This is a genomic window from Pseudomonas rossensis, from assembly GCF_039888995.1.
In the GTDB taxonomy this organism is placed as follows: domain Bacteria; phylum Pseudomonadota; class Gammaproteobacteria; order Pseudomonadales; family Pseudomonadaceae; genus Aquipseudomonas; species Aquipseudomonas rossensis.
On record NZ_JBBWCB010000018.1, the window covers coordinates 1 to 56451 of the forward strand.

The 56451-nt window shown below is 57.4% G+C and carries 54 protein-coding genes, 1 tRNA gene and 1 pseudogene (1 of these 56 only partly in view); 33 read left to right on the forward strand and 23 right to left on the reverse strand.

From position 1 onward, the window contains the following. Window positions 1–1600, reverse strand: a 1600-nt coding sequence (locus WLY71_RS07480) for a retention module-containing protein (RefSeq protein ID WP_347803057.1), incomplete at its 3' end; no start/stop codon positions are given. Between the two features lie 358 nt (window positions 1601–1958). Between WLY71_RS07480 and WLY71_RS07485 the strand changes: the two genes are divergently transcribed. The 3 genes from WLY71_RS07485 to WLY71_RS07495 are packed head-to-tail and all read left to right on the forward strand — an operon-like array spanning window position 1959 to window position 6867. Next, complete coding sequence (locus tag WLY71_RS07485; RefSeq protein WP_347803058.1) at window positions 1959–3311, forward strand: TolC family outer membrane protein; 1353 nt, start codon at window positions 1959–1961, stop codon at window positions 3309–3311. 42 nt (window positions 3312–3353) lie between these two features. Continuing rightward, window positions 3354–5510 (forward strand): type I secretion system permease/ATPase, encoded by a 2157-nt coding sequence (locus WLY71_RS07490; protein WP_347803059.1) that lies wholly within the window; start codon window positions 3354–3356, stop codon window positions 5508–5510. After that, a complete protein-coding gene (locus WLY71_RS07495) occupies window positions 5500–6867 on the forward strand; it encodes an HlyD family type I secretion periplasmic adaptor subunit (RefSeq protein WP_347803060.1) in 1368 nt (455 codons plus the stop codon). Before WLY71_RS07490 ends, WLY71_RS07495 begins: the two co-directional genes overlap by 11 nt. A 130-nt stretch (window positions 6868–6997) precedes the next feature. On the opposite strand, the gene WLY71_RS07500 is transcribed toward WLY71_RS07495, so the two are convergent. From WLY71_RS07500 to WLY71_RS07510, 3 genes are all read right to left on the reverse strand, one after another. Beyond that, window positions 6998–7381: a DUF6124 family protein gene (locus tag WLY71_RS07500; RefSeq protein WP_347803061.1), complete on the reverse strand. Its 384-nt coding sequence runs from the start codon at window positions 7379–7381 to the stop codon at window positions 6998–7000. Window positions 7382–7705: 324 nt separating this feature from the next. Continuing rightward, window positions 7706–8464, reverse strand: a complete 759-nt coding sequence (locus WLY71_RS07505; protein ID WP_347803062.1) for a slipin family protein — start codon at window positions 8462–8464, stop codon at window positions 7706–7708. Window positions 8465–8466: 2 nt separating this feature from the next. Continuing rightward, window positions 8467–8997, reverse strand: a complete 531-nt coding sequence (locus WLY71_RS07510; RefSeq protein ID WP_347803063.1) for an NfeD family protein — start codon at window positions 8995–8997, stop codon at window positions 8467–8469. Between the two features lie 198 nt (window positions 8998–9195). On the opposite strand from WLY71_RS07510, the gene WLY71_RS07515 reads away from it, so the two are divergent. From WLY71_RS07515 to WLY71_RS07530, 4 genes are all read left to right on the forward strand, one after another. Next, a complete protein-coding gene (locus tag WLY71_RS07515) occupies window positions 9196–9657 on the forward strand; it encodes an aminoacyl-tRNA deacylase (protein WP_283182447.1) in 462 nt (153 codons plus the stop codon). 137 nt (window positions 9658–9794) lie between these two features. Further along, a complete protein-coding gene (locus tag WLY71_RS07520; RefSeq protein WP_046047265.1) occupies window positions 9795–10040 on the forward strand; it encodes a DUF2789 domain-containing protein in 246 nt (81 codons plus the stop codon). Window positions 10041–10185: 145 nt separating this feature from the next. Further along, window positions 10186–10431 carry a type II toxin-antitoxin system Phd/YefM family antitoxin gene (locus WLY71_RS07525; protein WP_347803064.1) on the forward strand — a complete coding sequence of 82 codons (246 nt, stop codon included), beginning with the start codon at window positions 10186–10188 and terminating at the stop codon, window positions 10429–10431. Next, entirely contained in the window at window positions 10421–10702 is a 282-nt protein-coding gene (locus WLY71_RS07530) for a type II toxin-antitoxin system RelE family toxin (protein WP_347803065.1), read from the forward strand. The genes WLY71_RS07525 and WLY71_RS07530 overlap by 11 nt, the downstream gene beginning before the upstream one ends. Window positions 10703–10718: 16 nt before the next feature. On the opposite strand, the gene WLY71_RS07535 is transcribed toward WLY71_RS07530, so the two are convergent. Then, complete coding sequence (locus WLY71_RS07535) at window positions 10719–10901, reverse strand: hypothetical protein (protein WP_347803066.1); 183 nt, start codon at window positions 10899–10901, stop codon at window positions 10719–10721. A gap of 196 nt (window positions 10902–11097) precedes the next feature. Between WLY71_RS07535 and WLY71_RS07540 the strand changes: the two genes are divergently transcribed. The 8 genes from WLY71_RS07540 (at window position 11098) to WLY71_RS07575 (ending at window position 19085) form a co-directional block, all read left to right on the forward strand. Beyond that, the gene (locus WLY71_RS07540; protein WP_056745708.1) at window positions 11098–11526 is read left to right on the forward strand and encodes a MarR family winged helix-turn-helix transcriptional regulator; all 429 of its coding nucleotides are present in this window, start codon (window positions 11098–11100) and stop codon (window positions 11524–11526) included. Continuing rightward, entirely contained in the window at window positions 11523–13595 is a 2073-nt protein-coding gene (locus WLY71_RS07545; protein WP_347803067.1) for an FUSC family protein, read from the forward strand. Before WLY71_RS07540 ends, WLY71_RS07545 begins: the two co-directional genes overlap by 4 nt. After that, the gene (locus WLY71_RS07550) at window positions 13592–13801 is read left to right on the forward strand and encodes a DUF1656 domain-containing protein (RefSeq protein WP_008148151.1); all 210 of its coding nucleotides are present in this window, start codon (window positions 13592–13594) and stop codon (window positions 13799–13801) included. Before WLY71_RS07545 ends, WLY71_RS07550 begins: the two co-directional genes overlap by 4 nt. Further along, on the forward strand, window positions 13798–14685 hold the full coding sequence (locus tag WLY71_RS07555) for an efflux RND transporter periplasmic adaptor subunit (protein ID WP_129439523.1): 888 nt from the start codon (window positions 13798–13800) through the stop codon (window positions 14683–14685). Before WLY71_RS07550 ends, WLY71_RS07555 begins: the two co-directional genes overlap by 4 nt. Further along, window positions 14682–16130, forward strand: a complete 1449-nt coding sequence (locus tag WLY71_RS07560; RefSeq protein WP_347803068.1) for an efflux transporter outer membrane subunit — start codon at window positions 14682–14684, stop codon at window positions 16128–16130. Before WLY71_RS07555 ends, WLY71_RS07560 begins: the two co-directional genes overlap by 4 nt. Before the next feature lie 82 nt (window positions 16131–16212). Continuing rightward, entirely contained in the window at window positions 16213–16851 is a 639-nt protein-coding gene (locus WLY71_RS07565) for an NADH:ubiquinone oxidoreductase subunit N (protein ID WP_282383272.1), read from the forward strand. 137 nt (window positions 16852–16988) lie between these two features. Continuing rightward, window positions 16989–17252 (forward strand): hypothetical protein, encoded by a 264-nt coding sequence (locus tag WLY71_RS07570; protein ID WP_347803069.1) that lies wholly within the window; start codon window positions 16989–16991, stop codon window positions 17250–17252. A 327-nt stretch (window positions 17253–17579) separates the two neighbouring features. After that, complete coding sequence (locus tag WLY71_RS07575; protein WP_347803070.1) at window positions 17580–19085, forward strand: YdgA family protein; 1506 nt, start codon at window positions 17580–17582, stop codon at window positions 19083–19085. Window positions 19086–19175: 90 nt separating this feature from the next. On the opposite strand, the gene WLY71_RS07580 is transcribed toward WLY71_RS07575, so the two are convergent. Next, window positions 19176–20705 carry an FAD-dependent oxidoreductase gene (locus WLY71_RS07580; protein WP_347803071.1) on the reverse strand — a complete coding sequence of 510 codons (1530 nt, stop codon included), beginning with the start codon at window positions 20703–20705 and terminating at the stop codon, window positions 19176–19178. A gap of 139 nt (window positions 20706–20844) precedes the next feature. Between WLY71_RS07580 and WLY71_RS07585 the strand changes: the two genes are divergently transcribed. The 5 genes and pseudogenes from WLY71_RS07585 (at window position 20845) to WLY71_RS07605 (ending at window position 24653) form a co-directional block, all read left to right on the forward strand. After that, complete coding sequence (locus tag WLY71_RS07585; protein ID WP_347803072.1) at window positions 20845–21405, forward strand: YbhB/YbcL family Raf kinase inhibitor-like protein; 561 nt, start codon at window positions 20845–20847, stop codon at window positions 21403–21405. Between the two features lie 87 nt (window positions 21406–21492). After that, window positions 21493–23199 (forward strand): annotated as a pseudogene (locus tag WLY71_RS07590) (vWA domain-containing protein). Window position 23200: 1 nt separating this feature from the next. Continuing rightward, window positions 23201–23767, forward strand: a complete 567-nt coding sequence (locus WLY71_RS07595; RefSeq protein WP_347803073.1) for an RNA polymerase sigma factor — start codon at window positions 23201–23203, stop codon at window positions 23765–23767. Beyond that, window positions 23764–24366: a hypothetical protein gene (locus WLY71_RS07600; protein ID WP_347803074.1), complete on the forward strand. Its 603-nt coding sequence runs from the start codon at window positions 23764–23766 to the stop codon at window positions 24364–24366. The genes WLY71_RS07595 and WLY71_RS07600 overlap by 4 nt, the downstream gene beginning before the upstream one ends. A 20-nt stretch (window positions 24367–24386) precedes the next feature. After that, window positions 24387–24653, forward strand: a complete 267-nt coding sequence (locus WLY71_RS07605) for a hypothetical protein (RefSeq protein WP_347803075.1) — start codon at window positions 24387–24389, stop codon at window positions 24651–24653. An 81-nt stretch (window positions 24654–24734) separates the two neighbouring features. Here WLY71_RS07605 and WLY71_RS07610 read toward each other — a convergent pair whose 3' ends face one another. After that, window positions 24735–25028 carry a DUF3077 domain-containing protein gene (locus WLY71_RS07610; RefSeq protein ID WP_283189593.1) on the reverse strand — a complete coding sequence of 98 codons (294 nt, stop codon included), beginning with the start codon at window positions 25026–25028 and terminating at the stop codon, window positions 24735–24737. A gap of 1165 nt (window positions 25029–26193) precedes the next feature. Then, window positions 26194–26814, reverse strand: a complete 621-nt coding sequence (locus tag WLY71_RS07615; RefSeq protein WP_347803076.1) for a hypothetical protein — start codon at window positions 26812–26814, stop codon at window positions 26194–26196. 1097 nt (window positions 26815–27911) lie between these two features. Between WLY71_RS07615 and WLY71_RS07620 the strand changes: the two genes are divergently transcribed. From WLY71_RS07620 to WLY71_RS07635, 4 genes are all read left to right on the forward strand, one after another. Beyond that, window positions 27912–29237, forward strand: a complete 1326-nt coding sequence (locus tag WLY71_RS07620; protein WP_347803077.1) for an S-type pyocin domain-containing protein — start codon at window positions 27912–27914, stop codon at window positions 29235–29237. A 7-nt stretch (window positions 29238–29244) separates the two neighbouring features. Further along, window positions 29245–29499 (forward strand): bacteriocin immunity protein, encoded by a 255-nt coding sequence (locus WLY71_RS07625; protein ID WP_347803078.1) that lies wholly within the window; start codon window positions 29245–29247, stop codon window positions 29497–29499. A 394-nt stretch (window positions 29500–29893) separates the two neighbouring features. Continuing rightward, complete coding sequence (locus WLY71_RS07630; RefSeq protein ID WP_347803079.1) at window positions 29894–30694, forward strand: DUF2971 domain-containing protein; 801 nt, start codon at window positions 29894–29896, stop codon at window positions 30692–30694. Window positions 30695–31104: 410 nt separating this feature from the next. Next, window positions 31105–31794: a hypothetical protein gene (locus WLY71_RS07635; RefSeq protein WP_347803080.1), complete on the forward strand. Its 690-nt coding sequence runs from the start codon at window positions 31105–31107 to the stop codon at window positions 31792–31794. A 332-nt stretch (window positions 31795–32126) separates the two neighbouring features. Here the strand turns inward: WLY71_RS07635 and WLY71_RS07640 are convergent, their stop codons facing one another. The 13 genes from WLY71_RS07640 to WLY71_RS07700 form a co-directional block, all read right to left on the reverse strand. Continuing rightward, a complete protein-coding gene (locus WLY71_RS07640; RefSeq protein WP_347803081.1) occupies window positions 32127–33116 on the reverse strand; it encodes a hypothetical protein in 990 nt (329 codons plus the stop codon). Window positions 33117–33584: 468 nt separating this feature from the next. Then, window positions 33585–33950, reverse strand: coding sequence for a histone-like nucleoid-structuring protein, MvaT/MvaU family (locus WLY71_RS07645; RefSeq protein WP_347803104.1), 366 nt, complete (start codon window positions 33948–33950; stop codon window positions 33585–33587). Window positions 33951–34168: 218 nt separating this feature from the next. After that, window positions 34169–35113, reverse strand: a complete 945-nt coding sequence (locus tag WLY71_RS07650; RefSeq protein ID WP_347803082.1) for a chromosome segregation protein SMC — start codon at window positions 35111–35113, stop codon at window positions 34169–34171. A 93-nt stretch (window positions 35114–35206) separates the two neighbouring features. Continuing rightward, a complete protein-coding gene (locus WLY71_RS07655; protein WP_347803083.1) occupies window positions 35207–38113 on the reverse strand; it encodes a DUF927 domain-containing protein in 2907 nt (968 codons plus the stop codon). Continuing rightward, window positions 38110–38382, reverse strand: a complete 273-nt coding sequence (locus WLY71_RS07660; protein WP_305448325.1) for a DUF3077 domain-containing protein — start codon at window positions 38380–38382, stop codon at window positions 38110–38112. The genes WLY71_RS07655 and WLY71_RS07660 overlap by 4 nt, the downstream gene beginning before the upstream one ends. Continuing rightward, window positions 38379–38663 carry a hypothetical protein gene (locus tag WLY71_RS07665; protein ID WP_347803084.1) on the reverse strand — a complete coding sequence of 95 codons (285 nt, stop codon included), beginning with the start codon at window positions 38661–38663 and terminating at the stop codon, window positions 38379–38381. The genes WLY71_RS07660 and WLY71_RS07665 overlap by 4 nt, the downstream gene beginning before the upstream one ends. Then, window positions 38660–38818, reverse strand: a complete 159-nt coding sequence (locus WLY71_RS07670; RefSeq protein ID WP_347803085.1) for a hypothetical protein — start codon at window positions 38816–38818, stop codon at window positions 38660–38662. Before WLY71_RS07670 ends, WLY71_RS07665 begins: the two co-directional genes overlap by 4 nt. A 373-nt stretch (window positions 38819–39191) precedes the next feature. Next, window positions 39192–39497, reverse strand: coding sequence for a hypothetical protein (locus WLY71_RS07675; RefSeq protein WP_347803086.1), 306 nt, complete (start codon window positions 39495–39497; stop codon window positions 39192–39194). Next, the gene (locus WLY71_RS07680; protein ID WP_347803087.1) at window positions 39494–40102 is read right to left on the reverse strand and encodes a hypothetical protein; all 609 of its coding nucleotides are present in this window, start codon (window positions 40100–40102) and stop codon (window positions 39494–39496) included. The genes WLY71_RS07675 and WLY71_RS07680 overlap by 4 nt, the downstream gene beginning before the upstream one ends. Further along, window positions 40099–40419: a helix-turn-helix transcriptional regulator gene (locus WLY71_RS07685; RefSeq protein WP_347803088.1), complete on the reverse strand. Its 321-nt coding sequence runs from the start codon at window positions 40417–40419 to the stop codon at window positions 40099–40101. The genes WLY71_RS07680 and WLY71_RS07685 overlap by 4 nt, the downstream gene beginning before the upstream one ends. A gap of 92 nt (window positions 40420–40511) precedes the next feature. Next, window positions 40512–41351, reverse strand: coding sequence for a hypothetical protein (locus tag WLY71_RS07690; protein ID WP_347803089.1), 840 nt, complete (start codon window positions 41349–41351; stop codon window positions 40512–40514). Between the two features lie 282 nt (window positions 41352–41633). Then, entirely contained in the window at window positions 41634–42869 is a 1236-nt protein-coding gene (locus tag WLY71_RS07695; protein WP_347803090.1) for a tyrosine-type recombinase/integrase, read from the reverse strand. Between the two features lie 167 nt (window positions 42870–43036). Beyond that, window positions 43037–43113, reverse strand: a tRNA-Arg gene (locus WLY71_RS07700). A gap of 350 nt (window positions 43114–43463) precedes the next feature. On the opposite strand from WLY71_RS07700, the gene gabD reads away from it, so the two are divergent. From gabD to WLY71_RS07715, 3 genes are all read left to right on the forward strand, one after another. Beyond that, the gene (gene gabD / locus WLY71_RS07705) at window positions 43464–44906 is read left to right on the forward strand and encodes an NADP-dependent succinate-semialdehyde dehydrogenase (RefSeq protein WP_008148203.1); all 1443 of its coding nucleotides are present in this window, start codon (window positions 43464–43466) and stop codon (window positions 44904–44906) included. A gap of 183 nt (window positions 44907–45089) precedes the next feature. Continuing rightward, complete coding sequence (gabT, locus tag WLY71_RS07710; RefSeq protein ID WP_134419251.1) at window positions 45090–46367, forward strand: 4-aminobutyrate--2-oxoglutarate transaminase; 1278 nt, start codon at window positions 45090–45092, stop codon at window positions 46365–46367. Between the two features lie 149 nt (window positions 46368–46516). After that, entirely contained in the window at window positions 46517–47731 is a 1215-nt protein-coding gene (locus tag WLY71_RS07715; protein ID WP_347803091.1) for an HDOD domain-containing protein, read from the forward strand. A gap of 125 nt (window positions 47732–47856) precedes the next feature. On the opposite strand, the gene WLY71_RS07720 is transcribed toward WLY71_RS07715, so the two are convergent. Beyond that, the gene (locus WLY71_RS07720; RefSeq protein WP_347803092.1) at window positions 47857–48846 is read right to left on the reverse strand and encodes a GGDEF domain-containing protein; all 990 of its coding nucleotides are present in this window, start codon (window positions 48844–48846) and stop codon (window positions 47857–47859) included. Between the two features lie 151 nt (window positions 48847–48997). After that, window positions 48998–50182: a delta-9 fatty acid desaturase DesA gene (gene desA / locus WLY71_RS07725; RefSeq protein ID WP_347803093.1), complete on the reverse strand. Its 1185-nt coding sequence runs from the start codon at window positions 50180–50182 to the stop codon at window positions 48998–49000. A 147-nt stretch (window positions 50183–50329) separates the two neighbouring features. On the opposite strand from desA, the gene dibA reads away from it, so the two are divergent. From dibA to WLY71_RS07755, 6 genes are all read left to right on the forward strand, one after another. After that, complete coding sequence (gene dibA / locus WLY71_RS07730; RefSeq protein ID WP_347803094.1) at window positions 50330–52255, forward strand: phosphodiesterase DibA; 1926 nt, start codon at window positions 50330–50332, stop codon at window positions 52253–52255. A 128-nt stretch (window positions 52256–52383) separates the two neighbouring features. After that, window positions 52384–52566, forward strand: a complete 183-nt coding sequence (gene oscA, locus WLY71_RS07735; RefSeq protein WP_007945260.1) for a sulfur starvation response protein OscA — start codon at window positions 52384–52386, stop codon at window positions 52564–52566. Between the two features lie 143 nt (window positions 52567–52709). Beyond that, window positions 52710–53723 (forward strand): sulfate ABC transporter substrate-binding protein, encoded by a 1014-nt coding sequence (locus WLY71_RS07740; RefSeq protein ID WP_347803095.1) that lies wholly within the window; start codon window positions 52710–52712, stop codon window positions 53721–53723. Between the two features lie 70 nt (window positions 53724–53793). Next, complete coding sequence (cysT, locus tag WLY71_RS07745; RefSeq protein WP_007899634.1) at window positions 53794–54612, forward strand: sulfate ABC transporter permease subunit CysT; 819 nt, start codon at window positions 53794–53796, stop codon at window positions 54610–54612. A gap of 12 nt (window positions 54613–54624) precedes the next feature. Then, window positions 54625–55494 carry a sulfate ABC transporter permease subunit CysW gene (cysW, locus tag WLY71_RS07750; RefSeq protein ID WP_347803096.1) on the forward strand — a complete coding sequence of 290 codons (870 nt, stop codon included), beginning with the start codon at window positions 54625–54627 and terminating at the stop codon, window positions 55492–55494. A 3-nt stretch (window positions 55495–55497) separates the two neighbouring features. Next, on the forward strand, window positions 55498–56451 hold the 5' portion of the coding sequence (locus WLY71_RS07755; RefSeq protein ID WP_347803097.1) for a sulfate/molybdate ABC transporter ATP-binding protein. It continues 36 nt past the right edge of the window; the window shows 954 of its 990 coding nt (coding positions 1–954); the start codon lies at window positions 55498–55500; its stop codon lies beyond the right edge, outside the window.

Sequence of the window (56451 nt, forward strand, 5' to 3'; positions counted from 1 at the left end):
TGCCGGCGGCGTAGGTAGTCTCACCGACGGTGAAATTAACTACGCTGACCGGGCCGTCAACGCTGTTGGTGCCGGTGAGCACGCTGCCGTTGACTGGGGCGTCTTCGCTGGTGGTCACGGTTTCGCCGATATCGGTGAAGGTGTCATCGACCGGGGTGACGCTGATGTTCAGGGTCGAGGTGACGTCAGAACCAGAGCCGTCGGTGACGGTGTAGCTGACCGTCGGCACCGTGCCGTTGTAGTTGGCCGCCGGGGTGAAGGTATAAGCCCCGTTCGTTCCGATGACCAGGGTGCCGACATTGGCGATAGTCGCCGTGCTGCCGGCGGCGTAGGTAGTCTCACCGACGGTGAAATTGACCACGCTGACCGGGCCATCAACGCTCGACGTACCGGTAAGAACGCTGCCGGTCACCGGGGCGTCTTCGGAGGTGGTCACGGTTTCGCTGACGTCGGTGAAGCTGTCATCGACCGGGGTGACGTTGATGTTCAGGGTCGAGGTGACATCGCTGCCCGAACTGTCAATGACGGTATAGCTAACCGTCGGCACCGTGCCGTTGTAGTTGGCCGCCGGGGTAAAGGTGTAGGCGCCATCGGCCGCAATGACCAGGGTGCCGACGTTGGCAATGGTGGCGGTCTGGCCAGCTGTGAAAGTGCCATTGACGCCGGCGATGCTGAAGGTGGACACGCTCAGGACGTTGTCGATGTCGCTGTCGTTACTCAGCACATTGCCGATCGCAGGGGTGTCTTCTGCGATGGTTTGTGTGTCTGCAGTCAAGACGCTTGGGTCATCGACCGCTGTCACGGTGAGATCCAGCGTGCTGGTCAAGCCGGTGTTGGTGGTGTACGTGACTTGCGGCACGGCGCCGTTGTAGTTGGCGTCTGGAGTAAAGGTGTAGTTGCCATTGGTGCCGATGGTCAATGTACCGACGCCGACGATGGTCGCCGTCTGGCCTGCGGTGAAACTGCCGGCCATGCCGGCGATCGTGAAGATGGAGACGCTGAGAAGCGTGTCGGCATCGCTATCGTTGTTCAGGACATTGCCGGTCGCGACGCTGTCTTCGGCCTGTGTGCCAGTATCAGCGATCAGTACACCCGGAGCGTTGGTGGCCGTGGTGTTCTGATTGCCGATATCGAGCGTGGTGGCTGTGGCGGTGGAATCAGGGCCGTTGGTTGGGAAACCAATGGTCGGGTCCACCCGGCCAGCGGTTGCATCCAGCATCACGAAGCTGTGACCGCTACCTGCCGCGCCGCCTGTGCCGGCAGCCGTTGGGCCGGCCGCGGTGGCTTCAAGATCGGTGGTCGGGTCGGCACCGGCAACGATGGCTTGCTGCAGCTCTTCAACTGATGGCGCGGCTTGTGCAGTGGCTTGTGCAAGGTCAGTGCTGGAATCCGGATCGCTGCCGCTCCACTGAGTGTCGCGGCCCAGGTCCAGGGTCCGGCCGTCAGCCAGTTCAAGCGTAACGGCGCCCGCCGCGCCGGTGTCTACCTGATCGCCGACAAACAACCGGTCGCCTTCAACGAGTATGCGGCGGACGCCCTCTGGGGACACCGCGAAAACCTGACCGACAATGCTTTTGACGATGGCCACAACACTGCTCATTGAAGACTCTCCGGGTGTCACATTCAGTTGACTTCCATGATCCTGGCGGCGTGTTTGCCAAACAGTCTGGACGTTCTTTCAAGCTATTAGAGGCACAACTTTGACGCGGTTATTCGTCAACAAATTGGCTATATTTTTTCGTTATAAACTTTATGCCAAACTATTGACCTTGCGCACGCCATCCTAAACACTCGCCCCCGTAATGTCACATTGATATTTAAGCGCTGGCCCGTGCCAGAGAGTGTGACGCAGTTCCAAAATGCAACTTTCCGACATACGGTCATTCCGGTTGTCATCATCCGATGCAGCGGCACGATCTGCAGTGACTCAAGACAAGTAAATCCTGGAAATTCCAACCATGCGTTTGCACCTGCTCAAGGCTTTACCCTTCGCCCTTGCCGCCAGTTTTGTTCAGGCGCAGTCCCTACCGGAAGCCATGCAACAGGCGTTGGATGTCCATCCGGAGATCCAGGCAGGCGTTAACAGTCGATTGGCCGCGGATTATCAGTTAAAGGCAGCAAAAGGGGGATACCTCCCAAAGGTCGACCTGCTTGGCGGATATGGTCGCGAAGGCACTGACAACGTCACCACCCGTGGCGCCGGCAACAACAATCACTGGGAAACCCTGAATCGCAGCGAGTCGAGCGTGCGGTTGTCGCAAATGGTTTTTGACGGTTTTGCGACGTCGAGTGAAGTGGGGCGTCAACAAGCCACCGTTAACTCCCGCGCTTACTCCTTGCTGGGCACGTCCGAACGCACCGCGCTCACCGTCGCTCAGGTGTATCTCGATGTACTGACCCGCCGCGAATTCGTACGCCTGGCAACCGATAACCTGAAGAGCCACGAACGGATTTTCGACCAGATCAAGTTGCGCACCCAGCGTGGCGTGGGCAGCGGCGCCGACCTCGATCAGGCCGAAGCGCGTATGGCCCAGGCCCGCAACAACCTGATCACCGAGCAGACCAACCTGGCGGACGCCGAGACCAACTTCCTCAGCGCCGTCGGCCAGATGCCCGATCAGCTGGAGCGTCCTTCCGATTTCATGGCGCTGTTGCCGGCCAACCTGAATGAAGCCCGGTCGCAGATGCTGGAAAACAGCCCGATCCTGCGTTCCGCCGAATCCGACATCGTCGCTGCCGAGAAACAGTACGCAGCCGCCAAGTCGAGCTTCTACCCGCGCTTCGATGCCGAATTGGGTCGTTCTGCCGACAACGATCTCGACGGCCAGAACGGTCACAGCAATGAATGGCAGGCCATGTTGCGCATGCGCTTCAATCTGTATGCCGGTGGCAGCAACAAGGCTGATCTGGAATCCAAGTCCTACCAGTCCAACCAGGCACTGGATATTCGCAACAACGCCTTGCGCGTGTTGAACGAAGAGCTGGGCCTGGCCTGGAATGCATTGAACAACGCCAATGCCCAAGTGCCGATCGCTCAGCAATATGTTGATCACAGCACCCGCGTGCGTACTGCCTACCAGAAGCAGTTCAGTCTCGGCGAACGCACCTTGCTCGACCTGCTCGACAGTGAAAACGAGCTATTCTCGGCTTCTCGCCGTCTGGCGGAGATCAAGAACATTCAGTTATTTACTCAGTACCGAATCAAGGCGACCATGGGCGAGTTGCTCAAAAGCCAGGGAGTGGTGGCACCGTTGGCATCCGTTGTGCAGAACGACGTGAAGCCCAAGGTTCAACTGCCCGGTATGAACTGAGCAGAACCTTCATTGTTCAATTGTTAGCCAAGAGTGCCGAGCGTGGAATCAGAAGTCAGTCGAGTTCAACTCATTCATGATCCACGCGCGCTGCACGACGATCCGTTGCTGGACGGCTTGCTGGCTCTTTGCACCCTGCATCAGAAACCGGCCAGCGCCGCGATGTTGACCACCGGCCTGCCGCTGCCCAAGCAACGTCTGAGTGTTGAACTGCTGCCCCGCGCGGCCGCTCGCGCCGGTCTGCAAGGGCGGGTGCTGGTTCGCAAACTGGAGCAGATCCCGGCGATTGCCATGCCGGCGCTGTTGCTGCTCAAGGATGGTCGCAGTGCCGTCCTGCTCGGCTGGCACGGTGACGACCAGGCGCGCCTGCTGCTCAGCGAAAGCGATGGCGGCGAAAGCGTTGTCAGCCGCGAGCTGCTGGCCGATGACTACATCGGCAAAGTGTTCTTCGCTCAACCCCAGCACAAATTCGACGTCAATCACGGCACGCTGATCCCGCGCGCACGCTCGTGGTTCCGCGACACCCTCAAGCGGTCGCGCTGGCTGTACGCCGACGCCATCGCCGCCAGTTTCCTGATCAACATCATTGCCATGGCCGCGCCGCTGTTCGTGATGAACGTCTACGACCGCGTCGTGCCGAACCAGGCCGAATCGACCCTGTGGGTGTTGGCCATCGGCATCACCGGGGCTTACCTGTTCGACCTGATCCTCAAGAGCTTGCGCAGCCTCTGCCTGGACCTGGCCGGGAAGAAAACCGACCTGATCATCTCGGCCACGTTGTTCGAGCGCATCGTCGGCATGGCCATGAAGTACCGCCCCGCCCGGGTCGGCAGCTTCGCCCAGAACATCCATGAGTTTCAGAGCCTGCGCGACTTCCTTGCTTCGCTGACCCTCACCAGCCTGATCGACCTGCCGTTTACGCTGCTGATCTTCATGGTCATCGCGATTCTCGGCGGGCATCTGGTGTGGATTCCGGTGCTGGCGTTCCCGATTGCCCTGCTCATCGGCTATGCCTTGCAGAAGCCGCTGGTGGCGACCATGGAGCGAACCATGGCCCTGGGCGCCGAGCGTCAGTCGAGCCTGATCGAAACCCTCGCCGGCCTCGATGCAGTGAAGGTCAACAACGCCGAAAGCGAGCGCCAATATCAGTGGGAGCAGACCATCGGCACCCTCAGCCGCCTCGAGTTGCGAGTGAAAATGCTCTCCGGTCTGGCGATGAACATCACCTTGCTGATCCAGCAACTGGCGGGGGTGATCATGATCGTCTTCGGCGTGTACCAGATCATCGACGGTCACCTGAGCATGGGCGGTTTGATCGCCTGCTACATGCTCAGCGGCCGTGCGCTCAGCCCGCTGGCCTCGCTGTCTGGCCTGCTGACGCGTTACCAGCAAGCGCGGGTAACCATGACTTCGGTCGATCAAATGATGGAGCTGCCGCAAGAGCGCAACTTCGAGGAACGCCCACTGAGCCGCAAGGTGCTGCAAGGCGCCATCGAATGCCGGCAGATGAACTTCACCTACCCGAACCAACAGAACGCGGCGCTGAAGAACATCAACCTGATCATCAAACCTGGCGAGAAGATCGGCATCATCGGGCGCAGCGGCTCGGGTAAAAGCTCCCTGGCCAAACTGCTCGTAGGCCTCTACCAGCCGGACGACGGCGCCCTGTTGGTGGATGGCGTCGATATCCGTCAGATCGACGTCAGCGAATTGCGCCACAACATCGGCTACGTGGCTCAGGACATCCAATTGCTTGCCGGGACCCTGCGCGACAACCTGGTGTCGGGTGCGCACTATGTTGAAGACGAAATGGTGCTGCAAGCTGCCGAGTTGGCCGGCGTCCACGAATTCGCCCGTCTGCACCCGCAAGGTTATGAGCTGCAAGTCGGCGAGCGCGGGCAGAACCTGTCTGGCGGTCAGCGCCAGAACGTTGCCCTGGCCCGTGCGTTGTTGCTCAACCCGCCGATCCTGCTGCTCGACGAGCCGACCAGCGCCATGGACAACACCGGTGAAGAACGCCTCAAGCAACGCCTCGCGGCGGTGGTTGAAAACAAGACCGTGGTGCTGGTGACGCACCGGGCTTCGCTGTTGTCGCTGGTGGATCGTCTGATCGTCATCGACCGCGGGCAGATTCTCGCCGACGGCCCGAAAGCCGCCGTGATGGAAGCGTTGAAGAAGGGGCAGATCAGTGTTGCTTAAGTCGGGTTTCAAGAATTCGATCGGCCGTTATTTCAAAGGCTCCGATTCGCTGCATGGCCAGCCACTTCCCGAGGTCAACAAAGCGCTGATCGAAGATGCCCCACGTGTGGTGCGGCTGACCATCTGGGCGATCATCGGCTTCTTCGTGTTCCTGATGCTCTGGGCCAACTTCGCCGTGATCGACGAAGTCACCAAGGGCGACGGCAAAGCCATTCCGTCGTCCAAGATCCAGAAAATCCAGAACCTTGAGGGCGGCATCGTCTCTGAGTTGTTCGTGACCGAAGGGCAGATCGTCGAGGCCGGCGCACCGCTGATTCGCCTGGACGACACGCGATTCGCCTCCAACGTCGGCGAAACCGAAGCCGATCGGCTGTCGATGCTGCTGCGAGTAGAGCGCTTGAGCGCGGAAGTCGATGACCGTCCGCTGAACTTCCCCGCTGACGTGCTGAAGGCTGTACCTGGTCAGGCGGCCAGCGAGGAGTCGCTGTACATCAGTCGCCGTCAGCAACTGCATGATGAGATTGGTGGTTTGGCGGAGCAGTTGATCCAGCGTCAGCAAGAACTGCGCGAGTTCACCTCCAAGCAGTCGCAGTACCGTAACGGCCTCGCGTTGCAGCGTCAGGAAATCGACATGTCCGAGCCGTTGGTGGCCCAAGGCGCGGTATCGCCGGTTGAAGTGCTGCGACTCAAGCGTGCCGAGGTTGAAACCCGCGGGCAACTGGACGCGACCACCCTGGCCATTCCTCGCGCCCAGTCGGCGATCAAGGAAGTGCAGCGCAAGATCGACGAGACTCGCGGCAAATTCCGCAGCGAAGCACTGACTCAACTCAATGAGGCACGCACTGATCTGAACAAGGCCCAGGCCACCGGCAAGGCGCTGGAAGACCGGGTCAGCCGGACGCTGGTGACATCGCCGGTGCGTGGCATCGTCAACAAGTTGCTGGTGAACACCATTGGCGGCGTAATCCAGCCGGGTAGCGACCTGGTAGAAATCGTACCGCTGGATGACACCTTGCTGGTGGAAGCGAAAATTCGCCCACAAGACATCGCCTTCCTGCATCCGGGGCAAGAAGCGACGGTGAAGTTCACGGCTTACGACTACACCATTTATGGTGGGCTGAAGGCCAGGCTTGAGCAGATCGGTGCCGACACCATTACCGACGAAGACAAGAAAACCACTTACTACATCATCAAGCTGCGCACTGATCGCAGCCACCTGGGGACGGATGAAAAGCCGTTGCTGATCATCCCGGGGATGGTGGCTTCGGTGGATATCATCACGGGTAAGAAGACTGTGCTGAGCTATCTGCTTAAGCCGATTATTCGGGCGCGGGCCGAGGCGTTGCACGAGCGGTAGTTCTCTGCGGGGCTGATGGCCTCATCGCGAGCAAGCTCGCTCCCACATTGGATGTGTGTCGATCACATAACCCCTGTGGGAGCGAGCTTGCTCGCGATATAGGTGGTCAACTCACCACAAACCTACCCGACTAAACCTTGACCCGAGCCTGCATGACCTCCGACTCCTCCCAATGATCCAGCGCTCGCTCTACGAGCAACTGCACGCCATCGGCCATGCGGCTGAGCGCCAAGGCTACCGAGCGCCGCGTCCCGTCCACATCGTCCGCCAGATTGGCAGCGATGGCGCTGATGGACAGCAGGTCTTCGGAGGCGTTGGCCAGAAGGGTTTCGGTGTTGACCTCGGGGGCGACGGTGAAGAGGTTACCTTTGCGGTGCCTGGGCGGTTTTTCGGTGGTCGGGGGGAAGTAGTGGGCGAAGGCGCGGTCGGCGGCTTCTTTGAGTTTTTCGTCTTCGAAGGATTCTTCGGACGGGGTGCCAGAGTTGTCTGGCGGATTTGGAGATACCTTGAACATATAAAATTCCCTAAACAGTAAGTTGGAACCGCCGCCGTTCGTTTGCACGCGAATTAGGTGGCGGCCGTGCGCAGGTGTGCAAGACCGGGACTGTTTAGGACACCCAGCAGATCCGAGGATCTCCTGCGCGCAGCCGCCATAAAGCATGAGCCATGGCAATTGCGCCCTAAACAGTTTCGTCGGACTTGCACGTCCGTGTCACCGTTTTTTCAGTGACAAGGCCAGACTAGACCCGGGTTCGGACCGGAACAAGTTCACCAACACCACTACAACTTGAAGGAAATCTCCGACGGGGCTACCGGACGTTGGTGTCTGTGGTGAAGGTCACTCTTTGGACGACAAATCCGCCATCCCCTTGAGCAACTCGATCGGCAGCGGAAAGACAATCGTCGACGTCTTGTCCCCGGCAATCGAACTCAACGTCTGCATATACCGCAACTGCATGGCCCCAGGCTGGCGCCCGAGCATTTCAGCGGCCTGCATGAGTTTTTCCGAGGCCTGCAATTCACCCTCGGCGTGGATGACTTTGGCCCGGCGTTCCCGCTCGGCTTCGGCCTGTCTGGCGATGGCGCGGATCATCGATTCGTTGAGGTCTACGTGCTTGATCTCGACGTTGGCGACCTTGATGCCCCAGGCGTCGGTCTGGGCGTCGAGCACTTGCTGGATGTCGATGTTCAATCGCTCACGTTCGGCGAGCAGTTCATCAAGTTCGTGTTTACCGAGCACCGCCCGCAACGTGGTTTGAGCCAATTGGCTGGTGGCCATGAGAAAGTCTTCGACCTGAATAATCGCTTTCTGCGGATCGAGTACACGGAAATACAGCACCGCGTTGACCTTGACCGAGACGTTGTCGCGGGTGATCACGTCTTGTGGCGGCACGTCAAGGACCACGGTACGCAAGTCGACGCGAACCATTTGCTGCACCACCGGAATCAGCAGGATCAAACCAGGGCCTTTGACCTGCCAGAAGCGCCCGAGCTGGAACACTACCCCGCGCTCGTATTCGCGCAGGATGCGGAAGGTCGACCCCGCCAATGCAATCACCAGTAACAGCAGCGCGGCAAAACCCAGTTGCAGGCCCATGGTTATTCTCCACCCGGCGCCGCGTCAGCCGCGGCCACTTCCAGCAATAATCCCTTGCGTGCCACCACCCGGACCCTTTGCCCGGGTTGCAGCGGCGTGGCGCTGAGCACTTGCCACTTTTCTCCTTGCAGGTGCACCCAACCGTTGTAGGCATTGCCGGTCAGCGACATCACCGGGGTCACGCTGCCCACCAGTCCTGCATCGCCACTGACGTTTTCGCGCGGTCGGGTTTTGAGGGCGTGGATCAGCAGGAAAATCAGCAACAGGGCACTGATCAGTCCCAGGCCGATCATCAATGGAACCGGCACCTCAGTGTTGGTCAGAATCACCGCACCGATCACGAACATCACAATACCGCCCAAGCCAATCACACCGTAATTGGGCAGGGCTGCCTCGGCGATCAGAAACGCGATGCCGAACGTCATCAGCCAGATCCCGATGGGGTTGGGCACCAGCAAGACGACGGTGTCCGCCGCGAATACCGATCCGCTCAAGGCCAACAGCAGCGCAACTGCACAACAACGAGTGTTCACGTGACCCTCCGGGAGAGTCATTGATGGTTCTTTATACAGTCTAGCTGAGCTCTGAATTGTACGAATTTTGATCAGTTGTTGACGTTGTTCCGGCGGGCAGATTTCCCGCGCGATTGCGCCAGCGGGCCTAGACTTTTAGTGGAGAGAAAAGGTTTAACCATTGTCCGCGAAACGTTATTGCGGACTCCGAGGTGCATCATGCGTATGGCAAGAACTGTGCAGGACAGCCTCAATAAGGCTCACTGCGAATTTGACATCGTCACCCATCCGCACTCGGCCAGCAGCCTTGAAACGGCGCGGGTCGCGGGTATTCCTGCCGAACGGGTGGCCAAATCGGTGATCCTCGACGACCACCACGGTCATTTCCTGATGGCTGTGCTGCCGGCGAGTCGTCACCTGGACCTGAGCAAAGTACGTGGCAGTGGCGAATGGCAGATCACCCGGGAAAGCACCCTGGCGCATCTGTTCCAGGATTGCGAACGCGGCGCGGTGCCTGCGTTGGGCGAATCCTATGGCATGGACATGGTCATCGACCCACTGCTGACCCGGCAAAAAGACATCTACCTGGAGGCTGGTAACCACAACAACCTGGTGCACATGAGCGTGCCGGAATTCCTGAAAATGGTGCCGCATGCTGAAGTGTGCGAGTTGAGTCAGTAGTTTTTGCGGCGTCAGTGGCGCCGTCATCGCGAGCAAGCTCGCTCCCACAGGGTTACGCGATTCCTGTGGGAGCGAGCTTGCTCGCGATTGACTGCGCAGCAGTCACCCAATTTTTTGCCATTACAAAGGAGCCCACCATGGAATCCCCGACCCACAGTCTCCCCAACCTGTTCAAACAACTCGGCCTGCCTGATGACGCCGAAAGCATCGACAAATTCATCGCCACCCATTCACCGCTCAAACCCGAATTGCACCTGGCGGATGCGTTCTTCTGGTCCAAGAGCCAAGCAGATTTCTTGCGTGACGACATTCTGGATGACGCGGATTGGGCGGAGGTGGTGGATCAGCTGGATGTGCTGTTGCGGAAGGGGCGGGGGGTGTAAAAAAATCTGAGAGAAAATGGCGAAATGTAAAAAAAACTGGTGAGTGGTAAAAAAATCTGGGTGGACATCCAATTTCAGGGTTTTTTCTATGTTGCTCATAAAGTGTGAATAGACCAGAATCGTGACCTGAATTGAGGTCTTAATTATGCAAAATGTTCTGGCCGACATGGCTGTCAGTGTGTCTGAGTTGAAGAAAAATCCATCGGCGGTCTTGAGTGGCGCCCATGGTGGGGCTGTCGCGGTGCTGAATCACAATCGAGTTATGGGTTACATGGTCCCGGCCGATGTTTTCGAGGCCATGATGGAGCGGCTCGATGACCTCGAGTTGGCGGAAATTGTTCGCTCACGCAGGCATGAAACGCCGATCCCGGTAAATCTGGATGACCTATAAGCTCGAATTACTGCCGTCCGCACGCAAGGAGTGGGACAAACTGGGTCATACATTGCGCGAGCAATTCAAAAAGAAACTGGCAGAGCGACTTGAGCTCCCGCGAGTGCCCTCAGATTCATTACATGGAATGCCTGACTGCTACAAAATCAAGTTGCGGTCATCGGGGTACAGGTTGGTGTACGAGGTTATTGATGAGCGAGTAGTCGTTTCTGTGGTGGCAGTGGGCAAGCGTGAACGTAGTGCTGTTTACGACCGAGCCAAGAAACGTTAATAGTCTCCGACCTTTCTTATTCCGCCGCCTGCGCGCGCTTGGCGGCAAATTCAGTTTCGATCTCTTCATTGCTGAAGTATTGGCCTTGACGCTGTGATAGCCGTGCCGCGTCCACTTTCCTTTGCAGGAAATGGCGGTACTGCTTTGAGTATGCAGAATCCAGGTTGCTTTCAGATTCTGATTCAGGAGGTTTAGTCATTGGTTAAGTCTCGGTCCGGTCGCAAAGCGTTACGCAGTTTCGAATGCTACGGTGATTCCTGCCGAAGCTAGTCATGGGTCATGCCCGCCAATTTGTTTCAAAACTTGACCAACTTTCCCCTCAAATGCCATATTGATAGTTAGCAAACTAACAGTGTGTGTTTCCCCTCGTGCCGAAGAACCTCGACGCTCTCCAGATGAACATCAGCAGCTCCATGGTGGTGGCCGCCAGGCATTGGCGGAAGATCTGCCAGACCACGCTGGTCAACTATGGAATCTCCGAAGCCTGCGCCGTTCCGTTGTTGATGATCGGGCGTTTGGGCGAGGGTGTGCGGCAGGTGACGGTGGCGCAGGCGGCCGGGATGGAGAGCCCGTCCCTGGTGCGCCTGCTGGATCAGTTGTGTCATGCCGGCTACGTCTGCCGTACCGAAGACGCCCATGACCGTCGCGCCAAATGCCTGAGTCTGACCGAGACGGGTCGTGAGTTGGTGCAAGCCGTAGAAATCGAGCTGGTGCGCTTGCGCCATGAAGTGCTCGAAGGGATCGATCAGCGTGATCTGGAAGCGGCGTTGCGGGTACTGAGGGCTTTTGAATCGGCCAATCATCTGCCGGTGATCAACCCTTGAGTGGATTTTTGACCGGCATGCCCCCGGCGCGGGACTGGTTCTACGGTGTACGAACGTTCGCGGCATCGATGATCGCGTTGTACATCGCCATGCTCATGCAAATGCCCCGGCCTTACTGGGCGATGGCCACGGTCTACATCGTTTCCAGTCCGTTTGTTGGCCCTACCAGTTCCAAGGCGCTGTACCGCGCAGTCGGCACCCTTCTCGGTGCCGCCGCGGCGGTTTTTTTCGTGCCGATGTTTGTCCAGAGCCCCTATGTGCTGGTGGTGGTCATCGCGCTGTGGACCGGGATTCTGTTGTTTCTGTCGCTGCACCTGCGCACGGCCAACAGTTACGCCCTGATGCTCGCCGGTTACACCTTGCCGCTGATCGCCCTGCCGGTGGTGGATAACCCGTTGGGGGTGTGGGACGTGGCCGAAGCGCGGACGGAAGAAATCTTCCTCGGCATCGCGGTGGCGGCAGTGGTCGGCGCCATGTTCTGGCCCCGGCGGCTGGCGCCGGTGTTCAACGATTCGGTGAACACATGGTTTGCCGATGCCTCGACTTACAGCCTGCGTTTCCTCAGCCGCAACGTGCAGCCGGACGAAGTCAGCGCGCTGCGCTCCTCGATGGTCGCGACCTTCAACACGCTGGAATTGATGATCGGCCAGTTGCCCCACGAAGGCGCACGGCCGCAAACGGTGCGCAACACCAAGGAACTGCGCGGCCGCATGATTCACCTGCTGCCAGTGATCGACGCCCTCGACGACGCGCTCTATGCTCTTGAGCGGCGCACGCCCGAGCTTGTGGATAAGTTCGCGCCGCTGCTGACCGCGACCACCGAATGGCTCGACCACAAAGATGCCGACCTCACCCGCTGGCAGACGCTGAAAGATCAACTCGAAGCCCTGCAACCGTCCGCCGAAGCGTTGGATGATCGCAAGCAGCTGCTGTTCTCCAACGCCCTCTATCGCCTCGGCGAGTGGATCGATGTGTGGCAGGACTGTCGCAGTCTGCAGTACGCCATCCAGTGCGAAAGCCAGGACAGCTGGCGCGCGGTCTATCGGCACTGGCGGCTTGGTCGGCTGTCGCCGTTTCTCGACCGCGGGCTGATGCTCTATTCGGCGGCGTCCACGGTCACCGCCATCATCGTCGCTTCGGTGCTGTGGATTCTGCTTGGCTGGACCGACGGCGGCGCCGCGGTGATTCTGGCGGCGGTGGCATGCAGCTTTTTCGCCTCGATGGACGACCCGGCGCCGCAGATCTACCGGTTCTTTTTCTGGACGGCGATGTCGGTGTTGTTCGCCAGTCTTTATCTGTTTCTGGTCCTGCCCAACCTGCATGACTTCCCGATGCTGGTGCTGGCGTTTGCCGTGCCGTTCATTTGCATCGGCACCCTGACGGTCAAGCCGCAGTTCTATCTGGGCATGCTGCTGACCCTCGTCAACACGTCATCCTTCATCAGTATTCAGGGCGCCTACGACGCGGATTTCCTCAGTTTCGCCAACTCCAACCTGGCCGGTCCCGTGGGCTTGTTGTTCGCCTTCGTCTGGACCCTGATCGCCCGGCCGTTCGGCGCCGAACTGGCGGCCAAGCGTCTGACCCGTTTCAGCTGGCGTGACATTGTCAGCCTGACCGAGCCGGCGACGTTGTCTGAACATCGGCACTTGGGTGTGCAGATGCTTGATCGCCTGATGCAGCATTTGCCGCGCCTGGCCATGACCGGCCAGGACACGGGCATCGCCCTGCGGGAAGTGCGCGTGGCGCTGAACCTGCTGGACTTGCTCGCCTATACACCGCGAGTGCTCGGCGTACCGCAAGCGCTGCTGCACCAGGTGGTGGCCGAGGTGGGTGAGTATTTCAAGGCCTGCCTCAAGGCTGGCGAACGTTTGCCGGCGCCGAGTCCGTTGCTGATGACCCTGGACCGCACCCGCCGTGCCCTCAACACGGAGTGCGATGAAGGTGCGCGTCTGCATTTGCTGCACGCCCTGAGCGGCCTGCGTCTGTCGCTGCTGCCAGGGGTGGAATTCGTCGGCACCGGCGAGCTCGAAGAACCGCTTCCCCATGGCATCGATGGAGCGCCTTTATGATCGGTGACCTGGATATCAGCGGGGTGTTTCTGCCCACGCTGCTGGTGCTGATGGGCATTACGTACGTGTTGTTCCTGCTGGTGCACGGGTTGCTGACGCGTCTGCACTTTTACCGTCTGGTCTGGCACCGGGCATTGTTTAACGTGGCTCTCTACGCTTTGCTGCTCGGCGCCGTGGACTCACTCAGTCGATACCTGATGACATGAAAAAACCTTTTTTGACCATCGGTCGCGTGGTGCTGACCCTGCTGATCGTGACCTTCGCCGTTGTCGTGGTCTGGCGCATGGTGATGTATTACATGTTCGCGCCCTGGACCCGCGACGGCCACATCCGTGCCGATATCGTGCAGATCGCACCGGACGTGTCCGGGTTGATCCAGCGGGTCGACGTGCGTGACAACCAATTAGTGAAACGTGGCCAAGTGCTGTTCAGCATCGATCAGGACCGTTTCAAACTGGCCCTGCGTCAGGCCAAGGCGGCGGTCGCCGACCGTCAGGAAACCCTGGCGCAGGCGCAACGCGAAGCCAAGCGTAACCGTGGCCTCGGCAATCTGGTGCCGGGCGAGCAACTGGAAGAGAGCCAGTCCCGGGTGGCCCGCGCCGAAGTGGCGTTGATGGAGGCCCAGGTGGCGGTGGACAGCGCCCAACTCAACCTTGACCGCTCGACCATCCGCAGCCCGGTGGATGGCTACGTCAATGACCGTGCGCCGCGCAACCAGGAATTCGTCACCGCCGGGCGGCCGGTGTTGTCGGTGGTGGACAGCAATTCATTCCACATCGACGGTTATTTTGAAGAAACCAAGCTGGACGGCATTCATGTCGGCCAGAGCGTTGATATTCGGGTGATCGGCGACCGAGCTCGCCTGCGCGGGCATGTGGAAAGCATCGTCGCCGGCATCGAAGACCGCGACCGCAGCAGCGGTAGCAACTTGCTGCCCAACGTCAATCCGGCGTTCAGCTGGGTGCGGCTGGCCCAGCGGATTCCGGTGCGGATCGCCTTCGACGACGTGCCGGCGGATTTCCGCATGATTGCCGGTCGCACGGCGACGGTTTCTATTATGGATGACCACCAGCAGGAGCCCGCGAAATGAGCAGGGCCTCGGGTTTGGCTATCGCCGGGTTAGGCCTGTTGCTGTCGGCCTGTCAGGTGGTCGGGCCGGATTATCACTTGCCGGACGAGGCCGCCGTACACCGCGAAGACTTGCAGGGCGACTTGGCGGTGAACGGCAAAAATGTCGTCTCGGCGCCGGTGCCAAGCGACTGGTGGCGCTTGTATCAGGATCCACGCCTCGATCAACTGGTCCAGCAGGCCATGGCCTCCAACACCGATTTGCGCGTGGCGGCGGCGAACCTTTCCCGAGCCCGGGCGCAGGTCGATGAAGCTCAAGCGGCCGGTGGCTGGAGCGGCGGTGTGAAGATGGGCGCCCAGCGATTGCAGGAGTCCGGCGAAGCATTCCTGCTGCCGGAGAAAGTGCCCGTGGCCAACGTCGGCGACATCGGCATTACCACCTCGTACCAGTTCGACCTGTTTGGCACGTTGCAGCGCGGCATCGAAGCGGCCAAGGCAAATGCCGATGCGACTCAAGCCGCAGCCGATACCGCACGAATCACTCTGGTGGCCGACGTCGTTCGGGCCTACACCCAAGTCTGCGCAGCCAACGAAGAGCAGGAAATCGCCCAGCACTCCCTCGACTTGCAAGCCCAGAGCACCACGCTGATCCAGCGTCTGCGTGACGCCGGGCGCGGTGACGAAACCCAGGTCACCCGCTCGCAAACCCAATTCAAATCCCTGCGCGCCGACATGCCGCGTTATGAAGCGGCCCGTCAGGCCGGGTTGTTCCGCTTGTCGATGCTGTTGGCCAAACCTGTCGACCAATTGCCGCCAGGCACCAGCGACTGCGCGGAACTGCCGAAAATTGCTCAATTGTTGCCGGTCGGTGACGGCGCGACGTTGCTCAAGCGCCGTCCCGATGTGCGACAGGCCGAGCGACGACTGGCTGCCGCGACTGCCGGCATCGGCATCGCCACCGGCGAGTTGTACCCGGACATCAGCATCGGCGCGACCGTCGGTACCGTCGGCATCCTGGAAAACCTCGGCAAACCGGCGACCAATCGCTGGGGCTTCGGGCCGTTGTTGACCTGGACCGTGCCGTCCAACGGCTCCCGCGCACGCATTCGCGAGGCCGAAGCAACGACCCAAGGCGCGCTGGCGCATTTCGATGGCGTGGTGCTAAACGCCATCCGCGAAACCCAAACCGGCCTGGCCCAGTACTCCGCGTTGCTGCAACGTCGCGACGCACTGGCCGACGCCGAGCAATCGGCGCAACTGGCGGCAGACCAGACTCACCGCTTCTTCCAGGCCGGTCGCGCATCGTTCCTGGCGGACTTGCAAGCGACCCGCACCTACACCGACGTGCGGGCGCAACTGGCTTCTGCCAGCACGCAGGTTGCCATGAGCCAGATCGATTTGTTCCTGGCCTTGGGTGGCGGGTGGGAAAGCGGACGAACGCAAGGCACGAACTCCGGCAAACCCTGAGGCCGTTGCTATGCTTTGACTTGATGAGGTCGCGCGTCGAACTCATCAATCAAGGCTCGCGTTGGTCATGGGGATTCCAATAATGAAAAACCCTTATGCTCCCGGCTTCTGGTGCGCTATAGCGGCATTGGTGTTGCTGTCGGCCACCTATTTCTACGGCATCATGCTGGCCCACCAGATCGACAAGGCGCTGGTATTCCTCGACAGTGCTTCAGCGCTGATTGCCGTGATGGCAATCGTGGTGGTGGCCTGGGCTTCGCTTCAGGGCCAGCGCATCAAAAAAAGACAGCTCGAACAAGGCAAGACACTGGTGCTGATCTGGGACACCAAGGTCGCGCTGCGCCGTGTCGAAACGGTGTTCGATCGGTATTTCTGGGGCAGTTACTGGCAACCGGGGCGTACGTTCCAGGAAGTCATGGGCGAACTCACCGGCACGCCGCTGGAAAAAAGCCTCGAAACCCTGAAAAAACAATGCCAGGCGCTGGACAAGCAAGTGTCCGAGGACGGCTGGCACTGGCTCAACAACGCCCGTGAACTCTGCGATGTCGCCAACGCCATGGCCCGCGGACGTTATCAACTGGACTTCTGCGACCCGCGCTCGGAATCCCCAAGCGGCACGGCGGTGATCAATCGCGACTTCGAAGTGCTGGTCTATACATGGACCGCACGGCTCAAGAGCTTTGATCATCAATTGGATGAGATTGAAGTGCAGTATTCATAAGATGGATGGTGTATCGCTGTAAAACTTCGGGTTTTAATTCAAAAAAACTATTAATAACTGTCATTTATGACAGTGGTGTGCATCTTTAAAAGGGTCAATAATTAAAGCTCCTGACATCACAATGGAGCAAAAAAATCATGGCCTTCACGGACGACTCATTCAAAAATGTTTCACCTGGCGACAGTATTTATTTTCACGACACCCGTAGTTCAGCGCGAAGGGGAACCTTCCAGTCAGCAAGTAATGGGATGTTGAATATTTATTGGGCGGCCTACTCAAAAGACGCATCGTTCGAGTACTGGACGATTGCTGACATTGAAGTGAACGGCAAAATACTTGGGGTTGATGGCAGCCTTACTGAAAAACCACAATATGAGCAGTATCCTGGGCAGTATCAATAGCTTTACCCATCAGCTTGATGAAAGTGAAGTGCAGTATTCCTGAGCCTGTATTGGCAGGACTGACGCCATCGCGAGCAAGCTCGGCTCCCACAGGTTTAGCGCAATTTCTGTGGGAGCGAGCTTGCTCGCGATGGCGATCTCATGTCCGCCGAAACTCTCAACCCCCACGCGCGGTCCATAGACACTCTTTAACCTTTAATCATTGGGTCGGCTGGTGCGCCTGATGCTAATCTCCATCGCACTTTTATCGCAGTCGTGACCGTAACCCGTCATGGGTTCAGGGAAGACGACCACACCTTCAAACAACGGACATTGATCGGGTCATTCATGAATAAATCTGCAGGCGTGCTTCTTGGAATCGTCGTTGCCATCGGTGCAATCAGCGCTGGTGGTGCCTGGTACACCGGCACCAAACTCGAAGGTGTGCTGAACACCTCGATCGCCGACGCCAACAAAGAGCTGCAAGCCGCGCTGGTCGGTTCCAACGGCACGGCATCGCTGGAGCTGGTGTCGCTGGAGCGCCATGTGTTCAGCAGCACCGCACACTACCGCCTCAAGGGCGAAGGCGAGATGTTCGGTGAAGCACCGGTGGAGTTGCTGTTCGTCGATCGCATCGAACACGGCCCGCTGCCGTTTTCGCGCTTGGTGTCGCTGAAGTGGCTGCCGGTCCTGGCCACCAGTCACTACGAACTGGAAAGAACCCCGACCACCGAGAAATGGTTCGCCGCTGCCAAGGACAAGTCCCCCCTCACGGGCGTGGTCAATATCGGTTACGACAATGCCACCAACGGTACCCTGCAATTGCTGCCGCTGGACGTGGCGCTTGACGACAAGTCCAGCCTGAAATTCTCCGGGCTGAACCTCGATGTCGCCGCCAGCGCTCAAGCGCAGAAGGTCAAGGCCGACGGCTACATGGACAGCCTGACACTGAGCACGGTGGCTGAAGATCAGACGCCGGTGAAGGTCGAACTGAACGGTCTGACCCTGGCCAGCAACCTGACAAAAAGTACCTACGGCTACTACACCGGCTCGAATACCGTCGAGCTGACCGACAGCAAGACCACCTTCGGCGCCAAGCAGTCGGTCTTGGGTGTCAAGAAGTTTGAAATGAAGAACCAGACCGAGGAATCCGGCACCAGCGCTTCGGGGCGTGCCGATTACAAGGTGGGTGAGGTTTCCTTAAACGGCAAGGCTGTCGGGTCTGCGCAGATGGCCATGAGCCTGAAGAACCTCGACATCCCGGCAACAATGTCGTTGATGCAGATTTACCAGACCAAACTGCAACCGTACGAGAGGGCCGCCGCTGAGGCCGTCGCTGCGGGTGAACCGGCGCCAGAGCTGATCCTGACCACGGCCGAAGAGGCTCAGGTCAAAACCGGCCTGGAGAAACTGCTGGCCGCCGGCCCGCAGGTCGCCCTGGAGAATCTGTCGTTCAACACCCCCAATGGCGAAAGCCGCGCCAACCTGGTGCTCGACCTGACCAAACCACAATCCATGGACCTGCCGCCCGACCAACTGACCCAACAGTTGATCGCACTGCTGGACGTCAACGTGAAAGTGTCCAAGCCAATGCTCGTTGACCTGCTGAGCGTGCAGTCGCAAATCGACGGTCAGACCGACGCCAAGCTCATCGCCGATCAGGCCACCGCCACCGCCGACATGTTTGGCAGCATGGCAGTCGGTACGCAGTTGGCAAAACTGGAAGACAGCAACATCGTCGCCAAACTGCACTACGCCAATAATCAGGTGGATTTCAACGGCCAGAAGATGACCGTCGAAGAGTTTGTCGGGTTTGTCATGAGCAAATTCGGCGGGAATGTCACCGTCCAGTAAAACCAGGGTTTACAGACTGACGCCCGGCGTCTGCGCAACGCAGACGCCGGGCGTTTTGCTGTCTGGCGTTTGAAACGGGGGGAGCAGCCGTTAATTCAAGTCCCGAATCAGCCGCCACGCCTCATCCACCGGCAACGGCTGTTTCATCCGTTCGGCGAGCATCGCTATCGCACGTTCTTCATCGCAAGCCACCGCGGCGACCACCAATCCCTCCTTGCCGAACAGGCCGATGAAAGGCGGATGGTCAGGATCACCTTTGAACTCGACCTCATCCCAAGTCGCGGCGTGTCCAAGGTAGTCGTAGTTTTTACCGAAGTGCCAGGTCCAGAAATAAGGCACGTCGAGGTAATGCTCGTCACCGCCGAGCATGTTCATCGCGGCGATCCGTGCATGTTGCTGGGCCAGGCGCCAATGTTCGATCCGTTGGGGCTGGCCGTTGAGCGGGAAGGTCGCGATATCGCCGGCGGCCCAAAGCCCATCGGTCACGCGCATCCCGCCGTCGACCTTGAGCGACTGGTCTTTTTCCAGGGGAAGGCCGGTAAATGCACCGGTTGCCGGGCTGACGCCAATGCCGACCAACACCAGATCCGCCGGTAAACGTTGACCATTGTCCAGCCGTACCGCTTCAACCCTGGCGGTTCCTTCGATGTGCGTTGCATTGCCATCCGTATGAAACACCACGCCGTTGGCCTCGTGCAGGGCACGAATCGCCTTGCCGACGGCGTCGCCAAACTGTTTGGCGAAAGGCACTGCGTGGCGGGCCAGAACGGTGACGTCCAGACCGTATTGACGCAGGGAGGACGCGGATTCCATGGCAATAAAACTGTCACCGATGATCACCGCTCGTTGGCCTGGTTTTGCCGAGCCCAGAATCCGCTGCGCCTGATCCTTCGAACGCAACACGAACACCTGCGGCAGATCGGCGCCAGGCAGCGTAAGCGGATTGGGTGTGCCCCCGGTGGCGAGCAGGGCAGCGTCGTAGCTCAGCGATTGACCATCAGCCAGGCGCAAGGTCTTGTTCGCGGCGTCCAGGCTCGTCACTTCAGCGTTTATTCGCTCAATGCGCTGCTCTTGGTAAAAGTGTTCATCACGCAGCGGCGGGACTTCTTCCGGCGGCATCTCCCCGGCAATCACGAATTTGCTTAATACCGTGCGATCGTAACCGGCGTCGGTTTCACGGTCGATCAACAGCACCCGGCCACCGAAGCCCTTTTCGCGCAACGCCGCCGCGCACGCCGTGCCTGCCGCACCGGCACCGATGATCACAAAGGTTCGCGCGTCGTCCGCCGGTGGGGTATGAGCGTCGGACATCGGCTGATCGTCGACCCAGACCTCGTCATCGCGCACTTCCAGCGGATAGCGCTTGAGGCTGTCCAGGGCCGGCGGTTCGCACAGCGCACCGTCCTCGATCCGGTACGCAGCCTTGTGCCACGGGCAGATCAAACGTCCGTGGCACAGAGCACCGTCGGCCAGCGGCGCCCCGGCATGGGGGCATTCGCCCTGAAAGGCGCGTAGATGATCGCCCACCCGCAACAGGACAATTTTCGTGTCTGCGATCTGGACCTCAAGGCCCCGATTTTCGGACACATCGGCGAAACGGGCGACGCGGTGCAGTGCCATGATCACTCTCCAGGCAAGCGTTTCACTTAAGAGTTTGGCGCTTATCTCGAGGTTCAGCCAATTCCCACTGCCACCGAATGAACCGTCCGGCTATAGTTTGCACGCCGACGACGGCCCCACCCGCACAAGGTGCTCCGGTATGACCCGATTGACCTCTCTGAACCCTTGGCTGGCGGCCGTTGCAGTCGTCCTATGCGTGCAATTTCCGGCGCAGGCCCAGGAGCGTTTTACCCTGAACATCCCAGGTGTCACCGACGATCGACTGTTCACCTCGGCTGCCGCCAGCGATGCGCCCAATTGTGGTGGGCACAACCAGTCACCGGCCTTGAATTGGAACGCCGGCCCGGCGGGCACCCTCAGTTACGCCATTGTCATGCACGATCCGGATGGCCAAAAAGGCCAAGGCGTTGATCACTGGGTGCATTACGGCATCAAAGCCACGACGCATCAGATTGCCGCCGGCGTCGGCGCAAAATCCGCCCTGGAAGGCGTCGGCGGCACCAACAGCAAAGGCACCACAGGTTATGTAGGCCCTTGCCCGCCGGTCGGCGACAGCGCGCACCACTACATCATCCAGCTCTACGCCCTGGACCTGGCGCCGGAAGCTTTGCCCGCCGGCCTGACGCGCGCGCAGCTACTGGAAAAAATCAAAGGCCATGTGCTGAAAAACAGCAGCGTGGTGCGGCGTTATCACCGCTGAAATTTTTTCAGCCGTCTTAACCCGAATCGACGGGGCTGTCCGTCTCAGAGGATGAATGGATCAATTTCCTCCTGAGGTCAGCCCCCCATGTCCCTCCCTCTGCAATTCCTCCGTCCTGCCGCCCAGGGTTTCGCCGCCGGGTTGCTGCTGGCCATTGCCGGTTGCGGCGTTTCATCCAAGCCTGATTCCGCCTCGACTCCGCCACCGGCTCAAGGTGCGCTGCCGGCTGAAGTAGTGGTGCGCAGCGAGGCTGTCATGGCGGGCTCCTCGATGGCCAAGCGCAGCGTGCGTCCGGCGCCGAGCTATGCGCCGCTGCCCGCGGGCGAGGCATCTGCGCAGGGATATCGGGATGAGCAGCGGGAACAGTATCAAGCGCTGGCGGATAACCCGATTCACAGCGTGACCGAAGCGCCCGTCTCGACCTTCAGCGCCGATGTCGACACCGGTGCTTACGCCAACGTCCGCCGCTTGCTCAATCAGGGGCGCCTGCCACCGGAAGGTGCGGTGCGACTGGAGGAAATGGTCAATTACTTTCCCTACGATTACGCATTGCCCACCGATGGCTCGCCCTTCGGCGTGACCACAGAGTTGGCGCCGTCGCCGTGGAACCCGCATACCCGATTGTTGCGCATCGGCATCAAGGCCTCGGACCGCGCGGTAGCGGAGTTGGCCCCGGCGAACCTGGTGTTTCTGGTGGACGTGTCCGGCTCCATGGACCGACACGAGGGGTTACCGCTGGTCAAAAGCACCCTGAAATTGCTGGTCGATCAATTGCGCGAGTAGGATCGGGTGTCGCTGGTGGTTTACGCCGGCGATTCGCGTGTGGTGCTGGAGCCAACGTCCGGACGCGACAAAGCGAAAATTCGTACAGCCATCGAACAACTGACCGCCGGCGGATCCACCGCGGGGGCGTCAGGCATCGAACTGGCTTATCAGATGGCACAGCAGGCGTTTATCCACAAGGGCATCAACCGCATCCTGCTGGCCACTGACGGTGACTTCAACGTCGGCATCAGCGACTTCGACAGCCTCAAGCAAATGGCTGTGGATAAACGCAAGACCGGCGTTTCCCTGACCACATTGGGTTTTGGTGTGGATAACTACAATGAACACCTGATGGAACAGTTGGCCGATGCCGGCGACGGCAACTATGCCTACATCGACAACCTGCGCGAGGCGCGCAAGGTGCTGGTGGATCAACTCGGCTCGACCCTCGCGGTCGTGGCGAAAAACGTGAAGCTGCAAGTGGAGTTCAACCCGGCACAGGTCAGTGAATATCGGCTGTTGGGGTATGAAAATCGTGCGTTGAAGCGTGAGGATTTCAGTAACGACAAGGTCGATGCCGGTGAAATCGGCGCAGGGCATACGGTGACGGCGTTGTATGAAATTGTGCCGAAGGGCGAGAAGGGTTGGCTGGAGCCGCTGCGGTATGGCAATCCAGGGGCCGCTGTTTCCGAAAAGACTGGGGAATTGGCGATGTTGCGAGTGCGCTATCAGTCGCCTGAGGGTGGGAATAGTCGCTTGATCGAGCGGCCGATCGTCAGCGGTCAGGTCGGCAAAGCCAGTGATGACCTGCGTTTTGCGGCGGCCGTGGCGGCGTTTTCCCAGCAGCTCAAGGACGGGCGTTATACCGGCGATTTCAGCCTGAAGGACACCGAGGCTTTGGCGCGCGGTGCGCGGGGCGAGGATCGATTGGGTCTGCGGGCAGAGTTCGTGCAATTGGTGGAGTTGGCGCAAAGTCTGCGAACCACGACCGCATCCAATAGTGAGCCGCTTAAAGGAGGCTACAACTGAAATGTCTGCTCCTGAATCGAGCGACGAATCGCTGCTGTCCCGTTATCGCGCAGGCGACGGGCCGGCGTTCGAGATTTTGTACGCCCGTCACCGCCAAGGGCTCTACCGATTCCTGCTCGGCCTGAGCGGCAAGTCCGAGCTGGCCGAAGAGGTTTACCAGGACACCTGGCTGAGCCTGATCCGCAGTCCCAGTCAGCCACAAGGCCGGGCGAATTTTCGTACCTGGCTCTACCAGATTGCCCGCAATCGACTGATCGATCACTGGCGCAAACACGGAATCCACAACCCCTTGCACGACAGCTATGACGAACAGATCCACGCGCTGAGCGATGACGCTGCTGATCCCGAACAACTGCTGAGCCTGAGCCGCGACAACCAGCGCCTCGAAGCGGCCCTGCAAAACCTGCCTGCTGACCAGCGCGAAGTGTTCCTGCTGCGCGCCCATGGCGATCTCGACCTGCCGCAGATCGCCACCCTCACCGAAACACCGCTGGAAACCGTCAAAAGCCGCTTGCGCTACGCCCAGCAAAAACTGCGTCGGCTGCTGGCCGAGGAGGTACTGACATGACTGACGCCCGTCCTACGCCAGAAGACGAAGTGTTGAAGCACTACCGTGAACACGCGACCGACGAACCACCGGCCCATCTCGACGCCTTCATCCTGGCCACCGCACACCGTGAAGTCCCTGTGCAGAAACCTGGTCTGTGGAAACGCTGGGTCCAGGCCTGCCAGAAACCCCGTTGGCAAGTTGCATTTGCCAGCCTCGTCGGAGTGGCCCTGATGCTTGCACTGGTGCAACGCACGGAGGAGCAATCGCCGAGTTACGACTTCGCTACTGCACCCAAAGCGTCTGCGCCGGTCGCCAAAAAAGAAGCCGCAGAGGTATCACCTTCGGTTGCCCGCTCGTTGGCTGCCCCGGCCGGCGCGATGTCCGCCCCCGCCCCCGCGCAGAGCGAATCGATCAGCGCTGAAATGGCTGACGAAGCGAAGGTCAGCAAACGCCCGGCGATAGCTCCGGTAAAGTTTATCGACGATCAATTAAGGGAAGTGATCCGCCTGCAAAAGGCTGGTCAGGCTCAAGCGGCCGCTGACCTGATGGCGACATTGCACAAACGCTTTCCCAAGGAAAATCTCACGGCCAGACTCAAGGATTTGCAGAAAAACTGAGAGGCAGAGCGGTCAGTCATTTGGCATCGACACCCGAAAGCGCGCACTATCGGCCTATAGCCGATGCGTTGGAGGAAGCCATGGCGAAAAAAATCGACCGCATCGCCCAAATGCTCAACTGCCCGGTGAAGGGTCAGGAATTACGGCGAGCGGTTACTGAGAGTCGTAAGGAGTTTCTGCTGGCGAAGCAGGAAGAGGAAGCGCTTGAGGAAGACGTTCTTGATGATGAGTTGATCGAGGACGAAGAGGATGATGAATACGACGAGTTTGATTGGACCACCGAGTGAAAGCGGCACTCTGAAAGCACTACTCTTTCAAATTGCAGACCCCGACAAATCAGGACCCGCAATTTGAATGGTGGGTTGCCGCTATTCTTTTGTTTTGTCCTTCCGCGAAGGTTGGTCTCGCGTCAGCACTTTCACAGCGTCATCTACCAACGCCTTACTCAGCGCCGTCAGATAATGTGCAGCCCAGGCATGACGATCGCTTTCTTTGTCGTAGGCTGCATCTCTGGTCAGTGCCTTGGCAAGGAACAGAAAGTCGGAAGCCATGCCTAGCGCGTCGCCGAGAGGCACATCGCGAGTGACGTGGAATACTGTCTTGTCCAAGCAGTAGATGGCAGGCGTTAAGCCGATGGTTTTCAGCTCTGATGGGTCGGTCATTTGCCACCTCCGTTGATGGAGGTGTGTGGGGATTGCGATTCGAAATCGCGTTGGGGGATGAACCAAGTTTCGTACGGATTGATGCTGCGCATGGTTCACTTCCTTGATTTAAGAAGTTGCCGCGCATTCGATACCAAGCGAATGGGTGGCAACTGTGCGCAGGTTGGTAAACCGGGGAATCAAGGAAACCGGCACGTCCGAAGACGTCCCACGCACAGCCGCCATAACACAAGATCACAGGCGAAAAAAAACGCCTGCAATCGTGTTGGGGGCGCTGTTGCGCCTTATTCCATCGGGTTACCAAGCCCGGTCGCTGAATTGGCAGCGACGGCGGAAGGGTATCGCGCAGGCGGATCTCCTGCAACCTCGGATATTGGGTGAATGGCAACGGCGATTGTCAGAGCACCAGTGGTCGCTGACTACCCAAGAAACTACCCAAGAACTGCCCAAGAAACTACCCAAGAAATTTAGGAAAGCCATCGGGCGCCGGAGTCTGACGCGTGCACCCAAATCGAACCGTCAAGTTTTCCTTGACGGTTGCATCGGAACAACCAGCAGTTGCCGAGATGCCCTCACCCCTTATAATCACCAACAACACGGCCCCTGTCGGTTGATGCGCTCCGGTGCTGAGACTGCTCAGGGGTTTTTTGTTGCCTGGCTCCTTTCACTGATCAGTCATTTTTCTTACGGTATCGATCGATCCATGTTGCTCCAAGCTGAATTCACGGGTAGAACCGCGTGATCTCGCAAGCGACTGGTTCACCAAAGTGTTGGGCACCATCCTTGCCCTCTGCCGCAGTTGTAAACTTTAAGTTGACAACTGCCCCTTTAGCCCTCTGCCAATAGGCTAATCCAGCCGTAAATGCGAATCGGAGTTGTGCTTGGTGGCCTGATTACAGATCGCCCAAAATTCAGCTGATTCACCTTGGCTCTCCAAGCAACGCCCACAAAAAAGCCTCAGATCTTGCGGTCTGAGGCTTTCTCGTTTCTACGTATGGTCCAGGCGTCGTTTGAACTGGCGGCTAGGAGGCCCGGTTTATATGGGTTCTAGTGGCAGTGTTTCTGTTAGGCATACACGTGGGCATACACGCTGCCCTCTGCTGACGCTGATTGTCTGGCACATTCACCATTCATCGCGTCTCTTAACTGGTGATGCTGACCCTCGTTAGGCCAGTGAGCGGAGATCCGCTTCGAACGCCTCATAACTCACCCACCCTAGAAGGGCCACGACCTCAAACGCAAGATTCTGGGTTTCGTAGAGAGCAAATTGTTGACCAATTTGTGCTGTGAGCAGATCGAAACAATTCCTAATCGGTGGGCGAGGCTTACCTTCCTCCCAGTGTAGAGATTGATTCCTACCATGCCAGATAACCTGCTTTAACACCTGGGTACCGATTGCATGACCGTCAGGACAAGCATCCACGCTCGAGTGAGTGATTGATATTCCTTGCTTAGCGTACTGCAACAGACTGGCCGCCATTGAAGATCGTGAAAATGCTCGAGCCGAGAGCCGTTCGTTTGCTTGGGTGAGGTGATCCGCTACCCCGTGACGCTGTTTATCTGGGCCAAAGTAGGTGGCCCATTGAATCCCTGCACTCGCCATAACGTCATCAGGGTCTTCAGAATCAATCCAAGCGGAGGCTCTCCGGTAGCCGTCACGAACTTCAACGTTGAGCCTCACGACTTGAGCCTGAAGCTCTTCAACCTGTTGATGCTCTGCCCAAACGAGACTTATAACCGAGCTGGCAGCATGCTTAATTTCTGAAAGGTAAGAATTGATATCCATCGTTCTCGTTTCTCCATTGCCCAACGGAAAGCTTCGGTTTTTCTGACCGAGAGTCTAATCACAACTCTGCTCAAAAAGCCGCTCCCGGATCGTTGAGTTTTGTAATAGAGGCAAGAGGTCAGACTGAAGGATAGAAGGTGCAGAATCTGCTGGGGCCCCTGAGGAATTCTAACCAGTACGGGGTCGGAAACCCGCGTGACTGAGTTAGTGGGAGACTTCCAAAGTTACTGAAATTTCAGTCATTGAAATTGAAAGAATTCGGTTGAAAAAGGGTCATCGTTACCGTATCGGTAATGATGACCCTTTGTGTTGCTGATTACGCACACGCCGAGCTGTCAACCGAGTCAACCTGTCAACCAATGTAGAAAAATCAGCCACTACCAAGATCGCGCGGGTTCTTTGCCCCGTGTCCATCCGAAATGCCGAGGGTCCCCTCCGACATCCCAAGCCATAGTGCAAATGCACTGGTGAACAGCAGTTCACCCGGTTCACCTGTTCACTAAGCTGGGCATTTTTCCGCTAACACGATCACGCGGGTTTCCGACCCCGTATATGTCTCTTTTGCTCAGGGGCCCCCGTCTCCTGCCGGAATATCTTCGCTGGTGGAACGCGTTGCTGATGGGGGGCGGGGCGGATGTACAGAAAACGACGTGTAACTGGTGTTACAGGTGTAGCGTTTCTATTCAACCTATTGATTTTATTAGATAAAATAGACGTTACTCTGGCTCGCGCCCCCCTGAGGTTCTCGGTGTAACAATTACAAAAGGTGTAACGTTTTTAGCTTGCGTGCTGAATCGGACATGGTCCGCAGCCGGTCACACAGCACTGTGCGCCTCAATAAGCGGACGGCCAAATACAGATGCTTTTTGCTTACTCTTCATACTGATTGATAGTGTTACCGGCTGCCATGGCGCCAATCGATCAACCGAGAAAAACGAGATCCGTTCTCCCATCACGGATCGACGGTAAGTCCAATAAACCCTACGAAGGTTATCTGTGCATCCCTATGGCCTTCTGCCGGTATTCAAGGGAGCGGGCTGTACCGGGTATCATTTGCAATCTAAGGAATTGCACTTACACGGATAAGGAATCAAGGATTGAGCGGCTACGTGCCAAACGCCCACAAGGGCCACCGCTACAGCGGCGTAGAACCTGTAGACACTCATGCCCAGCGTTGGGCTGAGTACAACGACATTCCCACCAAAGACCACCCCAAACCAAACAGTTTGGGGTGTGTGTTCGCCAAGAGCTGCGATCTGCCTGACGGTGTGATCGATCACAAAAAACCGTCTGGCTTCATCCCTGTTGAGAGGGTAGGCAATTACGGTGAGTTCGCCATTCTCGGTGGCCGTGAAACGGACGCACAGGGAAACATTCCACTCAAGAAAATCAGCGGTTCACTACCTGCAACGCTGGGAACGCTTCTTTTAGGCGGGGCTGCCGCATCAGCCGCTACTGTCTCCTGTGGTGGTTTGTGCACTACTGGTGCTGCTGTAGCCACTGAAACTGCTGCAACTGGGGCCGCTGGTGGAACCGGGGTACTCACTGCGGGTGTGGCTGCTGGTACTTTGGCAGGTATTGTCGCCATGATGTGGCCGTCGAGCCTGGGCGATAGCAGCCTGTATACAGACGAACAGCTCAAATCCCTTAAAGAAGGCCGCACACGCGTTCGGATACATGTCGAACAGCAAGCAGATGGCACCTTGAAGGGATACGGGTACAACACTCAGAAGCGCACCGACTGGGAGATGATTCCGGTGGTGCAATTCGTTGAGCAAAGTTCTCAGCAGGTGGCAGACTTTGGCAACGGGGTAACGCTGATTTGGACGCCAGCCATTGACCCATCCAGCACCTCAGGAATTCCACCGTTAGAGGGCGCACCCCAAACACCCCAAATATGGATTTATCCGCCTACGGAACAGGCAGATAACATCATCGTCAGCCCGATCTACCCCGATGAATACAAAGACTTCATCCTTGTGTTCCCGGCTGACTCCGGTATCTCGCCGCTGTACATCGTTATCAGTGCCCGTCATGCGCCGGGGATAGCTACAGGGAGGGGCGAGGATGTAACAGGGGTCTGGCTCGCAGATGCTGGTGTCGGGCTTGGTGCGCCAATCCCTACGCGGATAGCGGACGCATTGCGAGGCCAAAGTTTCGGAACGTTCGATAGCTTCAGGCGGGCTTTTTGGAAAGCTGTAAGTAACGACCCGGAGTTACTTAGCCAACTGAGCGAGGACGATCAGGCGCGTGTGCTAACTGGTAATGCGCCTACGGTTCGATTCAGAGATTCGGTAGGAAAACGGGTGACGTTCGAAATACACCATGTCGAACGAATCGTAGACGGTGGGGCGGTGTACGACGCGGATAACTTGAGGGTGAATACCCCACGAAACCACATTGACCTTCACAAGAGAAAGTAGGCACAACATGGAAGATATTTCTGATTTTACCGAAGTCGAATTCATCGCCTTCATCAAAAACATACGAGTCGTTAACAAGGGCGGCACGGACGATGAGCTGGGTGAATTGCTTGAACAGTTCAGCAAGCTCGCGGGCCATCCAGATGGTTACGACCTTATTTTTCACCCAGAACCCGGTGCGGACAACTCTGCCGAAGGTGTCACTAGGACGGTGAAAGAATGGCGCGCTGCTAACGGTCTATCGGCATTTAAAAAGGACTGATTCAGGTCTTGGCCCATTACGCGACGCTAGCTGCCAGCCCACCCGGTAAATGCTGCGTTTATTCAGAAGGATTGCAACATGCATGGATTGGGGCAGGGCGCACTGGTGGCTACAGCGGCAGCAGGTAGAGCACTCACGCTGGCGTTAATGCACCCGTTCCCCCTGCAAGTGAGCTGCATCCGTTTCTCGGCCGACTCCCAGCCGTGACCGGCAGATAGCGGCCAGAAGCGGACAATTGCTGCTCTTAAAACATCGACTAGCATCAAAAAACACTTTGGCCGGTGGCACCTATGGATTCACAATAAGGCATCAAGCCAAAGCTAAGCACGTCGATAGTACTGTTGCGGGGCGACTGACACCACAATGCTACTGATATCATTTTTTGGGAGGGCAAATGCCAGCAACTTTAGTGGGGGACCTATCAAGCGGAGAAGTTATTTGGCGCTACATAACACTTGATAGACTTGTCAATATTTTAGATGATAAAGCACTATTTATGTCTAGTTTGGGCGCATATAGCGCAAGTGATCCTTATGAGGGGTATCCTCCACCTGGCGTTCTTAAAATCGTCAAGGATAAATGCCCACCCTCTTGGTATTTGTCGAATGAGAATAATTTGTCACAAGATCTAAGTGATTTTAAGGTCTTCGCTAAGATGTTGTTCCAGTCGAGGGTGGTATCCTGTTGGTATCAAGGTGATGAAGAATCGGAAGCCATGTGGAAGCTTTATGGCGATGCTGGAAAGGCAGTCGCGATCCGCACAACGGTAGGACAACTTGCAAATGCACTCGGCGCCGAGTTCGACGGTAAGATAGCAAGGGTTCGATACATCAGTTATACGCACACGACGCAAACGGAATACGATGCAGTGATGAGCGCATACGATCAGAAAGCTTTTCTTGACCCTATTTACAAGAGAAGCTCTTATGCTCATGAAAGAGAAGTGAGGGCATATATGCACGTTAAAGGGGCTCAGCTAAATGACCCTGAAACGTTCAGGCCGCACATGGCTCCTATTGATTGCGTTGCGATGATTGATGAAATTGTTGTTTCTCCATTTTGCAGCACGTCATATGTTAAAGCAACTAAAGCTGTTGCTCGCCAATTTGGATTTGAAGATAGAGTTAGACAATCAACTTTGCTATCTGACCTAGAGCCGATTTATTCGAGAATCGAATTATCTGTTGGGCGTTGATCAGCTATTTACAGTCCGACGTCAAAAAGGGAGATAGATTTATTTAACAGATTTATTTTGATTAATAGATCTATCACCTTTGTCCAAAATAATGCCTAAGCAGATATGTGGCTATAGCTATTGAGGATTCTGGCAAGCCGTGATGGTATCTGTTTTTTGGCGTTGGATACTGAACAGATTTCGAAAGGTACACATCGGCTGCCGAGCTGCTGAATCACCCCGTGATAATAATCTCGGAACGATATTAGCCTTTCATTCGGCAGGTCAAGGGCTATGCAAAATATGGAATTTAATCAAATTGAAAGCATACCTAGACACCAATATTCTCAGACAAATAAAAAAAATTCCAGAATCAGAAAAAATTGAGCTGATATGCTCGCAGCTTGGCATCATGGAACTGATCATCGGGGATGACATCAGAGCGAGAGTTTCTTATACGAAAATCTGCCCTTGCTAACATACTGGCAAGAAATATTTCAATAGTTTGGGAGTCTATTGCGACCTTACAATCTAAAGCCTTCGCCCTGAATATTCCTGACTATGATGTACCCGCAACTAAAGCACTGATGGAAGAAGTCATTAAAACAACAACGCTTGCCGAGGCAAATAATATCGAGATTGATCTCGGTGGGAACACCTACACTATCAGTACATTTACACGGCATGATGAATCACTCATGGATGATAGCGTCTTAACTTTAAGTGGGACGTTATCAACGCCGAAGGAAGATCGTAGGTTTCTCAGAGAGAACCCCTATACCCCCGCGCTTATTCGAGTCTACTCGGATATTACGATAGTTAAGTTTCTCTACGGCCTCGGCATCGAAAAATTCTCCCCGGAATACATGAGAGCCATTCAGCACTACAGCAAGTGCAGGCCATTGACAAACTACATCCACTGCTTGACAGCTTATACTATGGATGCAATGGAGAGTGGAAACCCGCCCGGCAGAAATGATGGGCATGATATAGGACATTTGGCTTATAGCGACGACGTCGATTTATTCATATCTGATGACAGAATTTATCAGCGTCTACAGCAGGACTTGTTCACCGTGAAGTTTTTGAAATTTGATGATTTTATTTCCCAATACTTCTAGTTCCAGAAAATAGCACCGATCAAGTGACGCGTGAGGGCGCAGTTATTGATCGGATTGCCAGTTAGTTGTCCTTCGCTAAGGGCAGCTATAAGTCTAGGCTGTGTGAAAACATTTTATTGCGAGTTTGACAGGTAGAATCGCAACGAAAGTTGCGTTTCTACGCAAGTTTTAGGTCTGCTGCCCAACCCGACACCGGTAGATGTTGCGTAGCAACACAGACTTCAGAACAGTGCATGCATTCTCACGACCGATTGCTGCCTGTCGCGAAGGGCTAAAATCGAGTCAAAACGTTCATTCTCGATAAAAAATATAACATTGTGATTGGTTGACGGCTAATGAGTGATCGCTTGGTATTCGAGTGGCAGTCCAAATGTGTCGCGCAAATACTCGATATATCTAATCTCTTCTGCGCTTGCCACGTTTGAGCCTACGATCACTAATTTCGCGGCGCGCTGATGGCCAGGCCAGTATGAATACTCCAATATTTGACCCAGTGCTTGTCGAATGCAAGCTCTCGCAGTGGATGCTGTCTTTATTTCATAGAACCAATAGCTATCTCCTTGTTTTACTACAAGGTCTATGCTGAGCCCGTTTGCATAAATTTCGGTGCCGACGTTTTCCTCTCCGTAAATATTTGAAAGTTCGCTATATAAATTGCTCTGATAATCGTTGTGTTTCAGTCGAATATCCAACTCTCTTTCAGTTAACAGTCCTGAAGTTGCTGATGGTTTTTTTGTGCAGCCCGCGCTGAACCTAAAATCGAAAAGCTTCTCTTTGATAGCGACACTGGGGTGACCACCCTCCGTGAACAAATAGATTGGGAGCAACCGATCAAGGGTTTCCAATATCAGGTCATAATCAATTCTGCTCTTCTCCAACCTCCCTCCAAGAAATATAAAAACACCTTCTCTTACTCGTTCTTGAGGAATAGACGAGGGCATGTACTCAGTGCTTCGGCCATCACCTTCGTAGTGCCACATTCGCAAGTCTGAAAAATTCTCGCAATATTCGTTTAGATACTCATTGAATAGAGCTATTTTGGGGATCAGTATATCTATGCTCGGGAGAGACTGGCTGCACTCTAGAGAAAACGCGACACCGTATCTGAGGAAGTCCCCTTCAATACCGATGTTAAACTGAAGCTCTTTTCTGCCCCCATAATGCCATCCCCACTCTTCAAATATAGTTCTTTTATCGAATAGTTGACTAGATGAAAGCCTCGATTGGTTATTTATTTTTTTTCGAATATTCTGTAGCTTGCTAACTTCATATCTTTTTGACTTTCTGTTTATTTCCGCCGCTACATGTGCCAAGAAATGCATCAAACAGCTCCCTGTAGGTGATTGAACTGGACTGAGCCAGTTCTTTAACTGTGCAGGCTAACACACGCCTTGAAACAGATCGGATAGACGAAATTTTGAAGGTTTTGGTTCGAGCGACCGCTCTTGGTCCAGGCTGTGTGAAAACGCATGCGCCGTTTTGAAGTCTGCGTTGCTACGTAAAATCTGTCGGTGTTCGGTTAGTCAGCAGACCTAAAATTTACGTAGGAACACAATTTTCGTTCCGATTCCGACTTTCAAACTAGCTCTAAAACGTTTTCACACAGCCTGGGCCGATAGCTGCCTGTCGCAAAGGTCGATATGGCCGAAGACTGTCGTTAATCCTTCTCGTGGGGAAAGCTGTAATTGTGGAGCATTGTCGCCACGAATCTACCAGATGACGTCGATTTTTTTTGGTTTAGGGCCAGCAGTAAAAAGGGCCCGACTGGGCCCTTTTTCAGGTGAAGCTATTTACTTTTTCAGCCAGCCCTCGACGACGTCGGCTCCATGCTCTGCTTTCCACTCTTTTAACGCTTTGTGATTCCCACCTTTGGTTTCGATCACTTCACCGGTATTCGGGTTTTTGTACACCTTGAGCTCGCGTGGTTTACGCGTGCCAGCGGCCGGAGCTGCGGCTTGGCGTCGAGCCGTGTTGTGCGGCTCTAATAAATTGATGATGTGCTTCAGGCTGAAGCCATAGTGTTCGAGCAGCTTGCGCAGCTTCGTTTCGAACTCGATTTCTTTCTTCAGTCCGTCATCACCTTTCAGTGCTTCCAGTACCTGGAGCTGCTCGGCGAGGTGTTTTTCCAGCTGACGGTATTCTGCGAGTTTGGACATGTTGTTTCCCTTGTTAGTGAGGTGATGCATGCTCATTTGTATAGTAACGATGGTTACAAGTTCAGCACTATTTCCGGCGATTCAGTTGGCTTTCAATATGTGCTATTTCCGATTTAATCGCGTTGATAGTTAGCGTTTGTATCGGACTGGTTTTGCCCGGCCCTGCGTTGATGGTCTTCAGCAGGGCATTGAGATGAGCCTTTCGAGTTTTGAGCGTGTCAGACCAACTGGCACTCTTCTGTATTGGCTTGTTCATTAAGTTCATCCTTGCGTTGTTCCAGATTGCTCATATCTTCGGGCTGCTGCTGTACCGGCAGGCTGTCGAGCTGGATTAAGTCCCGCGCGCTATATTGGTAAGAGCGGTCTATGAGCTCGTGCCATGTCCATCGCCCATGATTTTCGCCTTGTTCGGGTACGGCCAAATTCATCATCCCTACCTGATCAAGATCCAGCAGTTTGTAATTAGCCCACAGCTTTCCACCCACCTCGAACAACGCTTTCGCGGCCTCGTTCCATCGCTCCTCGAGTACCGTCTGCGAGAGCCAAAGCGCGGTGCGTTCTATCGCCCTATGCTTTTCCTGCGCTTCAGCGATGTATTTATCTACGGTGAGCAGCTCTTGCTCCAAAGCGGCCATGATCAGGTGTTGCCGACGGTCATGTTCGGCGGCGGCTGTCAGGTTCTTCGCCGCCTTTTGTGCGTCGGTGTTGGCGGTCTTCTCGCCTTCGGTATCGCCCCATGCAACGGCCTGTGCGTACGCAGTGGCAGCGTCCGTTTCCGCCTGACGCGCTTTGACCATGTCCTCCGCCGCCTGTTGTTGGATTTGTTCCAGGCGAGTGCTGAGGCTCTGGCGCTTTTCGTTGAGCTCCTGCTCATCAGCCTTCCAGTTATCCATCGCCTCGATGTAACCCGCCATCAGGGAGTCGCAGTTGAGAAGATTCTCACGGCGACTGATCTTCCGATCCAAAAGATCGGCATTGTTGTTGCGCGAATCGAAATTCCGTTTCAGCTCGTTGTACTTGTCCCGCAGTTCGCGTTTCCGATCCGGTTCAATGGGGTCGTCACTTTCCAGCACGGTCTCAAGTGGCAGCATTTCGGCGTGCAACCGTTCTGCCTCGCTGCGCAGTTGGTCGCGACGGTCTTTCAGGTCTTGAATCTCGTTCATGTGTTTAGTCTCTGTTCAATTCGATTGTGGGTTGGTTGAGTGGCTGGCGAGGCCGGGGAAAAGCCGGCGCTACCTCAATCAGCAGAGATGCCCTCAGGCAGCCCGAGCCTCGCTCTCATCCATTCCCGGAATCGTCTTCACGACGTAGCAGCGTTGCGTGCCTAGACCGGGCAACCGGATCAAACTCGATGCCTTGCCATCACCTCCGGGCTCCAGAACACCGCGCTGTAGCAGTTCCTTGTTCACGGCAGTGATGTTCATGCCTCGGAAGATCTCCGAGCGCCATAACTCGGGCAGCACGTAATAGGTGTTGGTGGTGTGCAGGGAGTCGCCCAAGCCGTGCTCCAGCGTCTTGCGAAAGCCGAGGCGGTCGATAGTGCGCGGGCCGTGTTCGTCGATCTTCGCCGCCGCCGATTCCCAGCGGGTGAACCGACTTTCGCCAAAGCGCTCAATGACTTGGCGCAGCCGCGCCAAGATCGCATCACCCTCGAAGTTCCCGGCTCCGCCTCGCTCGTTCATCCATGCGTTCAGACACACGCGAGCGGCGGTAGTGGCAGTCCCATCCGGCCAACCGGTGATACCCATCGCGGTGGCCAGCTCACCCGCTGCGGCCGCGAGGCCGAAACGTGCGGCGGCACGGTGTGCCTGTCCGCTGGCCGAGGCTGGTAGCGACTGGGCGATAAACCCTTCCAGCGTGCGGCGCAGGATGGTGGACCAACCGTGGCGCTTGCCCGGTTCGCACAGCGCCGTGAGAAAGGCGGTAAGCGGTGTGCCGTAATACTTCGCTACCCGTGCCTTCAGCGAGTCGGCCAGTGCCGCCGCATCCTCAAAGCCGTTGAGCGTGTCGAACATGCCGAGGCCTTTGCTCGCATCGGCCGGGACCGCAAGCATGCGCACCTCCATGCCCGCCTTCAGTTCTTTGTTGGCTTCGGCCATGTGCTGGGCTAGCGTCTTCTCGCCGGTGGAGAGAAACAGCAAACGCCACTCTTGCACCTGTCGGGCTGCTTGCCCTCGATCATTGGCGCGGGCCTTGCCGGTGCCGTTGCCAAGCATGTACACCGTTTCGCCGATGATGCGCGGGTCGCACATGCCGATTTCATCCAGTACCAGAAGGCCATCGGAATGCGCGGCGGCGATGGATTCCAGCGCGTTGTCGGTGGAGCGCCACGAACGCACCAGACGCGGCCCGCCGTAGATCGAGGCGGCAACTTGCAGGTGCGTGGTCTTGCCGCCCGAGCTGTCGCCGTACAAGTGAAAGCCACCCGATTCATGGCCAAGCATGTGTAGCAGTGGTCCCGCAAAAGCCACGCCGACGACAAACGCCAAGCGATGGTTGCCGACGCACAGCGCGCCGATCTGCTCCTGCCACTGCTCAAGCGTGCCCGCTTCGCTGATCGGAGGAAGTTGAGAGCCGGCCTCGTAGAAGTGCAGGTGTTCGCTGTGCGCGCCGACCTGCTGCTCGGGCAGAAGAAAGGCGCTGTCGTGCCAACCCAAACGCGTGACCAATCGTGCCCGTTGCGCGCTGTCGAAGCCACCGAGATAGCTCTGCAGGTCGTTGCGTGCATTGCGTCCGGACCGACTACCGGCCAGACGCAGCCCCATGTCTACCAATGGGCCAAGTACGTCCTTGCCGAAGTCGCCGGTCATGGTGCGCGCCGGGATGTTCCAGCGTTTTTTGGCGCCGTCGGGATCGTCGAACTCGACCAGCAGGCCCCAGTTCTGGCCTTTGTCGTCGCGGGTGCGCGCCAGTATTTCAAGAGGCGAACACACCGGTCGCGCCTCGCCGTCGTCGCCCGAATAAAACACGCCTTCTGACGTGAGGCGAAAGCCACCGGGCATCAGGTCATTTTTCGGTTTCGAGGGACGCTTGGTTGCTGCTTTTGCCTTCGGTTCCGGCTTACCTTCGGCCGGTTCCGATACCGGATTTTCGACAGCCAATCCGAACAGTTCACCGCTGCTTTCCAGCTTGGTGAAGTGGGGCGCTGTCCAGTCTTTGGCAAGCGCATCGGCTGCATCGTCGCCGTCGTCCCATTGACCACCTTTGGCGAAGGCAGCGACGCCGTTCTTCAGCGTGGGCTTGCGCTTGAACACCTCCAGCGCGATGACCTGCACCGAGGCGGCGCCGATCTCGCGCAGCTTGTCGGCTACGGTTTCCATGCAGGCTGTGCCGCTGACGTCATTGTCCGGCCACAACAGCACGTTGCGACCTTTGAGCGGTGTCAGGTCGGCTTTGTGCCAGGAGTTGGAACCGTTAGGCCAGCAGGTGGCCACGTGGCCCGGCATCAGTTCTGCGGCGGCATCGGCAGCTTTCTCGCCTTCGCAGAGAACAACCGGTGCGTCAGCGCGTTGGACGAGTTCATCAAGGCGCAGCAGTGGACGCGGATCGGGCAGACCCTGCCAGCGCCATTGCGTGGTTTGGCCATCGGTGCGCTGACACCATGTCAGGGGTGCAAAGACCTTCTTCGGTTTGCCGTCCTCGTCAGGGGCGAGGTCGAAGCGGTAGAGCGCCATTAGCGGCTGGCCCTGAGCATCACGGTAGATCCACACCTTAGACGGCACGCCGTGCTGCCGATGCGTGGCCGGGCACTTGTTCATGGCCTCGGCCGGGATCGGCTGAATGGCACTCCACTCAGGCGCTTTTACCTTGGCGGGCGCTGGCTTCGCGTTGGCGGCGCCGGGCGATACGTTGAGCAGGTCTGCCAGTTTATTGCAGGCTTCGACGTCCGTGCCGCCGTCCAGATAGCGCACCAGATCGATTAGGTCGCCGCCCTTGTCACCGGTAGCGAAGTCGGCCCATGTGCCCTTGCTTAAATTGATCTTGAGCGAACCTGCGCGCTTATCGCTGCGGGTCGGATTCGGGGCGGTGTATTCCTTGCCACCGTCGACGCGCTTGCCGTTGGGCAGCCAGTGCGACAGGACACGATCAATGTCTTTCAGTGCGGCGGTTTTCACGTCGGCGAAGCTGGGACGTTTCGCGGAGTTGCTGGGGCGTTGGCTCATGCGTCAGCCCTCGCCAAGAACAGCGCGTCGTTGATGTCGTCGATCAATGCTTTGGCCATCTCGCCAAGGTACAGAGCAGGCCAACTGAAACGTTCGCCGTGGTCGCTCATGGCGGCGTCGAAGTTCAGCTGGTTGGCGTGATGTTGCAGCAGGGAAACCATCTCCAGTGCATCCTCGACCGGTACTCCGGCATTGACCCGGAACAACTTCAAATCGGTGGCATTCACGCGAGTAAATGTGGCGTGACCACGGGTGGTGGATGTGGTCATAGCGCACCGCCTTTCTGCGCCGCGGGAATCGAGGTGGTGTCACCGTGCAAGGCGAGAGTCTTGATCAGGCCGAGAGTGCCTCGTACGTCCCAAAGGACGGCTGCGATCACATGATTGGCGAGGCGCGAGGATTCGTTTTCGAAGTGATCTTCGAGCAGCGTTAGTACCGAGTCGGCACGATCAATGGCGCAGGTGATAGCGTCGATGGGTACACCGGCTTCGGCGTTCATGCTGACGCGCAGCAGGTCTTCAGGCAGGGCACAACGCAGGGCATTGTTCATTGGGCACCGCCTGCGGTTTCGAGTGCGCGGGCTTTGGCCATGTGGTTGTTGAAGCGGGCAAGACGTGTGGTGAGACTGGAATTGGCGTGTAAAGCGGCGAGAGCCATTGCACGATGTGCAGCGGCGCGATTTTTGAACGGATTGAGGGCGTGCATCTGGCGAAGCTCCTATTGTTGAGGAGCTGCCACGTTCGTTACCAAGCGAATGGGTGGCAGCTGTGCGCAGGTTGGTAAACCGGGACAATAGGAACCCGGCAGACCCGAAGGTCTCCCACGCACAGCCACCATAAAACGAAATTGCGGGCGTAAAAAAAGCGCCTGCAAAAGAGATATGGGCGCTGTTGCGCCTATTGTTGAACGGGTTACCAAGCCCGATCGCTGAATTTGCAGCGACGGCCAGAGAGTAACGTCCGTTTTTTGAAAGTGCAACTGCGTTGATGACTTGCGGTTTTTTCAGGTGCGGCATAAATTGTTTGTGCATGTAGATTTACCTCAACGCCTCCGGATCGCTCCCGGAGGCGTTTTCATTTCAGGCATGGGCTTCCCAGCGCAGGGACAGGAGGGGCAGGAAGCCACCGCTGAGCATGGATCGTGCGTCTTCGTAGGCTTGCGTTTGCTGGCCTTCGTCGACGATCACGGTTCCGGTCTTTTCGCAGTGGAGGGAGAGGGCGCACCAGGTGCCGTCGGCCCAGTTGAGTACGCTAACGACACGGCCCGGTTTGTCCTGCTGGCTGCGATAGCGCTCAAGGCGCTGCATGAGGCGGGGCGAAAAGCCAATACGACGCAGCACTGAAAATGGCCGCATCACGGCGTAGTCGGCGATCTTTCGACTCATGCTGCCTCCTGTGCGAAGGCAAGTAGCGGCGGCGGTGTTTCGCCTTTGAGCCAAGCCAGTATCTTGCTGTCCTCGGCGCAGCGTCGGCGGTGTTCGACAGCCAGCGAATCACGGCTCTGTGCGAGACATTCATCCACATACTGGGTCAGATCTGAGGTCAAGCGCATGTCGTGGTGAAGGCGCTCGGTGGCGGTTTTCTCCACGGCGAGATCCTCATCGGTGATGTGTTGCCATACCGCCGGATCGTTCGCGTACCCCGCCGATTGATCCAGTAGCCAGTAGGTAACCCAGTCGGTCATGCCGCGCGATTTCAGCGAGGCGAGGCGGCTTTCACTCATGGCGAAATAACCGGTGCCGTAGACGCACGAAAACTCTCTGTGCACCGCGTTTTTGCTGATCAGTTCAGGCAATTCCCAAGGATTGGCTTTCAGTGGGAGAACGAGTCCGTCAGGGCTGAAAAAGAACGCTTCCTGCTCTTCGCCGTTCCAGCTCACGCCCGCGATGGTGCGATGACGCCAGTTGATTGCACCAGGTTGATAGAGGCGGAATCCGATGCTGTAAGAGTCGAGGAACGGCCCTTTGAATGGGCAGCAATTGCGCTTCATGCGGCCACCTGGTCGCGGGCTTCAATACGACCTTTGACCCAGCTCTGAACTTCAGAAAAAACCCAGGCAACCGGTGCGCCACGTGCGTTGCTGTTGCTCAGTTTTACCGGTCGTGGAAAACCACTTTCAGGGCACTGCATCAGTTTGTAGAGAGTCGAGCGCTTAAGTCCCGTAGCGATCTCAAGACGCGGCATGCGAATGAGGGTGGTGGCAGGATCAAATGGAGTGGCTAAATCTGGTACTGCGGAAGTGGAGTCGAAAGGACTGGCAAGATTCGAGAAGGTTGGAGCGGGGTATTGGGCGATGTTCTTTGTCATTGGTATTGCTCTCGATTGGTTTGGACTGACGAGAGCAATGGTCTAGCGATTGAGCGGCGGTGAGCAGTTCACTTCCAATTGAAATTTCAGGTTTACACCACGAAGTTGCGTTTGAGAATCGCCTCTACGCTTTTACGAGTCAGCGCCTTTTCGGTTTCGAGGGCGACCCACTCGGGGCGCTGTTTGGGAGGTTTAGCGACCTCACGTTTCAGCCAAGCGTGCACCGCCGTTTTGACATTTCGTTCCGACATGCCTTTTGCCAAATAGTGCTCCCCTTGCTTAACGATTGCGGCGTCTCGGGCACTGGTGTCCTTGCTACGCTCCATCGCACTGATGATGCCGCCTTTGCTGCGGATGGCGCGCCTCATCGCCAGATCAGCGACGGGCGTCAGTTCATCATCAATTAAGCAGGGTAGGGCGGTGATCGGCTCCAGATGAAAGACATACTCATCGAGTGCCTGGGTACGCTCATCCGTATCGACCTGCGACTCCACGAATTGGCAGTAAAGTTCCCATGGCCAATCGGTCGGAGGCACCGCGATATGCAACCAGACTGCTTTATCGGCGGCGTGCATCCAGTCGTTAAGAACTCCCAATGCTTTGACTGCGCAGGCCATGATGTAGGCAGCATGCGCCTCGCGATCCGAAGCCGAGTAGCAGTTGCTGTACTGACGAACCCAATGCGCGAGGCGCGCTCTGTGGTCGGTGGACGCATACTGGTAAATGGTCTCCTCATGCACGGTGGTCTTGATGCACATGCTGCTGAGATCGCTATTTATGCCGCCATTCTGGATGCGCAGACAACACTGATCGATCAAGTAACACGCGTCAGTGAGCTGTTCGCGGCAGAGCTGGTAGAGCGGTTGAGCGGAGAGATACGCGATCAAGCCAGACGTCAGCGCCGTACGGGAAGCGATTTGGTGGTCAGTCATCGCTAAGTATCTCTAGCATCGTGTAATGCTCGATCCCACGCCCTGTGTTTTGCAGGCGTAACCAGCGACAGCCGCGCTTTAGCCGCGAGCGCCGAACGTTGGCCGGCAGCAGGTGAGGGCTTGTTCTGGCGTTACACAGTAGGGCGGCGTTACACGGAGAGTATTGAATGTGGCACGAGCGTGTTGCAGAAAAAAAAGTCAATTAATTCAGTCGGTTGGTAAGAGGTGTTACACGAGTAACACGCGTTACACCGCTTTTGGAGGAGGGATGGATAAGAACCCTCATATCACCTTTCCAAATTGACCTTGCAAAACGTTGCCAGTGGTCAGCTCATCGAGATGATCTGCATACCACTGCATCATGACTTTGCGCTGAGGCAGGTACACCGCCTTGTTGTATACCCCTGCAATTCCCTCTTTTACATGAGAAAGCTGGGCCTCAATGTGGTTCTCGTCAAAGCCCTGTTCATTAAGGATCGTGCTCGCGATATGGCGGAAGCCATGGCCAGTTTGCCGGCCCGCGTATCCCAGTCTGCGCAGCGCCATCAGAAAGACGGTATTGCTACGGGGGATGGTTCGATCTTTTCTTCCAGGGAAGAGAAGGGGGTATGCCCCTGTTAGCGTGCGCAGCTCCGTTATCGCTTCAATGGCCTGGCGAGATAGAGGCACTACATGCTCGCGACGACGCTTCATTCGCTCGGCTGGAATCGTCCATAGCTTTTTGTTGAGATCGATCTCTGACCAGCGTGCTTCTCGAATCTCACTCGGGCGTGCCGCTAATAAGGCCAGCAATTGGAGGCCTAGACGGACGTCCTTCGCGTGAGGGTAAGAGTTGATGGCGCGAAGTAATGCAGGCAACTCTTCTATTGATACGTGTGCATAATTTTCAGCACTGCGCGTCTGTAGAAATTTATTTAGGCCTTCAAGGGGGTTGTGGATCGCTCGACCTGTCACGCGTGCCAAGTCATAGATCTCTTTGCAGAAGGCCCGAACTCTGCCCATTTGCTCAATGATCCCTTTCTGCTCCATGCCGCGCAGAAACTCCATCCATTCAAGGGGCAGTATTTCTGTGTAGATGCGTTTGCCGAAAACGGGGAATACGTGAAGCTCCAGGGCTCCAAGGACTCGACGGGACGTGCCTGCTTCCCAGCTTGAGCGCCTAGCCTCAAACCATTCGCGGCCTAATGCTTCGAAGGTGTTGTTGGCTGCCACCCGGTCAGCAATCTTACGAGCCTGCTTACTGACTAAAGGATTTTTACCAGTCGATGCGTCATCCCGCAGTTGCGCCGCCTTCTGCCTGGCTAGCGAACCACTGATTTCGGGGTAACCGCCTAGGCCCAGCCAGGACCATTTCCCGTCTGGTTTTTTGTAGCGCAACTCCCACGACTTCTGTCCATTTGCCTTGACCCGAAAATACAAGCCGTTGCCGTCTTGCTCCCGGTACGTCGCATTCTCCGGCTCCAATCCTGCGAGAGTAGTGTCGGCCAGTGGGCGGCGTTTGATTTCAGTACGCTTCACTGCGTGTATGCCTCCAGTTCAATGAATCTCAAAGCATACACGTGGGCATACACGGCGTGAAGTTATAGGGGTAGACAGGGATGGATAGCCAGAAACAAGAAAGCCCGCACAGGGCGGGCTTCTTGGGGTGTTTCGTAGACTGTCTGAGACAGGTCTAGACTGCTATATGGTGCACCAGGCGGGATTCGAACCCACGACCACTGCCTTCGGAGGGCAGTACTCTATCCAGCTGAGCTACTGGTGCAATGCGGGCGCCATGATACTCATATGCACTGCGGGCGTCCATGCTGCTGAATCGCCTGCGTTTTTCCAAAGCGTAACCTGCGGTTGCTACGTTGATCAGAAAAAATAGGCAAATGCGCCGTTTTCGTTCTTTTTTTCGAACGCCCTATTGTCCTTTCCCGGCATTGATCCTAGGATTCGTTCGAGATTTCAAACGCTCTTGTCTGGGTGCTGAACCGCACGAGTTTCAATCAGTGCGCTATTTATGTGCTTCAGCCCGGTGAATGATTTCCCTGACGGCAGCCTATAAGGCGCCTTTCTACAATCATAATTCGCTCCGCGCTTGCCGCGGTGCTGTTAAGGAAAGCCGACATGCAGCTTAAAGACACCCAGTTGTTCCGCCAGCAAGCCTTTATCGATGGCGCTTGGGTTGATGCGGACAATGGTCAGACGATCAAGGTCAACAACCCGGCAACGGGCGAAATTCTGGGCACCGTGCCGAAAATGGGTGCTGCCGAAACCCGCCGTGCAATCGAAGCCGCTGACAAAGCGCTGCCGGCCTGGCGTGCACTGACCGCCAAGGACCGTGCGAACAAGCTGCGTCGCTGGTTCGAGCTGATCATCGAGAACCAGGACGACCTGGCTCGCCTGATGACCCTCGAACAAGGCAAGCCATTGGCCGAAGCCAAGGGCGAAATCGTTTACGCCGCTTCCTTTATCGAGTGGTTCGCCGAAGAAGCCAAGCGCGTCTACGGTGACGTGATTCCGGGCCACCAGCCAGACAAGCGCCTGATCGTGATCAAGCAGCCAATCGGCGTGACCGCTGCAATCACCCCGTGGAACTTCCCGGCCGCGATGATCACCCGTAAAGCCGGCCCGGCCCTGGCCGCCGGTTGCACCATGGTGCTCAAGCCTGCTTCGCAAACTCCGTTTTCTGCATTCGCTTTGGCTGAACTGGCCCAGCGTGCCGGCATTCCAGCCGGTGTGTTCAGCGTGGTGTCCGGCAGCGCCGGCGACATCGGCAGCGAGCTGACCAGCAACCCGATCGTGCGCAAACTGTCCTTCACCGGCTCGACCGAAATTGGTCGTCAGCTGATGGCTGAATGTGCCAAGGACATCAAGAAAGTGTCCCTGGAATTGGGCGGCAACGCGCCGTTCATCGTGTTCGACGACGCGGACCTGGATAAGGCCGTCGAAGGCGCGATCATTTCCAAGTACCGCAACAACGGCCAGACCTGCGTCTGCGCCAACCGTCTGTACATTCAGGATTCGGTCTACGACGCGTTCGCCGAGAAGCTGAAAGTGGCCGTGGCCAAACTCAAGATCGGCAACGGTCTGGAAGAAGGCACCACCACTGGCCCGCTGATCGACGAAAAAGCCGTGGCCAAGGTTCAAGAGCACATTGCTGACGCGATCAGCAAAGGCGCAACTGTTCTGGCCGGTGGCAAGGTCATGGAAGGCAACTTCTTCGAGCCGACCATCCTGACCAACGTGCCGAAAAACGCTGCCGTGGCCAAGGAAGAAACCTTCGGTCCATTGGCGCCGCTGTTCCGCTTCAAAGACGAAGCCGAAGTGATCGCGATGTCCAACGACACCGAGTTCGGTCTGGCTTCGTACTTCTATGCTCGCGACCTGGGTCGTGTGTTCCGTGTGGCTGAAGCCCTGGAATACGGCATGGTCGGCGTCAACACCGGGTTGATCTCCAACGAAGTCGCGCCGTTCGGCGGCATCAAGGCGTCGGGCCTGGGCCGTGAAGGCTCCAAGTACGGCATCGAAGATTACCTGGAAATCAAATACCTCTGCCTGGGCATCTAAGCCCGGCCAGGCATTGCTTCAAACGCAAAGGGCACGAGAGCGCTGTCCCTTTGCGTGCAACAAACGGAATTTTCTCTGTGGCCGGGAACGCTGTGGCAGTCGATCATCGCATGCTGCCGTAGTTGCCTCCCCGCTGCATTTTCCTTGAACCACGCCGCCCGATGAGCGGTGAATGAGGACTTTATGAGCAAGACTAACGCATCCCTGATGAAACGCCGCGAAGCCGCTGTACCACGCGGTGTTGGCCAGATTCACCCGATCTTCGCCGAGTCCGCGAAGAACGCCACCGTGACCGACGTTGAAGGTCGCGAGTTCATCGACTTCGCCGGCGGTATCGCCGTGCTGAACACCGGTCACCTGCACCCGAAAATCATCGCCGCCGTGACCGCGCAGTTGAACAAGCTGACCCACACCTGCTTCCAGGTACTGGCTTACGAGCCGTACGTAGAGCTGTGCGAAAAAATCAACGCCAAAGTGCCAGGTGATTTCGCCAAGAAAACCCTGCTGGTGACCACCGGTTCCGAAGCCGTCGAAAACGCCGTGAAAATCGCCCGTGCCGCCACTGGCCGTGCCGGCGTGATCGCGTTCACCGGCGCTTACCACGGTCGCACCATGATGACCCTGGGCCTGACCGGTAAAGTCGTGCCTTACTCGGCCGGCATGGGCCTTATGCCAGGCGGCATCTTCCGCGCGCTGTACCCGAACGAACTGCACGGTGTGAGCATCGACGATTCGATCGCCAGCATCGAACGCATCTTCAAGAACGACGCCGAGCCGCGTGACATAGCTGCAATCATCATCGAGCCGGTTCAGGGCGAAGGTGGTTTCTACGTCGCGCCTAAAGAGTTCATGAAGCGTCTGCGCGCGCTGTGCGACCAGCACGGCATCCTGCTGATCGCTGACGAAGTACAAACCGGCGCTGGTCGTACCGGCACCTTCTTCGCCATGGAACAGATGGGCGTTGCTGCCGACCTGACCACCTTCGCCAAATCCATCGCTGGCGGTTTCCCGTTGGCCGGTGTTTGCGGCAAGGCCGAATACATGGACGCCATTGCTCCAGGCGGCTTGGGCGGCACTTACGCCGGTAGCCCGATCGCTTGCGCTGCGGCGCTGGCCGTGATGGAAGTGTTCGAAGAAGAGCACCTGTTGGACCGCTGCAAGGCTGTCGGCGAGCGTCTGGTCACTGGCCTGAAAGCTATTCAGGCCAAATATCCGGTGATCGGCGAAGTCCGTGCCCTGGGCGCGATGATCGCGGTCGAGCTGTTCGTTGATGGCGACAGCCATAAGCCGAACGCTCCAGCGGTAGCCGCCGTTGTGGCCAAGGCTCGCGACAAGGGTCTGATCCTGCTGTCCTGCGGCACTTACGGCAACGTTCTGCGCGTCCTGGTACCGCTGACTTCGCCGGACGAGCAGTTGGACAAAGGTCTGGCGATCATCGAAGAGTGCTTCTCCGAGCTGTGATCTCCAGGCTCTGATCGATTTGTGAACTGATCGACAAAAAAACCCGCTTCGGCGGGTTTTTTTGTGTCCCTGGAACCCATCGATGGCAAATGCGCTGTATCGAATGGCCAGCATTGACTAAGGTGCAAGCACTGCTTTGGAGTGTGTAAATGACTGCTGTGGTGTTACCCGCTGCGCCGCGTGTGCTGATTGCCGAGGCCGACCCCTGGTCTCGCGACCTGCTCAAGCAGGTTTTGTTGAATGTGCGCTGCGACGCACGGCTGGATCTGTGTGCCGACGGTCAGCAAGCGCTGCACTTGTTGGCGGAAAATCCTTACGACCTGGTGATCGTCGACTGGGAGCTGCCCGGCGTCGATGGTTTGAATGTCTTGCGCAATGTCCGCCAGCGCAAGCGTAATCCACCGCTGCCGTTCATTCTGATGAGCAGCCGCAACGACAGCGCCAGTGTGCGCGAAGTCTTGCCCCTGGCGCCGGCGGCGTACCTGACCAAACCCCTGAACATGGAAAGCCTGACCCACCGCCTGCAGGAGTTGCTGCTGAACGCCGGTGAAGAGGTGTCTTGCGAGATGCCTTCGCTGTCGCCAGGCATGACGTTGGCGGTTTACCTGGAGCGTCGACGTGAGCTGGCCGACGGTGCACCACTGATGACCGACGTACAGTTGGCGGTCAAGCGCAGCCTCAATCCCAATGGCCTCGACCTGACACTGCTGCATGACGAAATCCGCACCGATCCGCAGGTCACTGCCGTGCTGATCGCCGCCGCCAACAGCGCGGCCCAGCACCATGGCGCCGCCGTACAAACCCTGTCCCAGGCGCTGCACCGCCTCGGCACCGGGCAAAGCATGAACCTGATTCTGGGGCTGGCCCTCAAGCGCAGTGCCCGACTCAGCGATCCGTTTCTGGCCGATTATGCCGAGCGCTATTGGGAGCTGTCGCTGCGCACCGCCGAGTATGGCCGGACCTTGGCACGCTTGCTGGATCTGGATCAGGAGCGCTGTTATTGCGCCGGCATGCTGCATCGCCTCGGCGACCTTGCGCTGTTGCGGTGTTTGCAGGAATGGAAGCAGGCCGGTGGTGAGCTGGATGAGTGGGAGGAGGTTGGCGAGGCGCTGGCTGAGTTCGGTGCGGCTTATGGTTCGGCACTTCGCACTCGCTGGCGCCTGCCGCTGGAGCTGCGAGAGCTGATTGCAGCGGTCTACCAGTTCGGTGGCGGGGTTTACTCCCGCGAAGCGCTGGTGATGAACATGGCTGCGCAACTGGCGCGACTGACCGAGCATGAGGGCATTGAGGAGCTGTCGAAGAGCCGGACGGCGCGGTTGCTCAAGATCGGGTTGCCGGAATTGATGCGTTTGCGCAAAAAATAGGCATCACACAAAACCTGTGGGAGCGAGCTTGCTCGCGATAGCGGACTGTCAGCCAGCATCAATGTTGAATGTCAGTACGTCATCGCGAGCAAGCTCGCTCCCACATTGGTTTTGTGTCGAGCCCATTAGCTGGAAATGATGCGGTTCTTCCCCTGGCGTTTGGCTTCGTACATCGCCGCATCCGCGCGGGCAAACAGGCTGTCGACGCTTTCGTCCTCGGCGGTAAGGCTGGTCAGGCCCTGGCTAACGGTGATGCCGAACGTCTGGTCGCCATGGCTGAAACTCAATCGCTGAATCTCCCGTTGTAGGCGCTCGGCCACTTGCATGGCCATGTCTGGCGCACAGCCGGGAAACACTGCTGCGAATTCCTCACCGCCAACTCGCCCGAACACATCACCCCGACGCAAAGCCGCGCGACCGCTCTCGGCGATTCGTTGCAGCACGTTGTCGCCTTCCTGGTGGCCGTAGGTATCGTTGATTACTTTGAAGTCATCGATGTCCAGCAGCAGGAATGCCAGCGGCGTGCCTTGGTGCCGTGCCTGTTCGAATTCACGGTGGGCGCATTCGAAGAAGTGTCGGCGGTTGCTGCTCTGGGTCAGCACGTCGGTGGTGGCCAAGCGTTGCAGCTCGGTTTCCATCTGCTTCTTGTCAGTAATGTCTTCGGCAATGCCGACGATGATCACTGGTTGCCCCGGCTCGGCCTGACGGTTGATGAAGCACTTGTCACTGAGCCAGCGGACCTGGCCGTCGGCGGCAATGATTCGGTACTCACGGTCTTCAACGGCGCCTTTGACCAGTACTTCGCCCAGGCTGCGTTCGGCATAGTCCAGATCGTCGGGGTAAATGCTGTCGCGCCAATGGTTGTAGTCGGACAGCAACAAGCCTGCAGAGCGGCCGAAAATCCGTTCATACGCGGGGCTGACATAGAGCACCCGACGGGATTCCCAGTCGAAGGCCCAAAGCACCGCGTTGACGCTCACCAGCAGAGCGCTGAATAGCTGTTCGCGTTCGCTCAGGCGCGCCACTTCGCCTTGTGCATGCATTAGCGCCAGCAGGGTTTGCGCGGCCTCGGGCCACTGCGGGAGGGATGAGTCTTGTAGGCTTTTATTGACCATCGACACAAAATCTCAAAGGGCGTGTGCCGCTCGAGGTTCGAAAGCGGCCAATACCAGAGCCCGCCTGGATGGCGAAGTGTCTTTGAGATAGGGGATTTGGAGCTTAGTTCCGAAGGGTGCGCCCACGAACGGGGCGCACCGATCAACGGCGTCAGACGGCGGCGGGGCGCAGGGAGTAGGTTTTCAATTGATCGGCGAAGTCGCGCAAGGATTGAATCCCGCTGGCTTCGGCTTCGTGTACCCAATCCTTGATGGCGGCCAGCATGTCGTGACCATTTGAGCTGGTCTTGACCCAGATCTGCTGCAAGGCCAGGCGTTTCTCGTAAATTACCTTCAGCGCCTGACTGTGTTCGAGCATGGCCTGGATGCGTATGTGGTGTTTGTCATCCAGCAGGCTGGTTTCCCGCGAGAGCAGGCGCTTGGCGCGGTGGAACTGGTGACGGACCGAGTGATCGACCTTTTCCAGCTCTTGTTTGACCAGCGGTGCGATCACCAATTTGCGGTACTGGGCCATGATCTGGAAGCGGTTGTTGAGGATCGCCATGGCGGTGTCCATGTCCAGGTTGCCTTTGCCTTCGACCCGATGGGCGATTGGCGCGACCCGCTGAACCTTGGCCAGACGCAGGAAGCTGAAGACCTGGATCCAGGCCCAGCCGAGATCGAATTCCCACTTCTTCACCGACAGTTTTGCCGAATTAGGGTAGGTGTGATGGTTGTTATGCAGTTCTTCGCCGCCGATCAGGATGCCCCACGGCACCAGATTGGTCGCCGCATCGCGGCATTCGAAGTTGCGGTAGCCGATGGCATGGCCCAGGCCATTGACCACACCGGCGGCCCAGACCGGGATCCACATCATCTGGATGGCCCAGATGGTGATGCCGATGGTGCCGAACAGCAGCAGGTCGATAACGCCCATGATCGCCACGCCCAGCAGCGGGAAACGGCTGTACAGGTTGCGTTCGATCCAGTCTTCGGGGCAGTTCTTGCCATAGATGCGCAGGGTCTCGGGGTTTTCCGCCTCGGCACGGTACAGCTCGGCGCCTTTGCGCAGAACGGTGGACAGGCCCTTGATGACCGGGCTGTGCGGGTCATCGACGGTTTCGCATTTGGCGTGGTGCTTGCGGTGGATAGCGGTCCACTCACGGGTGTTCTGTGCCGTGGTGAGCCACAGCCAGAAGCGGAAGAAATGTTTCAGGCCGGCATTGAGCTCAAGCGAGCGATGGGCTGAATAACGGTGCAGATAGACCGTGACGCCGATGATCGTCACGTGGGTCATCAGCAGGGTGACTGCCACCAGTGACCAGGGCGACAAGCCGAGAAAACCTTCGTACCACATAGTCTATTGGGCCCTCGATAAAGAAAAAAACAGCCGTTGCATTATCACTTAGCCCACAGATAAAACCAGTCGCCCTTTCAGATAAGAGTGGCTGGATGTTTCTTTAAACTATAATTCCATCCTTTTTGAAGGGACATGGACAGCCGAATGTCTGCCACCTATCGCGATGCTTTGCGTGCAGCACTGCTTTACCTTCTGGTTTCTATAGGTTGGCTGCTGTTCAGCGGTTATTTATTGAACAGTTTCTTCGATAGCTCCGCTGAGCTAATACGATGGCAACTGATCAACGGTTATGCCTGGGTTTTATTCAGCGCCGGTCTGATTTTCCTCGCCCGGGCGCGATTGTTCCGTTGTCTGGGGATCGGCGCAAAATTGCGTGAGCGCACTGAAGACCGCGAGCGTTTGCGTCAGGCGGCCGCGGTGTTCGATTGCACGCGTGAAGGGGTGCTGGTCACCGACAACAAAGGGTTGATCGTCCATGTAAACCGGGCCTTCATGGCCATCACCGGCTATCAGAGCGAGGAGGTGCTCGGCCAGCGCCCCAGTTTGTTCAAGTCCGGTCATCACCCGCCGGCTTTCTACCAGGCCATGTTCGCGACACTCACCAGCACCGGCGAGTGGAGCGGGGAAATCTGGAACCGCCGCAAAAGCGGCGAGATCTACCCGCAATGGCAGACCATCCGTGTCATTGACGACGAGAGGGGGCGGCGCAGCCATTACGTGGCAGTGTTTTCCGACATTAGCGCAATCAAGCACTCCGAACATGAGCTGACGTATCTGGCTCACTACGATCCGCTGACCGATCTGCCCAACCGCTTGCTGTTCACCGACCGCACCGAGCAGGCCCTCGCTTCGGCACAGATCCACAAGCGCGGCTGTGCGTTACTGATGATTGATCTTGATCACTTCAAGATGATCAACGACAGCCTCGGGCATAGCATTGGGGACCAACTGCTCAAGGGCGTGGCCGTGCGTTTGAAAGCGATGGTCGGACCGGGAATCACGCTGGCGCGCCTTGGCGGTGACGAGTTCGCCGTGCTGGCTGAAAGCTGTCCGCAAATGGTGCACGCGGCGGCGCTGGCTCAGCGGATCATCGATGGCCTAAAAGAGCCGTTCCAGATCGATGGGCATCAGTTGTTTGTCAATATCAGCGTCGGCATCAGCCTGTTCCCCGGCGACGCCTTGAGCGCCGAGCAGCTGTTGCGCAACTCCGACTCGGCGCTGTTCAAGGCCAAGAGTGCAGGCCGCAACGGCTACGCCCTCTATACCGAAGAATTGACCGCCCATGCCCAGCAACGGGTCGAGACTGCATTCGAATTGCGCCGTGCGCTGGAGCAGCAGGAGTTGCGGGTTTATTACCAGCCGGTTCACGACCTCAAGAGCAGCCGCCTGATCGGCGTCGAGGCATTGGTGCGCTGGGAGCATCCACAGAGGGGTTTGGTGTCGCCGGCAGAATTCATTCCCATTGCCGAGCGCACCGGTCTGATCGCCGAAATTGATGCCTGGGTTATGCGCCAGGCGTGTGAGCAGATGTGCCGGTGGCAGCAGGCCGGGGTGGTGTTGTCGTTTGTCGCGGTGAATGTTTCTTCTCGATTGTTCGCCCGCCGTGAGCTGTTTGGGAAGGTGGCGAAGGTGCTGCACGAAACCGGGCTGGATCCTGCCTGTCTGGAGCTGGAAGTCACCGAGAGCGCTGTGATGGATGACCCGGAAGTCGCGCTGGAGCAGATGCACAGGTTGCGTGAATTGGGCGTGCGGCTGGCCATCGATGACTTCGGTACAGGCTATTCGTCGTTGCTGCGCCTCAAGCGGATGCCGGTACAGAAACTCAAGATCGATCAGGGCTTCGTTGCGGGGTTGCCGTGGGATGAGGATGACGCGGCGATTGTGCGGGTGATCATTGCGCTGGCCCAGAGCATGGGGATGCAGGTTCATGCCGAGGGGATCGAGCAGGTCGAGCAGGCGGGTTTCCTGCTCGAACACGGCTGCGATCTGGGGCAGGGGTACTGGTTTGGACGGCCGGTGCTGGCAGGGCAGCTGGATTGGAAGCGTGCTCCATTGATTCTTCAACACTGATCGGTCTTTTGGTTATATTAAAATTCTTAAATAGTCTTTTTAAGAATATCCGCGCTTATCTACTATTGGTCTCACGCCGCAAGCAGTCTCGCCACTGCCAGGCAACCTCTAGTTGAAGGAGCAGCACCATGAGCGCATCCCTACGTAGCGTTGACGGGCAGGACGAGGCAACCATTTTGCGTGAGATCCAGAGCGCCTTGCGCGATCTGCGTTTTGGCGCAGTGGAAATCACCGTGCACAACGCCCAGGTGGTCCAGATCGAACGCAAAGAGAAATTCCGGTTGCAGAACCCAAGCAACAAACCGAGCTGAAACAAAGATCAAAAGATCGCAGCCTGCGGCAGCTCCTACGGGGGGCTTTGTGTAGGAGCTGCCGAAGGCTGCGATCTTTGACAGGCAACCCCGATTCCAGACCATAAAAAGCCATTACAAACAGAATTCCAGGAGCTTTCACCATGTCGTCGATTCGTCATTTCGCTTTGGCCGCCCTGGCCAGTGCCCTTTTTGCTGGTTCCGCGGTTGCCAAGGATTACGAACTGCTCAACGTGTCGTACGACCCGACTCGCGAGCTGTATCAGGACTACAACGCTGAATTCGTCAAGTTCTGGCAGAAAGACCACGCTGGCGACAGCGTGAAAATCCAGCAGTCCCACGGTGGTTCGGGCAAGCAGGGCCGGGCAGTGATCGACGGTCTGCGTGCCGACGTGGTGACCCTGGCCCTGGCCGGTGACATCGACGAAATCGCCAAACTCGGCAAGACCCTGCCAGCGGATTGGCAGAAGCGTCTGCCGGAAGCGAGCACGCCTTACACCTCGACCATCGTGTTCCTGGTGCGCAAGGGCAACCCTAAAGGCATCAAGGACTGGGGCGACCTGACCAAGAACGGCGTGGAAGTCATCACCCCGAACCCGAAAACCTCTGGCGGCGCACGCGGGAACTTCCTCGCGGCGTGGGCCTATGGCCTGAAAGCCAATGGCGGTAACGAAGCGAAAGCCAAGGAATACGTGCAAACCCTGTTCAAACACGTTCCTGTGCTGGACACCGGTGCTCGCGGTTCGACCATTACCTTCGTCAACAACGGTCAGGGTGACGTGTTGCTGGCCTGGGAAAACGAAGCCTTCCTGGCCCTGAAAGAAGACGGTGGCGCTGACAAGTTCGACATTGTCGTGCCTTCGCTATCGATCCTCGCCGAACCTCCGGTAGCTGTGGTCGACAAGAATGCCGAGAAAAAGGGTAACACCGAGATCGCCGAAGCGTACCTCAAGCACCTGTACAGCCCGGCCGGCCAGGAAATCGCGGCAAAAAACTTCTATCGTCCACGTGACAAGGATGTTGCCGCCAAGTACGCCAAACAGTTCCCGACACTGGACCTGGTGACCATCGACAAGGACTTCGGCGGCTGGAAAACCGCTCAACCGAAATTCTTCAACGACGGTGGCGTGTTCGACCAGATTTATCAGGCGCAATAACCTGAAATAAGCCATAAACGAGCCCCGGATTGACGTTCGGGGCTTTGCGCGTTCTCAACCAAGGACTTTTATGTCGCGTCGTATCTCCCCCGTCATACCCGGCTTCGGGCTGACGCTGGGCTACACCTTGGTGTACCTCAGCCTGATTGTGCTCATTCCACTGGCGGCGATGTTCGTACATGCCGCTCAACTCACCTGGGACCAGTTCTGGGCGATTATCTCGGCGCCACGGGTGCTGGCGGCGTTGAAGCTCAGCTTCGGCACCGCGCTGTACGCCGCGATCATCAACGGCATCATCGGCACGCTGCTGGCCTGGGTGCTGGTGCGCTACACGTTCCCTGGACGCAAAGTCATCGATGCGATGATCGACTTACCCTTCGCATTGCCCACCGCCGTGGCCGGTATCGCGCTGACTGCGCTATACGCACCCAATGGTTGGGTGGGTCAGTTTGCAGCGGATCTGGGTTTCAAGATCGCGTATACCCCCCTCGGTATCACCCTTGCCCTCACTTTTGTGACACTTCCATTCGTAGTACGTACGGTACAGCCAGTATTGGCTGATATCCCGCGTGAAGTGGAAGAAGCGGCGGCGTGCCTGGGTGCAAAACCGTTGCAGGTTTTCCGCCATATTCTGGTGCCCGCGCTGCTGCCAGCCTGGCTGACCGGTTTCGCGCTGGCCTTTGCCCGCGGGGTCGGCGAGTACGGTTCGGTGATTTTCATTGCCGGCAACATGCCGATGAAAACCGAGATTCTGCCGCTGCTGATCATGGTCAAACTCGACCAGTACGATTACACCGGCGCCACGTCCATTGGTGTACTGATGCTGGTGGTTTCCTTCGTTCTGTTGCTGCTGATCAACTTGCTGCAACGACGCATCGAAACCCCATAAGGAGGCGCAGAAATGTCCCAATCGTCTATTGCTGCTGCTTCCTCGAACGCCGCCCGCCGTGGCAGCGCTTCATCGCGGCGAATCCTGATCGGCCTTGGCTGGCTGGTGTTCGCCCTGTTCCTGTTGCTGCCGCTGGTGATCGTGGTGTCTCAGGGCCTCAAGCTCGGAATCGGTGCGTTCTTCACCGCGATCTTCGAACCCGACGCTTTGTCGGCACTGAAACTCACGGTGATCGCCGTGCTGATCTCAGTGCCGCTGAACCTGGTGTTCGGTGTCAGCGCTGCATGGTGCGTGAGCAAGTACTCGTTCCGCGGCAAGAGCATGCTGGTAACGCTGATCGACTTGCCGTTTTCGGTGTCGCCGGTAATCGCCGGTCTGGTCTACGTGCTGATGTTCGGCGCCCAGGGCATTTTTGGCCCATGGCTGCAGGACCACGACATTCAGATCGTCTTCGCGTTGCCGGGCATCGTGCTGGCGACGATCTTCGTCACCGTGCCGTTCGTGGCGCGCGAGTTGATCCCGTTGATGCAGGAGCAAGGCACTCAGGAAGAAGAGGCCGCGCGCCTGCTCGGGGCCAATGGCTGGCAGATGTTCTGGCACGTCACCGTTCCCAACATCAAATGGGGCCTGATCTACGGCGTGGTGCTGTGTACGGCGCGGGCCATGGGTGAGTTCGGTGCGGTGTCGGTGGTTTCCGGGCACATTCGCGGGGTGACCAACACCCTGCCGCTGCACGTCGAGATCCTCTACAACGAATACAACCACGTGGCCGCGTTCGCCGTGGCGAGCCTGTTGCTGATCCTGGCGCTCTTCATCCTGCTGCTCAAGCAGTGGAGCGAAAACCGTATTAACCGCCTGCGCGCCAGCGCCGCGGAGGAATAAGTCATGTCGATTGAAGTGCGTAACGTCAGCAAGAATTTTCACGCGTTCAAGGCGCTGGACAACATCAGCCTGGACATTCAAAGCGGCGAACTCGTGGCGCTGCTCGGCCCGTCCGGCTGCGGCAAGACCACCCTGCTGCGGATCATCGCCGGTCTGGAAACCCCGGATAAGGGCAACATCGTGTTCCACGGTGAAGACGTCTCCGGTCACGATGTGCGTGATCGCAACGTCGGTTTCGTGTTCCAGCACTACGCGCTGTTCCGCCACATGACCGTGTTCGACAACGTCGCGTTCGGTCTGCGCATGAAGCCGAAAAACCAGCGCCCGAGTGAAAGCCAGATCGCGGTGAAAGTCCACGAGCTGCTGAACATGGTGCAACTGGATTGGCTGTCGGATCGCTACCCGGAACAACTCTCCGGCGGTCAGCGTCAACGTATTGCCTTGGCTCGTGCCTTGGCGGTTGAACCGAAAGTCTTGCTGCTCGATGAACCCTTCGGCGCCCTCGACGCCAAGGTCCGTAAAGAACTGCGTCGCTGGCTCGCACGCCTGCACGAGGACATCAACCTGACCTCGGTGTTCGTGACTCACGACCAGGAAGAAGCGATGGAAGTCGCCGACCGCATCGTGGTGATGAACAAGGGGGTGATCGAGCAGATCGGCTCACCGGGCGACGTCTACGAAAACCCGGCCAGCGATTTCGTTTATCACTTCCTGGGTGACTCGAACCGGTTGCATCTGGGTGAAGACAACCATGTGCTGTTCCGTCCTCACGAAGTGTCGCTGTCGCGTCATGAGCTGGAGGATCACCACGCGGCCGAGGTGCGAGATATTCGTCCGTTGGGCGCGACGACACGGGTGACGCTGAAGGTCGAAGGCCAGAGCGAATTGATCGAAGCTGAAGTGGTGAAAGATCACGACAGCCTGATCGGGTTGGCGAAGGGCGAGACGCTGTTCTTC

Bases quoted from the DNA above. Each gene is read 5' to 3' on its own strand.
- WLY71_RS07485 (WP_347803058.1), top strand. From the start codon at position 1,959: ATGCGTTTGCACCTGCTCAAGGCTTTACCCTTCGCCCTTGCCGCCAGT.
- WLY71_RS07500 (WP_347803061.1), bottom strand. From the start codon at position 7,381: ATGTTCAAGGTATCTCCAAATCCGCCAGACAACTCTGGCACCCCGTCC.
- WLY71_RS07505 (WP_347803062.1), bottom strand. From the start codon at position 8,464: ATGGGCCTGCAACTGGGTTTTGCCGCGCTGCTGTTACTGGTGATTGCA.
- WLY71_RS07515 (WP_283182447.1), top strand. From the start codon at position 9,196: ATGCGTATGGCAAGAACTGTGCAGGACAGCCTCAATAAGGCTCACTGC.
- WLY71_RS07520 (WP_046047265.1), top strand. From the start codon at position 9,795: ATGGAATCCCCGACCCACAGTCTCCCCAACCTGTTCAAACAACTCGGC.
- WLY71_RS07525 (WP_347803064.1), top strand. From the start codon at position 10,186: ATGCAAAATGTTCTGGCCGACATGGCTGTCAGTGTGTCTGAGTTGAAG.
- WLY71_RS07530 (WP_347803065.1), top strand. From the start codon at position 10,421: ATGACCTATAAGCTCGAATTACTGCCGTCCGCACGCAAGGAGTGGGAC.
- WLY71_RS07535 (WP_347803066.1), bottom strand. From the start codon at position 10,901: ATGACTAAACCTCCTGAATCAGAATCTGAAAGCAACCTGGATTCTGCA.
- WLY71_RS07540 (WP_056745708.1), top strand. From the start codon at position 11,098: ATGAACATCAGCAGCTCCATGGTGGTGGCCGCCAGGCATTGGCGGAAG.
- WLY71_RS07550 (WP_008148151.1), top strand. From the start codon at position 13,592: ATGATCGGTGACCTGGATATCAGCGGGGTGTTTCTGCCCACGCTGCTG.
- WLY71_RS07555 (WP_129439523.1), top strand. From the start codon at position 13,798: ATGAAAAAACCTTTTTTGACCATCGGTCGCGTGGTGCTGACCCTGCTG.
- WLY71_RS07560 (WP_347803068.1), top strand. From the start codon at position 14,682: ATGAGCAGGGCCTCGGGTTTGGCTATCGCCGGGTTAGGCCTGTTGCTG.
- WLY71_RS07565 (WP_282383272.1), top strand. From the start codon at position 16,213: ATGAAAAACCCTTATGCTCCCGGCTTCTGGTGCGCTATAGCGGCATTG.
- WLY71_RS07570 (WP_347803069.1), top strand. From the start codon at position 16,989: ATGGCCTTCACGGACGACTCATTCAAAAATGTTTCACCTGGCGACAGT.
- WLY71_RS07575 (WP_347803070.1), top strand. From the start codon at position 17,580: ATGAATAAATCTGCAGGCGTGCTTCTTGGAATCGTCGTTGCCATCGGT.
- WLY71_RS07580 (WP_347803071.1), bottom strand. From the start codon at position 20,705: ATGGCACTGCACCGCGTCGCCCGTTTCGCCGATGTGTCCGAAAATCGG.
- WLY71_RS07585 (WP_347803072.1), top strand. From the start codon at position 20,845: ATGACCCGATTGACCTCTCTGAACCCTTGGCTGGCGGCCGTTGCAGTC.
- WLY71_RS07595 (WP_347803073.1), top strand. From the start codon at position 23,201: ATGTCTGCTCCTGAATCGAGCGACGAATCGCTGCTGTCCCGTTATCGC.
- WLY71_RS07600 (WP_347803074.1), top strand. From the start codon at position 23,764: ATGACTGACGCCCGTCCTACGCCAGAAGACGAAGTGTTGAAGCACTAC.
- WLY71_RS07610 (WP_283189593.1), bottom strand. From the start codon at position 25,028: ATGACCGACCCATCAGAGCTGAAAACCATCGGCTTAACGCCTGCCATC.
- WLY71_RS07615 (WP_347803076.1), bottom strand. From the start codon at position 26,814: ATGGATATCAATTCTTACCTTTCAGAAATTAAGCATGCTGCCAGCTCG.
- WLY71_RS07625 (WP_347803078.1), top strand. From the start codon at position 29,245: ATGGAAGATATTTCTGATTTTACCGAAGTCGAATTCATCGCCTTCATC.
- WLY71_RS07630 (WP_347803079.1), top strand. From the start codon at position 29,894: ATGCCAGCAACTTTAGTGGGGGACCTATCAAGCGGAGAAGTTATTTGG.
- WLY71_RS07635 (WP_347803080.1), top strand. From the start codon at position 31,105: ATGACATCAGAGCGAGAGTTTCTTATACGAAAATCTGCCCTTGCTAAC.
- WLY71_RS07640 (WP_347803081.1), bottom strand. From the start codon at position 33,116: ATGCATTTCTTGGCACATGTAGCGGCGGAAATAAACAGAAAGTCAAAA.
- WLY71_RS07645 (WP_347803104.1), bottom strand. From the start codon at position 33,950: ATGTCCAAACTCGCAGAATACCGTCAGCTGGAAAAACACCTCGCCGAG.
- WLY71_RS07650 (WP_347803082.1), bottom strand. From the start codon at position 35,113: ATGAACGAGATTCAAGACCTGAAAGACCGTCGCGACCAACTGCGCAGC.
- WLY71_RS07655 (WP_347803083.1), bottom strand. From the start codon at position 38,113: ATGAGCCAACGCCCCAGCAACTCCGCGAAACGTCCCAGCTTCGCCGAC.
- WLY71_RS07660 (WP_305448325.1), bottom strand. From the start codon at position 38,382: ATGACCACATCCACCACCCGTGGTCACGCCACATTTACTCGCGTGAAT.
- WLY71_RS07665 (WP_347803084.1), bottom strand. From the start codon at position 38,663: ATGAACAATGCCCTGCGTTGTGCCCTGCCTGAAGACCTGCTGCGCGTC.
- WLY71_RS07670 (WP_347803085.1), bottom strand. From the start codon at position 38,818: ATGCACGCCCTCAATCCGTTCAAAAATCGCGCCGCTGCACATCGTGCA.
- WLY71_RS07675 (WP_347803086.1), bottom strand. From the start codon at position 39,497: ATGAGTCGAAAGATCGCCGACTACGCCGTGATGCGGCCATTTTCAGTG.
- WLY71_RS07680 (WP_347803087.1), bottom strand. From the start codon at position 40,102: ATGAAGCGCAATTGCTGCCCATTCAAAGGGCCGTTCCTCGACTCTTAC.
- WLY71_RS07685 (WP_347803088.1), bottom strand. From the start codon at position 40,419: ATGACAAAGAACATCGCCCAATACCCCGCTCCAACCTTCTCGAATCTT.
- WLY71_RS07690 (WP_347803089.1), bottom strand. From the start codon at position 41,351: ATGACTGACCACCAAATCGCTTCCCGTACGGCGCTGACGTCTGGCTTG.
- gabD (WP_008148203.1), top strand. From the start codon at position 43,464: ATGCAGCTTAAAGACACCCAGTTGTTCCGCCAGCAAGCCTTTATCGAT.
- gabT (WP_134419251.1), top strand. From the start codon at position 45,090: ATGAGCAAGACTAACGCATCCCTGATGAAACGCCGCGAAGCCGCTGTA.
- WLY71_RS07715 (WP_347803091.1), top strand. From the start codon at position 46,517: ATGACTGCTGTGGTGTTACCCGCTGCGCCGCGTGTGCTGATTGCCGAG.
- WLY71_RS07720 (WP_347803092.1), bottom strand. From the start codon at position 48,846: ATGGTCAATAAAAGCCTACAAGACTCATCCCTCCCGCAGTGGCCCGAG.
- desA (WP_347803093.1), bottom strand. From the start codon at position 50,182: ATGTGGTACGAAGGTTTTCTCGGCTTGTCGCCCTGGTCACTGGTGGCA.
- dibA (WP_347803094.1), top strand. From the start codon at position 50,330: ATGTCTGCCACCTATCGCGATGCTTTGCGTGCAGCACTGCTTTACCTT.
- oscA (WP_007945260.1), top strand. From the start codon at position 52,384: ATGAGCGCATCCCTACGTAGCGTTGACGGGCAGGACGAGGCAACCATT.
- WLY71_RS07740 (WP_347803095.1), top strand. From the start codon at position 52,710: ATGTCGTCGATTCGTCATTTCGCTTTGGCCGCCCTGGCCAGTGCCCTT.
- cysT (WP_007899634.1), top strand. From the start codon at position 53,794: ATGTCGCGTCGTATCTCCCCCGTCATACCCGGCTTCGGGCTGACGCTG.
- cysW (WP_347803096.1), top strand. From the start codon at position 54,625: ATGTCCCAATCGTCTATTGCTGCTGCTTCCTCGAACGCCGCCCGCCGT.